33 protein-coding genes and 2 tRNA genes (1 of these 35 running past the window's edge) are annotated in these 45,310 nt (G+C 62.3%); 24 read left to right on the top strand and 11 right to left on the bottom strand.

From position 1 onward, the window contains the following. Nucleotides 1–1,444 carry the 3' portion of a S8 family serine peptidase gene (locus JF616_08420; protein MBW8887767.1) on the top strand. 923 nt of this gene lie to the left of the window's left edge, so only the last 1,444 of its 2,367 coding nucleotides appear in the window; the start codon falls outside the window, past its left edge; its stop codon occupies nucleotides 1,442–1,444. A gap of 153 nt (nucleotides 1,445–1,597) precedes the next feature. Next, nucleotides 1,598–2,839 (top strand): acyltransferase, encoded by a 1,242-nt coding sequence (locus tag JF616_08425; GenBank protein MBW8887768.1) that lies wholly within the window; start codon nucleotides 1,598–1,600, stop codon nucleotides 2,837–2,839. Between the two features lie 99 nt (nucleotides 2,840–2,938). On the opposite strand, the gene JF616_08430 is transcribed toward JF616_08425, so the two are convergent. Further along, the gene (locus tag JF616_08430) at nucleotides 2,939–3,574 is read right to left on the bottom strand and encodes a hypothetical protein (protein MBW8887769.1); all 636 of its coding nucleotides are present in this window, start codon (nucleotides 3,572–3,574) and stop codon (nucleotides 2,939–2,941) included. Nucleotides 3,575–3,810: 236 nt separating this feature from the next. On the opposite strand from JF616_08430, the gene JF616_08435 reads away from it, so the two are divergent. Beyond that, a complete protein-coding gene (locus JF616_08435; GenBank protein ID MBW8887770.1) occupies nucleotides 3,811–6,558 on the top strand; it encodes a VWA domain-containing protein in 2,748 nt (915 codons plus the stop codon). 75 nt (nucleotides 6,559–6,633) lie between these two features. On the opposite strand, the gene JF616_08440 is transcribed toward JF616_08435, so the two are convergent. Beyond that, nucleotides 6,634–6,720: transfer RNA gene (locus JF616_08440), tRNA-Ser, on the bottom strand. A gap of 155 nt (nucleotides 6,721–6,875) precedes the next feature. Here JF616_08440 and glgX point away from each other — a divergent pair. The 5 genes from glgX to JF616_08465 all read left to right on the top strand — a co-directional run bounded on the left by glgX (nucleotide 6,876) and on the right by JF616_08465 (nucleotide 13,443). Further along, nucleotides 6,876–9,227, top strand: a complete 2,352-nt coding sequence (gene glgX / locus JF616_08445) for a glycogen debranching protein GlgX (protein ID MBW8887771.1) — start codon at nucleotides 6,876–6,878, stop codon at nucleotides 9,225–9,227. Between the two features lie 91 nt (nucleotides 9,228–9,318). Continuing rightward, nucleotides 9,319–10,308, top strand: a complete 990-nt coding sequence (locus JF616_08450; GenBank protein MBW8887772.1) for a Dam family site-specific DNA-(adenine-N6)-methyltransferase — start codon at nucleotides 9,319–9,321, stop codon at nucleotides 10,306–10,308. Further along, on the top strand, nucleotides 10,305–11,585 hold the full coding sequence (locus JF616_08455; protein ID MBW8887773.1) for a hypothetical protein: 1,281 nt from the start codon (nucleotides 10,305–10,307) through the stop codon (nucleotides 11,583–11,585). Before JF616_08450 ends, JF616_08455 begins: the two co-directional genes overlap by 4 nt. Next, complete coding sequence (locus JF616_08460; protein MBW8887774.1) at nucleotides 11,578–12,213, top strand: YkgJ family cysteine cluster protein; 636 nt, start codon at nucleotides 11,578–11,580, stop codon at nucleotides 12,211–12,213. The genes JF616_08455 and JF616_08460 overlap by 8 nt, the downstream gene beginning before the upstream one ends. Nucleotides 12,214–12,399: 186 nt before the next feature. Then, entirely contained in the window at nucleotides 12,400–13,443 is a 1,044-nt protein-coding gene (locus JF616_08465; protein MBW8887775.1) for a 3-deoxy-7-phosphoheptulonate synthase, read from the top strand. A 23-nt stretch (nucleotides 13,444–13,466) separates the two neighbouring features. On the opposite strand, the gene JF616_08470 is transcribed toward JF616_08465, so the two are convergent. Continuing rightward, complete coding sequence (locus JF616_08470) at nucleotides 13,467–13,754, bottom strand: hypothetical protein (protein ID MBW8887776.1); 288 nt, start codon at nucleotides 13,752–13,754, stop codon at nucleotides 13,467–13,469. 188 nt (nucleotides 13,755–13,942) lie between these two features. Between JF616_08470 and JF616_08475 the strand changes: the two genes are divergently transcribed. Together JF616_08475 and JF616_08480 are read left to right on the top strand one after the other, a co-directional pair. Next, nucleotides 13,943–14,401, top strand: coding sequence for a hypothetical protein (locus JF616_08475; protein MBW8887777.1), 459 nt, complete (start codon nucleotides 13,943–13,945; stop codon nucleotides 14,399–14,401). 92 nt (nucleotides 14,402–14,493) lie between these two features. Further along, complete coding sequence (locus JF616_08480) at nucleotides 14,494–16,797, top strand: hypothetical protein (GenBank protein ID MBW8887778.1); 2,304 nt, start codon at nucleotides 14,494–14,496, stop codon at nucleotides 16,795–16,797. 189 nt (nucleotides 16,798–16,986) lie between these two features. Here JF616_08480 and JF616_08485 read toward each other — a convergent pair. Both JF616_08485 and JF616_08490 read right to left on the bottom strand, forming a co-directional pair. Next, a tRNA-Glu gene (locus tag JF616_08485) sits at nucleotides 16,987–17,062 on the bottom strand. Nucleotides 17,063–17,120: 58 nt separating this feature from the next. Beyond that, nucleotides 17,121–19,106 (bottom strand): GAF domain-containing protein, encoded by a 1,986-nt coding sequence (locus JF616_08490; GenBank protein ID MBW8887779.1) that lies wholly within the window; start codon nucleotides 19,104–19,106, stop codon nucleotides 17,121–17,123. Between the two features lie 123 nt (nucleotides 19,107–19,229). Here JF616_08490 and JF616_08495 point away from each other — a divergent pair, with 123 nt between their 5' ends. The 11 genes from JF616_08495 to JF616_08545 all read left to right on the top strand — a co-directional run bounded on the left by JF616_08495 (nucleotide 19,230) and on the right by JF616_08545 (nucleotide 32,905). Then, a complete protein-coding gene (locus JF616_08495) occupies nucleotides 19,230–19,958 on the top strand; it encodes a metallophosphoesterase family protein (protein MBW8887780.1) in 729 nt (242 codons plus the stop codon). Between the two features lie 67 nt (nucleotides 19,959–20,025). Then, nucleotides 20,026–22,089, top strand: a complete 2,064-nt coding sequence (locus tag JF616_08500) for a UvrD-helicase domain-containing protein (protein ID MBW8887781.1) — start codon at nucleotides 20,026–20,028, stop codon at nucleotides 22,087–22,089. 37 nt (nucleotides 22,090–22,126) lie between these two features. Next, nucleotides 22,127–22,612: a nuclear transport factor 2 family protein gene (locus JF616_08505; protein ID MBW8887782.1), complete on the top strand. Its 486-nt coding sequence runs from the start codon at nucleotides 22,127–22,129 to the stop codon at nucleotides 22,610–22,612. Beyond that, nucleotides 22,609–23,070 carry a 23S rRNA (pseudouridine(1915)-N(3))-methyltransferase RlmH gene (locus JF616_08510; GenBank protein ID MBW8887783.1) on the top strand — a complete coding sequence of 154 codons (462 nt, stop codon included), beginning with the start codon at nucleotides 22,609–22,611 and terminating at the stop codon, nucleotides 23,068–23,070. The genes JF616_08505 and JF616_08510 overlap by 4 nt, the downstream gene beginning before the upstream one ends. 3 nt (nucleotides 23,071–23,073) lie before the next feature. Beyond that, nucleotides 23,074–24,777, top strand: a complete 1,704-nt coding sequence (locus JF616_08515; GenBank protein MBW8887784.1) for an NAD(P)/FAD-dependent oxidoreductase — start codon at nucleotides 23,074–23,076, stop codon at nucleotides 24,775–24,777. Between the two features lies 1 nt (nucleotide 24,778). Beyond that, a complete protein-coding gene (locus JF616_08520; protein MBW8887785.1) occupies nucleotides 24,779–25,810 on the top strand; it encodes an RluA family pseudouridine synthase in 1,032 nt (343 codons plus the stop codon). Next, nucleotides 25,807–28,692: a protein kinase gene (locus tag JF616_08525; GenBank protein MBW8887786.1), complete on the top strand. Its 2,886-nt coding sequence runs from the start codon at nucleotides 25,807–25,809 to the stop codon at nucleotides 28,690–28,692. Before JF616_08520 ends, JF616_08525 begins: the two co-directional genes overlap by 4 nt. Before the next feature lie 26 nt (nucleotides 28,693–28,718). Next, nucleotides 28,719–29,573, top strand: a complete 855-nt coding sequence (locus JF616_08530; GenBank protein ID MBW8887787.1) for a hypothetical protein — start codon at nucleotides 28,719–28,721, stop codon at nucleotides 29,571–29,573. A gap of 101 nt (nucleotides 29,574–29,674) precedes the next feature. Further along, nucleotides 29,675–30,583 carry a hypothetical protein gene (locus JF616_08535; protein ID MBW8887788.1) on the top strand — a complete coding sequence of 303 codons (909 nt, stop codon included), beginning with the start codon at nucleotides 29,675–29,677 and terminating at the stop codon, nucleotides 30,581–30,583. A gap of 19 nt (nucleotides 30,584–30,602) precedes the next feature. Next, on the top strand, nucleotides 30,603–32,105 hold the full coding sequence (locus JF616_08540; GenBank protein MBW8887789.1) for a hypothetical protein: 1,503 nt from the start codon (nucleotides 30,603–30,605) through the stop codon (nucleotides 32,103–32,105). Nucleotides 32,106–32,113: 8 nt separating this feature from the next. Beyond that, nucleotides 32,114–32,905, top strand: coding sequence for a hypothetical protein (locus JF616_08545; GenBank protein MBW8887790.1), 792 nt, complete (start codon nucleotides 32,114–32,116; stop codon nucleotides 32,903–32,905). A gap of 64 nt (nucleotides 32,906–32,969) precedes the next feature. On the opposite strand, the gene JF616_08550 is transcribed toward JF616_08545, so the two are convergent. The 3 genes from JF616_08550 to greA are packed head-to-tail and all read right to left on the bottom strand — an operon-like array spanning nucleotide 32,970 to nucleotide 35,253. Further along, nucleotides 32,970–33,725: a hypothetical protein gene (locus JF616_08550; protein ID MBW8887791.1), complete on the bottom strand. Its 756-nt coding sequence runs from the start codon at nucleotides 33,723–33,725 to the stop codon at nucleotides 32,970–32,972. A gap of 57 nt (nucleotides 33,726–33,782) precedes the next feature. After that, nucleotides 33,783–34,751, bottom strand: a complete 969-nt coding sequence (holA, locus tag JF616_08555; GenBank protein ID MBW8887792.1) for a DNA polymerase III subunit delta — start codon at nucleotides 34,749–34,751, stop codon at nucleotides 33,783–33,785. A 28-nt stretch (nucleotides 34,752–34,779) separates the two neighbouring features. After that, complete coding sequence (gene greA / locus JF616_08560; protein ID MBW8887793.1) at nucleotides 34,780–35,253, bottom strand: transcription elongation factor GreA; 474 nt, start codon at nucleotides 35,251–35,253, stop codon at nucleotides 34,780–34,782. Between the two features lie 239 nt (nucleotides 35,254–35,492). On the opposite strand from greA, the gene argJ reads away from it, so the two are divergent. The 3 genes from argJ to JF616_08575 all read left to right on the top strand — a co-directional run bounded on the left by argJ (nucleotide 35,493) and on the right by JF616_08575 (nucleotide 39,175). Beyond that, entirely contained in the window at nucleotides 35,493–36,680 is a 1,188-nt protein-coding gene (gene argJ / locus JF616_08565; GenBank protein MBW8887794.1) for a bifunctional glutamate N-acetyltransferase/amino-acid acetyltransferase ArgJ, read from the top strand. A gap of 77 nt (nucleotides 36,681–36,757) precedes the next feature. Continuing rightward, on the top strand, nucleotides 36,758–38,005 hold the full coding sequence (locus JF616_08570) for a serine hydroxymethyltransferase (GenBank protein MBW8887795.1): 1,248 nt from the start codon (nucleotides 36,758–36,760) through the stop codon (nucleotides 38,003–38,005). Between the two features lie 3 nt (nucleotides 38,006–38,008). Then, the gene (locus JF616_08575) at nucleotides 38,009–39,175 is read left to right on the top strand and encodes a tRNA-dihydrouridine synthase (protein MBW8887796.1); all 1,167 of its coding nucleotides are present in this window, start codon (nucleotides 38,009–38,011) and stop codon (nucleotides 39,173–39,175) included. A gap of 85 nt (nucleotides 39,176–39,260) precedes the next feature. Here the strand turns inward: JF616_08575 and JF616_08580 are convergent, their stop codons facing one another. The 3 genes from JF616_08580 to JF616_08590 all read right to left on the bottom strand — a co-directional run. Beyond that, nucleotides 39,261–42,347, bottom strand: coding sequence for a hypothetical protein (locus JF616_08580; GenBank protein ID MBW8887797.1), 3,087 nt, complete (start codon nucleotides 42,345–42,347; stop codon nucleotides 39,261–39,263). Nucleotides 42,348–42,793: 446 nt separating this feature from the next. Beyond that, nucleotides 42,794–44,170: a phosphomannomutase/phosphoglucomutase gene (locus JF616_08585; GenBank protein MBW8887798.1), complete on the bottom strand. Its 1,377-nt coding sequence runs from the start codon at nucleotides 44,168–44,170 to the stop codon at nucleotides 42,794–42,796. After that, nucleotides 44,167–45,310 (bottom strand): glucose-1-phosphate adenylyltransferase (locus tag JF616_08590; protein MBW8887799.1); only part of this gene is annotated, 1,144 nt, incomplete at its 5' end. The genes JF616_08585 and JF616_08590, both read right to left, overlap by 4 nt.

A 45,310-nucleotide genomic window follows, 5' to 3' on the forward strand; every position in this document is an offset into this window, starting at 1 on the left:
GAAGGCCGCCTTCCAGGCCGCGCAAACCGCGGGCGTCCCGATCATAGTCGCGGCCGGCAACGACAGCATCGATCTGAACCTCCATCCTACGTATCCTGCGAGTTACCCTTTCAATAACATCATCGTCGTGGCCTCCCACGGCCCCGGGGGGCTTCTCAGCCACTTTTCCAATTGGGGGCATACCACGGTCCATTTGGCCGCGCCCGGTGAGTTCATTACCACTTGTTCCATGCCCGATCCCCTTTATCCTTGGGGTTCGTATTTCGAGACCGATACCATCGGATGGGATACCGTGGGCTCGTGGAGGCTCACCAAGGTCGCGCCTTTAGAGCGGGCCCAATCCCTCGAATGGGTCGGCGGGGCCAACGCCTCCATCACGACCCTGGATACCCTGGATCTGCGGGGCATCAAGGGCGGCGTCCTCATGTTCCGCGAGGACTTCAAGGCCGCGAACAAGTATGATGCCTTGATTCTCGAGTACAACAAGGTCGATAGCAGCAATTGGAGTACGCTTGCCGTCTACGGGGGCCAGGTATCCGGGAGCAGCTACCAATCCTTCGCCTTGGGCGATGTGGACGGTTCCCGTTTCCGCTTGCGTTTCCGCACCTCCCTATCCAACCTGTTCTCGCCTACCGGACGCTCGTTGAAGGTGGATGAAATCCTGCTAAAGATCCCCAATCAGGATCCGGCGGCGGAACATGGCTATCATCATTACGATGGTACTTCGGTGGCGGCCCCTTATGTTACCGCCTACGTTGGGCTCTTGCGCCTGGCTTGCGATCGGATGGGAGTTCCCTTTTCCAGGGACCGCGTCCTGGCCGGAGTGGATACCATGGCTTCCCTGGCAGGCAAGGTCGCTACGGGCGGCCGCTTGGATATGTATAAGGGCTTGCAATTCTACCTGGAGAACCTGCCGAGCCTCCGCGTAACCGACTCCACTACTTTGGCCTGGAAGGCGGGGAACCAGGTGGAATATTCCCTTTCCGTCGATCCGCTGGGACAGGCCCCCTACACTTACTCGGTGCTCGGCCTTCCTTCCGGCGTGGGGATCGATGGCGCGGGCAAACTCATCTGGACCCCCACTGACGCCCAAGCGGGATCCTACGTGATGCGATTCGTCGCCGAGGGGCCGACCACCCTGCGAAGCCTTCTCACCATAAAAGTCGATCCCGCCGATCCCAACCCGGTCCCGATCGCCCGCTTCCCGGCCGTCGCGCGCGAATGGATGCTGGGAGGGCGGGCTTTCCGCTTTCCGCCCGGTATGGAGTCCGGCCGGCACCTGATCGAAATCTCCGCCGTTGATGCGGCAGGGCGCGTTACCCTCCTTACCAGGAAATGGATGGAAGCCCCGGCCTTGGGCGCGGCGCCGTCCCTGGCCTCCCTCACCGCCGGTTTCCATGGATGGCGGGTGCGCGCGGACGGAATCTTCCTGACCGCCCGTTGACCGGGAGACGGTTTCCGGGCGGTTGCCATGGAAAGCGTTTATTTTACAAAGGAACAGACCCGGATTTAGTTTTCCGTATTTCGGGAGCGACTACTGTATTCCACGACAGGTCCTGCTTTTCTACTGACCAAAAAAGACGGAGAGTTCCTGCGGGTGCTCGCCAGCATCCTGGTCGTGGTAGCTCACTGCGTGCACGTATGGGTCGAAGGCTTCGCCGTCCATCGCGAATTCCTCTCGCTCTCCTTCCTTTCCGCGGTGCTCGATCAGCTCACCCGTTTCACCGTTCCGCTTTTCTTCTTCCTGTCCGGTTTCGGGCTAACGCTCCAGCTTCGTGACGGACCTTTACGGCTGCGGGAGTACTACCGATACCGGCTGTCCAAGATCCTGGCGCCTTTTCTGATCTGGTCGCTTCTCACCGCTTTCCGCCACCAGGAATTCATCCTGGGCATGCCTTGGGCATCCGATCCGCGCGCCGCCGGCCTCCTCTTCCTGCGTTTCCTGCTTCTGGACGGTTTCGATTACCAATATTATTTCGTCATCGTCATTTTCCAGTTTTACCTGGTTTATCCCCTGCTGTATAAGCTCGGGCGATCCCGATTATTCATGGCCCTTTTCCTGGTGCTCCATCTGGCCCTCATGTCCCCGGTCGAAACCTACCTGCAACTCGCGGGGATACAGCTGCCCAATATCCACCCCAATCTCCTGGCATTCCATTGGCTCTATTGCTTCGCCGGCATGCATGCGGCGTGGAACAAGGATTTCCTCATCGGGTCGGTGGGCCGCTGGAGCGGGCGGAAAATCGTGGGATTCTGGTTGGCGACCTTGGCCCTGATGATCGGGGAATTCCTGGGCAATATCTGGAACGAGAAGGGGCTTTCCGATACCGATCATTTCAATCGCTGGTCCGTGGTGCTCTATTGCCTTTCCTCCCTGATCCTTTTCATGAAGTACAAGTCCATCCTGGCGGCTCGCGTGTACGATTCCCCGTTCGGGCGCTTCTTGTTTTCCCACGTAGCGCCTTTCACGTTTTTCGTATACCTGGCGCATACCCACGTTTTGCGTTTGGTGGACTACCTGCTCTGGGAGGTCACCATCTTCGACTACCTGAACCGCATTCTGCTGGTGGTCGCCGGATCGTATCTGTTGGCCTGGACCACCCAATGGCTGTTGGAGGATTTCCCCCGCTTACGGTTCTACTTGGGTCTTCCCAAGAAACCGATCGTGGACTGGTCCAGGGTCCCGGGCGCCCGGCTTTTCCGCCTGCGCGTGGCGCAGACAGGAAGGGATTCCGGTCGCGCCGCTTCCATGCAAGCCGGTCCCATGGCGGGGCATCCCGCGCAATCGGGCCAGGCCGCCTTGAGCCGAAGGCTCTCTTCCGATCATCCCGCGGTTTAATCGGGACCTTCAGGAACTTTAGGCCCTTTAAAATGGGGCCCATAAAATAAGAACGGCGGCCGGGTGGCCGCCGTTCTTTACTTCAATCCGAGAGTGGAATCAGAAGTGGAGTCCGCCGCCGGTAGTCGAGGTATCGGTCGGGGGAGTGCCGCCGGTTCCGCCGTCATGGGACGTATCGTGGCCGGAGTTACCGCCAGAGTGGCCGTTCCCGCTGCCGCAATCCACCGACATGGCGGGAGTGGTCTCGGCCTTGCAGGTGCCGAGATAATCGCCATGGGCGAGATGGGCCTTCACCGCCGCCGCGCCCACCACGATGGTATGCGCATTGGCCGGGTTTCCCGGGGGGATGTGGCAAATTGCGACCTTACCGCCGGAGCGGTCAAGGGCAAGCCCATCATGGGACGCGCTTGTGCCGGGATTGTCCGAGCAGGGTTTGGCTGCGGGAGGCATATCCTTGCAAGCGCCTAGCTTGTCGCCATGGGCGAGATGGGCCTTCACGGCGGGATTGCCGACCGTGATGGTATGGGCATTGGCAGGATTTCCGGGCGGGATGTGGCAGATGGTGGTCTTACCGACCCCACCCCCATGATCGGAGGAGTCCGCCGAACCGCTTTGGCTCATGGCCAGGGTTGCATTGCTTTGCGAGGAGTCCGTGGGGTTCATACAGCCCAGCATCCAGACGGTGCCTACCGCTCCGGTGAGGGTCAATAGGGATTGCGCGCGTCCCTTAATCATTGAGTGAAGACCTTCCTGCCAAGGAATGGACATAATGTAACCCCGAAGGGAATCTTATGCGAGAATATTCCCGTTGCAATGCCGAATAGATTCGGGTTTTTTCATCCCGTAATAGGCAATTTGAGGACCGATGGTACAACTGGCGCATTGGAACGCGCAGTTCCGCTTCCCGGGAATACGTCGCGAAAAGCTGCGTTCCTGACGCGTATAAGTTATGCCGTATCCTTAGGAGCATCATGCCCGCATTCGCGCTTTCCCGCCTTCGCTTCCCGATTGCATCCGCTTTCATTACCCTGGCGCTATCCTCGGGGTTGGCCGGACGGGCCGCGGCCCAGAGCGAAACCGGTCGCATTTGCGAGGTGAAACCCGTGTTGCGATGCCTGGATAAATCGAAGATCGAAGGCGATACCCTTTACGTTCCGCTGGATGCGGCCGCCATCCGCAGCGACGGATTCCTCATCTGCGACAGTTCGTACAATTACACCACCGCTCCCGACATCGTTCTCATCATGGACAATACCGCGTCCATGGACAGCATCCAAACGGTGGATGGCGTCCCGCGCTACTGCGAATTCCCGGCTTCGGAAACCGAGGATCCCGGTTGCATCAGCGGCGATCCCCACAAGCTGCGCGGCCCCGCCCTGCGGACCTTCCTGGATAGCGCGTTGGTAAAGGGCGGTAAGGGCATCAACGTAGGCATCGTCCTATTCTCTTCGCAAGCCGATTCGGTTTCGGACAAGTTGACGCCCCTGACTTCCGCCAGTGTCGACTCCATCAAGTCCTCCATCGTAATGAAAGCGCATCTGGGAGGAACCAACTATCATGTCGCCTTCACCGAGGCGCGCCGCCTGCTGGCCCAATCGCGCAAGCCCAAGGACGAGCAATTCATCATCTTCGTCTCGGACGGGCGGCCCAACCTTCCCGTGAGCAATCCGTACCTGTACAAGCAGTATTGGGACAGCCTTCCGGTGGTGCACAGCATTTACCTCGGGGACAATGAAGCCAACTTCAAGGACATGCAGGACATTTCCGATCATACCCATGGGACGTTCTTCCATATCCGCGATGTCGGCGCCTTGGCCAGCTACCTGACCAACGATCTCGCCAAGCAACTGTTCCGCCGCGCCACGCCTACCCTAACGACGGTTCGTAATCTGACGGATTCGGTCGTGTTCCAGGTGGATGCGGCGCACCATGCGGCCCTGCCGGACTCGGGGGCGTACACCCTGCAGATGCCCGGCCCCTTGGAGTTGGTTAAAGGGGTGAACGACATCCTCGTCAAGACCGAGTACGGATACGGGGGTACTACCCAGGACGTGCATTTCTCCATCGTCCGCGCCGTCGCCCGGCCCGATGACCTCACTCTGCAGCAGTCCTGCCGCGCCCTGCCCGAGCTCCTGGTCTACAACAACAAGGGCGATACGCTCAACCTGTCCGGGAAGCCATACACCATCAACGATACCGCGGTGCGCTATAGCCTGACCACCAACGTCTCCCTGGACTCGTTCAACGTGCTGATCCAGACGCAGAGCGCCGCCACCTCCCAGAAGGATCTCGAAGCGGTGCTGAATACCGCCGCCAACAAAAAAGATTCCACCTGGACCGGCTCACGGCCATTCGAGCATCAGACCGTCGATAAGCATCCCGGGGACGGCAAGCTGCAGGTCGATCATGGCGAGACGATTATCCTTTCCTACCACAATCCGTATATCCGGGAAGACAGCGCCAGCGCGCGCGTGCGCGTGAAGTACGGGCCCGATTTCGACAAGGCCGCCTACCGGGATCTGAACGGCGACGGGCGCATCGAAACGGTGACCATCCGCTTCCTGGACGCCCTGCCTGTCCTGCCCGCCAAACTGGGATTCAAGATCGTGGATGCGACCGGGGCAAGCGCCGAACGCACGGCCACAGGCGGGGAAATCAAGTTCGCCCCTGCCGCGGGCGGAGGCGACGATCATAACTCCCTCATCGTTACCCTCTCGAACCCGTTCCCCTTCGGGATGACCTCGGTGGCCAACGCCGATTCCTCCGGGCATACCTACCGCCAAGCGGACATTCCCATGGTCGACGCGACGTTCAGGGTGGACGATTCGGTGCCGCCGGTGATCGTATCCGCCGAGGTGACAACGGACAAAGCCACCAACCAGCCGAAGGTGGTTGTGACCTATTCGGAGCCGATCAATCTGGCTGAACCTTCCATTGAGCCGTTGGTCTTCAAACGGGACACTTTGGAATTCACCGGCAAGGATCTGCCCATCGCGAAAATGGAGAAGACCGATGCCCGCCATTGGACCTTCTGGATCCAATCCGGCACGGATTACAAACCCGTGGGCGGCGATTCGGTGGCGATCAACAACAACGGGGAGACCCGGGATGCGAACGGCATCGCGCCCAAGCGCAAACTGTTCGAACCCTTGTTCGGACCGGCTCCAGGCCAGAAAATCTCGGACTTCTACGTAACCTTCGCCAATGGTTCCCGGGGCAGTGGGGCCGCGGGTTCGGCCACCGTCAATAACGATGCCGTGTTCATCCCCGTCGACTCCAAAGGATATCCGGTTCCCGGCGATGCCAGCGCCGGAAAATGCCCGAGTTGCGCGGCCCAGGACAACGGCAACTTCGCGGGTTCGGTGATCCACATCCTCACCAAGCAGCCGGTGCATTACGACTTCACCATCTTCTCCAACCTGGGCCAGGTGGTGGTCCATGGCTCGGGAGACATCGGGGATGCGGACTTAAGCTTGCTCGATAAGATCGAAAGCGACTCGCATGATCCCAGCCAGACGCAATACGTGCAGCGCATCGTCTGGACCGGCCGCACCGACAATGGGGTAATGGCGGGCACCGGGGCCTACGTGCTCAAGGCCGTCTTCCATTATGAACGCAACCTCAAGACCGGAGCGCATGCTTCGGCGGAAACCAAGATCACCCGATTCGGTTTCATGCGCGCCTGCTGCCAGGCGTACAACGACAAGTGGTATTACTGAGCGGGAGAGCCTGAAAGACTAACGGCGCCCTGGAAAGGACGCCTAGTCGCCGGAGGCGCCTAGCGAAGGGGGGAACGGAGATGGAGGGAGTCGAACCCCCGGACCGTTTTCACGGACTTCTGATTTCGAATCAGACGCAATAGACCACTCTGCCACATCTCCGGGGGGGAATTTAAAAAAAAATCCGCGGTTCTTGGAGCCGAGGGCCCGCAGGCGTATTTTCTGGCTTAGAAGCGTTGCATGGTCCTGAACGGGACTCCGCTTCTCAACGAGCCAAGGGGCCCGTAGGCCCGGCAGCCCCCTGAAAAAGGACCCGCATGACCTCCAAGAAAGCTTACCGCGTGCGGCCCAAAGGCCGTGACGGGGAGTATGCCACCGTTGAAGCCTTCGAGCGCAAGGGTAGGGCCCATCGTAAAGTCTTACGCTTCCGCCAGCCCCAGGAACGGACCGTCCCCAGTACGGCCCGCGCCTTGCGGGAGGGCTACCCCACGCGGCTCGGGGCCACCCTCCATGAGGATGGGATCAATTTCGCCGTCCATGCCCCCCAGGCCCGCGAGGTTTTCTTGGTGCTTTTCGATTCGGTCGAATCGGAGGCGCAGGAGGTTATCCGCTTGCCGGGCCGGACCCGGTTCATCCATCATGGCTTCGTGGAGGGCTTGAAAGAAGGCCAGCTCTACGCCTTCCGGGCCCGCGGGGAATGGAATCCCGCCCGGGGCTTGCGTTACAACGAGAACAAGCTGCTTATCGATCCGTATGCCCGCGCCTTCGCGGGCAGGTTCCGCTTCGACGGCAATCTGCTGCTCCCTTACGATCCGCTATCGCCCGATAAGGATTTTTCCCTGGACGAGCGGGACAGCGCCGCGGCCGTCCCCAAGTGCATCGCTTACGCCCGGGCCTTCGAATGGGAAGGGGACCGGCCGCCGCGCATCCCCATGGGCGAGCTGATCATTTACGAGACCCATCTGAAAGGGTTCACCGCCAATCCCAATAGCGGCGTCAAGGCTCCCGGAACCTATCTGGGGTTCATCGAAAAGATCCCCTGGCTGGCTTCGCTCGGGATCAACGCGGTGGAACTGCTCCCGATCCATGCCAAGTTCCCGGCGGAAAACGAAGGGCGGGACGGCCGCGGCAATTATTGGGGATACAACACTTACGGCTTCTTCGCGCCGGAGCCCGGTTACGGCAGCCGCAAGGAGGCGGGATGCGAGGTGGAGGAATTCAAGACCCTGGTCAAGGCCCTGCACCAGGCGGGCATCGAGGTGATCCTCGACGTGGTCTACAACCATACGGCGGAGGGCAACGAACTGGGCCCCTTGATCGGTTTCAAGGGCCTGGACAACGGGGGTTATTACTCCCTCTCCGGAACGGGGCCGGAACCGCGGCGCTATTACATGAACCATAGCGGTTGCGGCAACACGGTCGATTTCGGGAACCCGGTGGTGGTGCGCCTGGCGCTCGATAGCCTGCGCTATTGGGTGGAGGAATTCCATGTGGACGGATTCCGCTTCGATCTCGCCACCGTGTGCGGGCGCGGCTTCTGGAACGGTTTCGATTCGCGCGGCCCCTTCTTCCAGGCCCTGGCCCAGGACCCGGTCCTCAACCAGGCCAAGGTCATCGCCGAACCCTGGGATTGCGGGACTTTCGAGCAAGGCAACTTCCCGGTGGGCTGGTCGGAATGGAACGCGAAGTTCAGGGACTGCGCCCGCAAGTTCGTCAAAGGCGACGCGGGCCAGCTCAATGAATTGGGTTGGCGCCTCACGGGCTCGGCCGATCTCTTCGCCGACGACGGGCGTAGCAGCGACGCCAGCATCAATTTCGTCACCTGCCACGATGGCTATACCCTGAACGATCTGGTGAGCTACAACGAAAAGCACAATGATGCCAACGGGGAGGAAAACCGCGACGGGTATAACGACAACCTGTCCTGGAATTGCGGGGCCGAAGGGGAGAGCGAGGACCAAGCCGTGCAAGGCTTGCGCCGCCGCCAGGCCCGGAACTTCTTCTGCATGCTCCTCTTCTCGCAAGGCGTTCCCATGATCGGTCACGGTGACGAAATGCTGCGCACGCAAGGGGGCAATAACAACGCCTATTGCCAGGATAATCCCCTGGCCTGGATGGATTGGAGCCTCGCCGATCGCAACGCGGCCATGGTCGAGTTCGTGAAACGCGCCATCGCCCTGCGTAAGCGCATTCCCCTGCTCAACGGCCGCCGCTTCTTCCTCGGCAAGGGCGGACCGGGGGGCATTCCCGACATTACCTGGTATGGGCAGGACGGGAAGGATCTGCAATGGAACGATACCGAATGCCGGCGGCTCGCCTACCGTCTCGACGGATCGGAATGGACCTGGGAGGCGGACGAGACGCAGGAGACCCCTCCTGGCGCTCCCGACGCTCCGCCCGAGGGCCGCGCAGGGATGGCGCAGGGAAGCGTCAATGGCCATCATCAGGGGCCGGGGCGGGCCCGTAGGTACTACTTCATCTTCAATATGGATCCCGAGGAAGGCGATTTCGTCCTGCCCCTCGTTCCCGAGGGCCGCGCCTGGCGTCGGGTGGCCGATACGAGCTTGCCCGACGGCGAGGATTTCCTGGCGCGCGGGCGGGAAGCCCGCTTGGAGAATCCCGGCGCCTACCGGGTCCCGGGCCGCGCTACGGTGATCCTCATGGATTGAACCGTACTGAAGGCGGCTATCTTCGGCGCTGTTGCTATATTTGCCCCCCGGACCGAAGGGGGATGGCGGAGAATTGGTCTTCCTGACTCGCATGCCGGATATCCCCGAAAACAAGCCGACCCGAAGTGGCCGCGCCGCGCGGCAAGCCAGGCCTTTCCTGAAATGGGCCGGCGGCAAAGGGCAACTCCTCAAAGCGCTTTCGGCCTTTTTCCCCAAGGCCCTTTCCGACGGAAGCGTTACCGATTACTACGAACCTTTCCTGGGCGGCGGGGCCATGTTCTTCCACATGATGCAAGCCTATCCCATGCGCCGGGCCTTCCTGATGGACGCCAACGAGGAGATCGTGCTCCTCTATAAGGTGGTGCAGAACGACGTGGAGCCCTTGCTCTCATGCCTTGGGCAAATGGAACGCGAATACCGGAAACTTTCCCCGTTAAAGCGGCAGGATCGGTACTTGAAGGTCCGCGCCGCCCTCAACCGCGCCCGGCCTGACATGAACTACAAGAAATACGCGAAAGAACCCTGGGTCGAGCGGGCGGCCCAACTGCTCTTCCTCAACAAGACGTGCTATAACGGGCTGTTCCGGGTGAACCGGAGCGGCGGCTTCAATACCCCGTTCGGACGGTACGCCAATCCGACCATCGCCGATGGTGATAATCTGCGCGCGGCTTCGGCGTTGCTGGCCAAGGCGCAAATCCGCCTCGGCGACTTCGGCGAACTCGGCGCGCTGGACGCCCGCCCCCGCGGCCTCTTGAAGCCGGGCTCCTTCATTTATTACGATCCGCCCTATCGCCCCTTGTCGCGTACCTCCAACTTCACGGCCTACAGCCGCTTCGCCTTCGGCGATGCGGAGCAGGAAAGGCTGGCAGGCCTCTTCCGCGCCCTGGATCGCAAAGGCATCTACCAGATGCTCTCCAACTCCGATCCGCGCAATGCCGATCCCGCCGACGATTTCTTCGAACGGACCTACTCCGATTACGGGAAGACCTTCTGGAGGGTACCGGCCACGCGCGCGATCAACTCGGTCGCCAAGGGCCGCGGGCGCATCAACGAGATCGTGATCACGAACTACAGCCCATGATGGAGCGCGATGCGGCTTGGAAGCGCGTTTGCGACGCCTTGCCGGTGGCGGAAACATTGGAGCGCGAAGGCCTATTCGCGATCACCGCGGATGAACTGAAGCGGCACGGGGGCCGTGAACCCCGGCTGATGGCCAAGATCGATACCTTGGCCGAACGTCCAGCCGCCCTGGCGGATCTGGGCGCGGCCCTGTTCCCGGTCCGCAACGGCAAATACGTCCTCTTCCCGGATCCGGACCGGAAAAGCTTCTTCCGCTTCGAGGGCGAGCCCCTGCCTCCCCGCGCCTTCGCCGCAAAGATGGACCTGGGCCGGTTCGATACCTTCCCCCGCGGGCAAGAGGCCAGCGAGAGCCAAGCCTTGGATTCCGCTTTCCTGTCGGGCTTGTTGGCCGCCTTCTGCGGGGAGCCCGGCCTGTGCCTTACCCTGCGGGGCCGGATTTTCTCCGGTGATTTCTCCTTCCGCACTCCGCAGCGCGGCCTTCCCATCGGGGTTTCCCGGGTGCAAATGGAGGTCGACGCGGGCTACGAAGGCGAGGACGGCGTCTACCTGATCGAAGCCAAGCGCGGCCGTCGCGAGGATTTCCATATCCGCCAACTGTGGTATCCCTACCTGCATTGGAGCCAGCGTACGCGCAAACGCGTGGTGCCGATTTTCTTCACCTACAGCAACGGGCAATTCGAATTGTCCGAGTTCGCCTTCGGGCAGGAATTCGGGGAAGCGGCGTTGGTGCGCCGGAAAGCCTATTGCTTGGAAGAACCGCGGGCGGCGGCGGATTTCAAGACCCTTTTCGCGCGCGTGTCCATCGGCGCAGAGCCCATTGGCGCTTTCCCCCAGGCCAATGATTTGGATAAGGTGGTTGATTTGGTAGGCTTGGCGGCGGATGCTCCCAAGTCCAAGGCCGATATCGCCGAGGCCTTCGGCTTCGAAGAGCGGCAAGGCGACTACTACGGCAACGCCGGCTGCTATCTGGGCCTGCTGCGGCGGAGCGACGAAGGCTTCGCCCTCACGGAGGAAGGGGAAGCTTTCCAGCGGCTGCGCTCGCGGCCGGCGCGTACCTTGGCCCTGCTCGAGGCCATGGCCCGCATACCCAGCCTCAGGGAGGCCTTGCGCCTATTGGCCGAACGCCGATTCCGAGCGGAGAAGATCGCCGCCGGCGAATTGGCCGCGGTGGTGCGCGAGGCGACGGGCCTGGGCGCGTCGACGCCGGAGCGACGGGCCTCGACGGTACGGGCCTGGCTGGCTTGGGTGATGAAGAACGTGAAAGTGGAAGATGCGTAACGATCACGATCCGCCCTTGCCTACCCTCGCCTTCACGGATTGGCTGCGGGCCATGGATGCGTCCGCGCGTTCCGGCGAAGGGATGGCCGTCGATTGCGGCGAGTGCCGCGGTTGCTGCACTTCCTCGTATTTCATCCCTATCGAATCCGATGAGAAGGAAACCTTGGCGCACATCCCCAAGCGCCTGCTTTTCCCCGCGCCGGGCAAATCGAAGGGTCGCTGGCTTATCGGCTTCGATGAAAAGGGCCATTGCGCCTTCTTCAAGGACAATGCCTGTTCCATTTACGCCCATCGGCCCCGCGTTTGCCGCGCCTATGACTGCCGCGTCTTCCCGGCCACGGGCCTTTCCGAAGACGATAAGCCGGCCATAGCGAACCAGGCCAAGCGCTGGCGTTTCGGTTTTCCTTCCGCGGAAGACGAGCGGCAATTCGAAGCGGCGCGGGCGGCGGCCCGTTTCCTGCGCGGGCACGCGGCGGATTTCCCGGAAGCATTCCTGCCCTCCCAAGCAACCCAACTGGCCGCCCTCGCGCTCCGCATCCGCTCGGTATTCCTAGGCAAGCGGTCCACCAGCGCCGCGAAGATCGCCGAAATCCTCGCCTTGGCGGCGCATGGCGCAGGATCCGGTTGACCGGGATGCCCGGGCGGGGTATCTTTGACCTCATGCACAAGCTTATCGCTGCCGCGTATTTTCCCTACTTCTTCTGGCGGGAGACCCCCGGGGGTTAGGGAATTCGTTCGCTGGCGACGGAAACTCGACCCCCGGGGATGCCCCGGGGGTTTTTTCGTTTGGTACGGAAAGTCGGGAAAGGAAAACATGCAAGCCACCGAGAATCTCAACATCCGGGAGATCGTTCCCCTGATCCCGCCCGGCGAACTCAAACGCATGCTGCCGATGGACGAGGCCGCCAACGCGACGGTCTTGGCCGGCCGTAAGGCGGTCCAGGAAATCCTTTCGGGGACGGACAAACGCATCCTGGCCATCGTCGGACCGTGTTCCATCCATGACACGGACGGGGCCCTGGAATACGCGCGCCGCTTCAAAGGCTTGCGCGATCAGGTCGCCGATCGGATTTGCCTGCTCATGCGCGTGTACTTCGAGAAGCCTCGCACCACGGTGGGATGGAAGGGCTTCATCAATGATCCCTTCCTGGACGAATCCGGCGACATCTCGACGGGCGTGCGCGAAGCGCGGCGTCTGCTCCTGCAAATCAACGGGATGGGCATCCCCGCCGCCAGCGAATTCCTCGATCCCATCGTACCGCAGTACATCGCCGACCTGGTCGCCTGGGCCGCCATCGGCGCGCGCACGACCGAGTCGCAAACGCACCGCCAGATGGCGAGCGGGCTTTCCATGCCGGTGGGCTTCAAGAACGGCACCGACGGCAACATCCAGGTGGCCGTGGACGCCTTGATCTCGGCGCGCTTCCCCCATAACTTCCTGGGGTTGGATTCCGAAGGGCGCACCGCCATCGTGAAGACAAAGGGAAATCCTTACGGGCATATCGTCCTGCGCGGCGGGAAGTCCAAAACCAATTACGACGCCGAAAGCATCGCCGAAGCCGTGGCCCAATTACGCAAAGCCTCCCTGGAGACCCGCGTGGTGGTGGATTGCAGCCACGGCAATACCCAGAAGCGGCATGAGCTTCAGGAAGAAGTCTGGAAAAGCGTGGTGGCCCAGAAGGCGGCGGGCAATGCCGCCGTGGTGGGAGCCATGGTCGAGAGTAATTTGTTCGGCGGAAGCCAGAAGATCCCGGGCGACCGTTCGCAATTGAAGTACGGCGTTTCGATCACCGACGAATGCATTGGTTGGGAAACCACCGAACGGATGATTCTGGAAGCCTATCAGGGACTGGCATAAGGTCCCCGATATATTCAGGGTCTCTAGCGCTTTTCCGGAGCCGGTTCTTCGCCGGCTTCGGCTTCCGGGGGCCCGGGCTTCAGGAAAAAGATCCCCACGACGGCGAAGCTGGCGAACGCCAAAACGGCCTTGAGCAACAAATCCGTATAGATCCCGAAATGCCAATGCTCGAAAAGGTTCTTCTCGCCGACCAATAAGGCCGTCAGGACCACGAAGACCCCGAAGACGACCTTGCCTCGCTGGGTTTCCAGGTTCATCCCGCGGGCGCGGGCGCGTAACCAGAAGAATCCCCCGAAGAGGATGAGCGCCATTACGATCTTTTCCGTTAATGCCATGCAAGGGAAAGTAGGAAGATCGGCCCGGGGCTGCGAGCGGCGGGGTTAAATGCCCCTGAGCCTCCTAATTCCGAAGTAATTTCCCGCAGGCCTCCGCATTAATTAAATTCGACTCGAAGAGCCCTTTAGGAAATGGGGGCGTAGTACACTTCGGAGGTTCCCGGATGAAAAGTTTTCGACTGCTCTTGATCGCCGCGGCATGCGCCGCCTTCGTAGGTACGGCCCAAGCCCGCATGGGCGGCAACTTCGGCCTGGGCTTCATCGCCGGCTTGCCTTCCGGCTTGTCGGGCAAGCTTTGGCTGAACAACACCAACGCGGTCGACATGATCCTGGGCTTCAACCCTTCCGACGACTGGCTCCAAGTGCGCGCCGATTACGTATGGCATGAATTCAACCTGTTCCCGGTCAGCTCCGGCCAATTGCCGCTTTACTACGGGATGGGCGCCGGCACCGAGATCTCGGGCGGGGGCCTGGGGTTGCTGGCGCGCGGCGTGGTGGGGATCGAGTACCTTTTCCCGCGCGCCCCGCTCGACGCGTTCTTCGAAATCGGCCCGGGCATCCGAGTATTCCCCCGCACGGATTTCGACATGAGCGCGGGCCTGGGGATGCGCTACTACTTCTGACCTCTTCCGGATCCGTCTATTTCTGGGTCCCCGAAGCCTAAAATCATATCTTCCCCAAGTGGGCGCGGCTGGCCGGGCCGCGAAGGAGGCCTATGTTCTTCAAGTGGCTGCCTTGGAAATACATGGTCCGGCGGGTGGCGCAGCATAACGGCTTCCTCGATCCCATCCTGATCCTGTCGCGCCTGGGGCGCTTCGCCCAGCCTTCCGAGGTGGGCGAACCCGTCGAGCTCCTGCGCGCCGGCCTGGTTTTCCACGCCCGCGGCCTCATGAATACGAGGGCCATCCAGAACAATCTCGACTGGATCTGGCCTTATTGGGTCGAGCGCCAATTCAATCCCCGCGATCTTTCCTTCATGCCGCGGGCCTTTTCCATCAGCCACGTCAACTTGACGCACCGCAATTGGACCGCGGTCGGCAATCCCGATTCGCCCTACCTCCCTATCGTCGATCCGAGCGGCCTGGTCACGCCTTTCTACGACGGTTGGTCCCTGGACGCGTGGATCCTGAAGGAAGATGGGACCGATCTCATCCCGTCCAAGGCCAAGGACATCGGACAAGCCTTGCAGATCGAGCCCAACGGCATCGCGGTAACCACCGACATCGTCGGTTCGGGCTTAAGCCTGCATTCGCGCGTCGAGGCCTTCCCGGAAGGACCGGCCGGGCTTTTGCGCCTACGCTTGCGCGCGCGCAGCGACGGTCCCGCCTGGCTGGCGCTTTCATTAAGGCCGTATAATCCCGAGGGCGTCAGCTTCGTCCACGATGTGCGCCTGGAAGCGGATCGCTCCCGCTGGACGGTGGACGGCGTGCCCGCGATCCGCTTCTCCGAGCCGGCCGCCAGGCACTTCGCGTCGGAGTATCATGAAGGGGACGTATTCCACATGTTACGGTCCCCCGGCGCCCCCGAGCGGGTTTCCGTACATTGCAAGGTGGGGATGGCCACCGCCGCCGCCCTCTTCCCGCTGCCGGCCGGTGCGGAGAAGATCCTGGACGTTACCGTGGACCTGGCGGGGGATAAGGAAACCCCGCGGCAGTTCCCCAAGCGCAGCGCTCCCGCCGCGTGGGCCCCTTCCTTGGAAGGCCTGGCGCGCCTGGAGATCCCCGATCCGCATTTCGATTTCCTGTACCGCGCCGCCCTGCGGACCTTGCTGCTGCATTCCCCCGGCGAGGTTTTCCCGGGCCCGTATACCTACAAGCGTTTCTGGTTCCGGGACGCGGCCTTCATCCTGGACGCCATGCTAGGAGCGGGGATGGCCGATCGGGTGGAACGCACCTTGGACCTCTTCCCCTCGCGCCAGAACCTGAGCGGGTACTTCCTTTCCCAGGAAGGCGAATGGGATTCGAACGGGGAAGCCCTTTGGATCTTGCGGCGCTGGTGCGAGGCCACCGGGCGCCCTCCGAAAACAGAGTGGATGCTTCCCATCGCCAAGGCGACCGAGTGGATCAAGCGTAAGCGTATCCGCCGCCATGCAGACCCCCGCCTCGCCGGGTTGTTCCCGGCCGGGTTCAGCGCCGAGCATTTGGGGCCGAACGATTACTACTACTGGGACGACTTCTGGGGCGCGGCCGGGCTCCGATCGGCCGCCTGGTTGCTGGAGGCGGCGGGACGCGGGGAGGAATCCAAATCCGCGCGGGCGGAGGCTTCCGATTTCCTCTCCGCCATCGACAAGAGCCTGGCGGCCGCGCAGAAGGACGGCCGGATCGGCAAGGCCTTGCCGGCTTCCCCCTTGCGCCGCATGGATTCCGGGTCCATCGGTTCGCTGGCGGTGAGCTATCCCTTGCGCCTGTGGCCCGGGGATGATCCCCGCATCCTGGCCACCCTCGAGTATCTGCTTTCCAAGTGCATGTTCCGCGGCGCCTTTTTCCAGGACATGATCCATTCGGGCATGAACGCCTACCTCACCTTGCATATGGCCCAGGCCCTTCTGCGAGCGGGGGACGCCCGGGCCATCCAACTCATCCGGGACACGGCGGCGGTGGCATCGCCCACCGGGCAATGGCCCGAAGCCATCCATCCGCATACCCTGGGCGGATGCATGGGCGATGGGCAGCACGTCTGGGCCGCGGCGGAATGGGTGCTCATGATGCGCAGCCTTTTCGTGATGGAAGAGGATCGGGTCCTGGTGCTGGCCTCCGGCATCCCGGAGGAATGGCTGCGGGAGGGCGGATCGCTTTCGTTCGGGCCCACCCCGACCGTCTTCGGAGCCCTGACGGTTACCTTAAAGCCCGGCCCAGAAGGCGTGCGCGTGGCTTGGGCAGGGGAGTGGCGGACCAAACCCGCCTGCATCGTGGTACGCATTCCGGGACGCAAATCCATTACCGTTTCCGAGCCGGCGGACGGCGCCGTGGACGTACCGAACGCGTTACCGGGCCCGCTCGCGCCCGCGAATTCCCGTTGACCTCATGAAAACCGGCTCGCCTTGGGGACGAGCCGGTCGATTGCGCGCCCTTAGCGCGCGGAGACGGACGAAGATGCGGGTTTTGGGGACCCTGTCTCCTGCATAAAGTTTACGATTTCAAGGATCCGGAAACAATTATTTTCCGTGGCGGCAGGCGGTTCGAATGGGGTTTTCGGGGCGGGGGAGGGTTGGCGTTCCCAACCGGATTTGAACCGGTGTCGTCGCCGTGAAAGGGCGATGTCCTAGGCCTCTAGACGATGGGAACGTGACCCGAGGGCGGTAAAGGTAATACTTCCTGGCCTGAATGGGAAGGCCGCCCCCCGTCAGCCAGGCGGTAAATAAACCTTGGCCTCCACGAAAACACGGAACAAATCGGCATCCAGCTTGCCGGCCTTCGCTTCCTTCGCGAGAATCTCCAGGGACTTTTCGGGGGGCATCGCCTTCTTGTAGGGCCGGTCCGCGGCCGCAAGGGCATCGTAGATATCGCAGATGGCCATGATCCGGGCCGGCACCGGGATGTCCGATCCCACCAAGCGCCGGGGATAGCCGGAACCATCCAGCTTCTCATGATGGGAGTAGGCGATGACGGGGACCCGGAGGAGCTCCTGGGTCCAGGGAATGGCCGAAAGGAACTTCCAGGTATGCGATACGTGGGAATTGATTTCCTCCCGCTCCTTTTCGCTCAAGGTCCCGGCGGGGATGAGGAGGCGGGACATTTCATCGGGCTTGAGGAAGCCTTTGGACTCGCCCACCGGGCCGGGGAAGGTCCGGATGCCGGTGGCGCGCAGGTACTCGGCCGTGGCCGCTTCCAAGGCGGACGGTTCGTTGGCCTTGGCCACCGTCTCGAAAAATGCGTCCACTCCCGCGAGATCGTCCCGCTCCTTCGCCTCGATGCGGAGGAACGCGTCCTCCGTTCCCGCGCTGGGCCCGGCCTTCAAGAGCGCGACCTTGGATCGTTCGGCTTCCCACTGCAAGGTGCGCTTGATGTACTCGGTCCGCAGCCGGATGTTCTCCATCTCTTCGGGAAAGAGCTTCTTGGCCTTGGTCAGGATATGTTCCCGGACGCCGATCTTCCCGAAGTCGTGCAGCAGGGCCGCATAGCGGAGTTCCCGCAGTTGGGCTTCCGTGAAGGTGAGAGCGCGCAGCCGGGACGATGGTTCCCGGACCAGGCATTCGGCCAGGCGGATGCAGTAATCGGCCACGCGATGGCTGTGGCCCGAAGTGGTCGGGTCGCGCGATTCGATGGCGGTCACGCTGGCGTTGATGAAGCCTTCGAACAGCATTTGGATGTCGCGTTCGTACTGCGCGTTGGCGATGGCCACCGAAGCTTGCGAAGCCAGGGACAAGGACAGGTTCAGATCCTCTTGCGAGTAGGCCACCACCTGGCGGTCGGCCGCTTCCAACGAAGTGATCGGGCCGGTCCGGTTACGGCATTTGTTGATGAGCTGGATGGCCCCCACCACGCGGCGCTGGTTGTCTTTCATGGGCAGGGTGAGCATGGACCGGGTCCGGTATCCCGAGGAGGTATCGAAGCCGTGGTTATGGCGGAAGGCGGCCGTTTCCGGGATGGCGTACACGTCGGATATGTTGAGGGGCTTGCCTTCCAGCATCACGTAGCCGCTGATGGAAGACCGGCTGGGGGGGATGGCGATCTCCGCGAAGTCGAATTTAACCGAACCATTGCGCGTCAGTTTGAACCGGATCCGTTTATTGGACCAGTAGTCCCCGGCTTCCTCCTCCCGGGCGGCATCGGTTTCCACGAGGTACAGGCAGCCGGCGTCGCTGCCGGTGAGCTCCATGGCCTTCTCGAGGATCAGGTTGAGGAGGGTGTCCAGGTTGCGCTCCGACATGAGCGCGATTCCCACCTGGTTCAACTGGCGGTTGCGGGCCTCGGTAATGGCATTGGCGTTGTGGAGGTCGAGGCATTGGGCTTTGAGCTCCAGCAGGCGCAGCATATGCGCGCAGGCCAAGGCCAATTCCTCGGGCCGGGGAGCGGGCGAAAGCTTGACATCGACCCAAGCCGGCTGGGATGCTCCGGGTAAGGACATGGCGCCGGCGGGATCCCACAGCATCACGCCGACGTGCTGGAACAGGAAATCGTAATCTTCACCCTTCTCCAAGGCCTCGGGGGAGACCACGAGGATGCTGAAGGGGTAGATATCCTTAAGTGTTCCGGCTTTTCGGCACTCTACCTCCCGCCCGCCCGGCAGCTGGGTCGGGAATTCCAAGGGGGTGAAATTATGGATGACCACGGCGGAAAAACCCGGGGTAAGGCCGGGTTCGGCGGGCTTGGATTGAGGCGCGGCCACGCCCGATTATAACCTTCCCGTGATGGCGTTTTCACCTGGCGGCAAAGGGGCTTTATCTTTCGTGGAAACTATTTTAAACTATACGCTCATGGGACACCGGCTTCCGCGCGGGGTAAACGCCAAGTGAAATACGGCATTTACTCGGATATCCATAGCAATCTGGAAGCCCTGGAAAAAGTCCTTGAATCCATGGAAACCCTCGGCGTTGAACGCCGCATCTGCCTGGGCGATGCGGTGGGATACGGCGCCAATCCCAACGAGTGCGTCAATCTCATCAAGAACGTGAGCTCGGTAACCCTGCTGGGGAACCACGATTCCGTGGCGCTGGGGCGCGAATCCTCGGAGAACTTCAACTTCTACGCGCGCAAGGCCATCGAATGGACCAAAGAGAACCTCGATAAGCCTTCGGTGGATTTCCTGGACAAGCTGCCTTACGTGGTGGATGAGCCGCCGCTTACCTTCGTGCATGCCAGCCCGCGGTCCCCGGTGGATTGGTACTACATCACCAGCTTCGACGATGCCATCGACGCCTTTTCCTTTTTCAGCGAGAAGATCTGTTTCGTCGGCCATACCCATATCCCCTCGATCGTGGTGATGGAGAACGAGCAATCCTTCTGGGTATCCGAGACCCTTTCGCATAAGCTGTTGCCCAACCAGCGCATCCTCGTCAACGTGGGCAGCGTGGGCCAGCCGCGGGACCGCATCCCTTCGGCCTCGTGGTGCCTATGCGATACCAACGCAATGTCGGTGGAGATCGTCCGCGTGAACTACGACATCTCGAAAACCCAGGAGCGCATGCGCCGCCTGGGTTTCGCCGAGTTCCTGATTAATCGGTTGGCCGAAGGGCGCTAGCCCTTATCCGCCGGGCCCTCCCGGGCTTCCTCTTCCGCTCCGCTCTTTCTTACATTCTCCCGCGCCGATGAAGCCTTCCGCATCCCGCCCCAAAAAGCCCCGCGCTCTCCCCAAACCTCCCGATCGTACCCGGCTCGCCGAAGCCGCCCGCAAGCTCATGGCCGGGCTCAATCCCGAACAGGCCGCCGCCGCGGCCGCTCCGGTTGGTCCCGTGCTGGTTCTCGCCGGCGCCGGATCGGGCAAGACCCGCGTGCTCATCACGCGCATCATCCACCTGCTGGCCGAAGGCGCCACGACGGACCAGATCGCGGCCCTCACCTTCAGCAACCGGGCCGCGCGCGAAATGGAAGGCCGCCTGCGGGAATACGCCGACCGCGCCGCCGTAGGCGTTTCCATCAGCACCTTCCATTCCCTGGGCTTGCGCCTGGTGCGCGAGCATGCCGAAGCCCTGGGGCTGGCGAAGGATCCCGGCATCCTGGATATGCATTCCCGGCTTTCGCTGATCGTCGGGCAGGCCGCCAAGCACGGGGCGCGAAACAAGAAGTTCGATCCCGTGGAGCTGGCCGATCTGTTGTCCACCCTCAAGGATCAAGGCCGCACCCCGGAGGATTGCCCTGACGATACCGACTACGGAACGCGCCTGGCCCGCATCTGGAAGGGTTACGAGAAGCAGAAGAGCGAGTCCAACCTGGTCGATTTCGAGGACCTGATCCGCATGCCGATCCGCATGCTGACTTCCGACGCGGGCATCCGGGCGCGCGTGCGGGAGCGCTGGCGGCATTTCCTGGTGGATGAGTTCCAGGATACCAACGGGGCCCAGCTCGAGCTGTTGCGCCTGCTGGTGGGCGGGCGGAGCGAGAGCGGTCCGGGCAGCGTCTTCGTGGTCGGCGACGACGATCAGAGCATCTACGGTTGGCGCGGCGCGGAGATGCGCAACCTCCTCGATTTCGAATCCCATTTTCCCGGGGCGGCCCTGATCAAGCTGCAACGCAATTACCGCTCCAGCGGGAACATCATCGTGGCTTCCAATGCGGTGATACATAAGAACAGCTTGCGGCGGCCGAAGGAAGTCTTCACCGTGCGCGACTCGGGCGAGCCCCTTTACCATCACGTTGCCGACGACGAGAAAAGCGAGATGGATTGGCTGATCGCGAAGCTCAAGGAAGTGAACCAGTCCGAACGCCTCGACTGGAAGCAGATGGCGGTCCTGGTGCGGACCAACATCCAGTTACGCGAGTTCATGGACCAGTTCATCGTGACGGGGATCCCGTTCACGGTGAAAGGCGCCAATAACCTGTTGGAGCGCTCCGAGGTGCAGCACGTGCTCGCTTACGCGAAATTGTTGGCCAATCCCCAGGACGAGTTGTCGCTCTCCAAGGTGCTTGCCTTCCCCAAGCGGGGATGGCCCAAGGATTTGCTGGACATCATGCCGCGCGGGGAGGAGCTTACCGCGCTGTACTGCCTCAAGCTCCACTGCGAGACCGTGGGGCAGCCTTGGACGGCGGGCGTGCTGGAATTGATCGCGCGCATAGAAGCCTGCGCCGCCGCGGCGCGCCAGGGGGCCTTCTACGCCCCCTTGTCCGATCTCCTCGCCTACGCCCAAGTGGTGGAAGCCTTCGAGCCGGAAAGCCCCAAGCGCGGCCGCGTGGAAGAATTCCTGCGGCTATTCAAGCGGCACGAAGAGAAGAATCCGGAAAGCCGGCTTTCCGAAGTCCTCAACGCCTTGGCCCTGGACACCTCTTCCAACGAGGACCCGGAAGAGAAACCGGGCGTGCGCCTGATGACCGTGCACGCGGCCAAAGGCCTGGAATTCCACACCGTATTCATCCCCAACCTGGACGATGACGTCTTCCCGGCCAAGCCCAACCACACGGATACCGGCATCGAGGAGGAGCGGCGGCTCTTCTACGTGGCCATGACCCGCGCCAAGCAGCGCCTGTTCTTGTCCTGGCCCAAGACCAAGATCCATTACCGCGTGGTCCGGGACGTGGCGCCCTCGCGCTTCGTCTTCGAGATCCCCGAGGACCGCTTCGACGGGCCGCTGGGGAAGCGCGATGAAGCGGAAAAGACCGAGTTCTTGGATGATTTTTTCGCTTCCTTGAGGTCGAAGCTGGGCGATGGGGAAGGATAAGCGCCAGGGGTCGCGTTCCTTTTTACTATTCCATCCCATGGATCCCGTCGCGCATAGGCAGCTTATCGAATCCTTCTACGCGGCCTTCGCCCGGAGGGACTGGGCGCGCATGGCGGCCTGCTATCATCCCGACGCCGCCTTCCGCGACGAGGTTTTCTCCCTCGAAGGCAAACGCATAGGCGCCATGTGGCGGATGCTGCTGGAAGCCGGCGCGGACCTGCGCGCCGAGGCGAAAGCGATTTCCGCCGCCGGCGAAGAAGGCAAAGCCCATTGGTCCGCCACTTATACCTTCTCCGCCACCGGACGCCGCGTGCGCAACGAAGTGGACGCCCGCTTCCGATTCAAGGATGGCCTCATCTTCCGGCATCTAGACGATTTCAGCTTTTGGACCTGGGCCCGCCAGGCGCTGGGCTTTCCGGGGCTCGTCCTCGGCTGGATGCCGCGCTTGCGGCAAACCGTGCAGGCCAAGGCCAAGGCCGGCCTCGACAAGTTCGTGCAGGCCCATCCGGAGTATGGGCCGTGAGGATTCGTCTCGTCTGCGTCGGTAAGATGGCCAATCCCCATCTGAAAGCCCTGGCGGCCGATTACCTGGGCCGGCTGGAACGCCTATGCGACGTGGAAGTCGCGGAAGTGAAGGATGCCGGCGATAAGGATGGGGCGGGGCGACTGGCGAAGGAGGCGGAACGCTTGCGCGAGGCCGTAGGCCCGCTCTCCGAATGCGTATTGTGGGACGAGCGCGGCGACGATCTCGATTCGCCCGGTTTCGCGAAATGGCTGGCCGAGCGGGAAGATCGCGGCGCCAAGTCCTGCGCCTTCCTGATCGGTTCGTCCCATGGCGTGGCCGATGATCTCAAGGCGGCCATTCCCCGCAAATTGCGTTTGAGCCGCTTCACCCTGACGCATGAATGGGCGCGGGCCTTGGCGTTGGAACAGATCTACCGGGCGCGCTGCATCCAGAAAAACCTGCCTTACCATCACTAGCCCATGGGGAACCTTCCGACGCATCCCACTCCCCCGCGGGAAGACAGCCCGCTTCGCGCCTACGTGCTGCGCGAGCTGGCTTTGTCCGCCAATCAAGGCGACGCGGATCTTCCTGCGGCCGTAGCCGGCTTCCTGCGTATCAAGCGATCCCGCATCGGCGCGATCCGCATCCTGCGCAAGTCCCTGGACTCGCGCAAACGCAACCAACCCGTGTGGCGCTATTCCGTGGAATTCGAATTCGACGGCGAGCTAAAGCATCCCCGCCTCTCGCCGGCCTCGTCCACCCGGACGGAAGCCGTTGCGGCCCCGGCCTACCGGCCCGAAGGAGCGAAGGTCGCCGTGATCGGAAGCGGCCCCGCCGGCCTTGCCGCCGCATTGGGCTTGGCCCGCAAGGGTTATGCGGTCACCGTTTACGAGCAGGGCAGCGACGTGGGCAAGCGCTTCGGGGACATCCGCCGCTTCCTGAAGGGGAATGTCTTCAACGCCCGATCCAACATCCTCTTCGGCGAAGGCGGCGCGGGCACCTTCTCGGACGGCAAACTCACCTGCCGCACGCGCAACCGCTACACCGACGCCTTCCTGGAAGAACTGGTGGCCTGCGGGGCCCCGCCCGAGATTACCTGGCTCTCGCATCCGCATATCGGGACCGACAAGCTCCAGTTCATAGTAAAGGCCTGGCGCGAACAGAGCATAGCGCTGGGCTGCGCCTTCCGGTTCAATACGACCGTGGATGGGATCCGCGCGGAGGCGGGACGTATCACCGCGGTTACGGTGGAAGGCAAGGAGGAGGCCTGCGACGCGCTGGTCCTGGCCGCCGGGCACTCATCGGGGCCCTTGTATGCCATCCTGGCCGGCCTGGGCGCAGGTCTGGAACGAAAGCCTTTTTCGGTGGGAGTGCGCGTGGAGCACCCCCAAGAGATGGTGAACCGCCGTCAGCTGGGCGAGAAGGTGGACCCGTCCCTCACCGGCGCCGCCGAATATTTCCTTACCTGGAACTCGGAAGACAAATCCGCCAGCGCGTATTCGTTTTGCATGTGCCCGGGAGGTGTCGTCGTCCCTTGCGCCGACGCCCCGGATGCGCTCTTCACGAACGGGATGAGCTATTCCAACCGGGCCGGCGCCTTCGCGAATTCCGCCGTGGTGGTGCCCGTCGATCCGGCCGATCTCGACGCCTGGGGCTTTACCGGGCCCTTGGGCGGCCTGGATTTGATCCGCGATATGGAGGTCAAGGCGTTCGCCATGGGCGGGGGCGATTTCACCTATCCGGCGCAAACCATCCAGGGCTACCTGGACGATCGCGTTGATGAGGGCCCTTCGCCCCGCACCTCATTTCCGAAGCCCCTGCGCTGGGCCAATCTGCGCGGATTGTTCCCCGCCAAAATCGCGCTGGCCCTGGAAGAGTCCTTCCGCAATTTCGACCGCAAGCTTCCCGGCTTCGTCGAACGGGGGCTCATCATCGGGCCCGAATCGCGCACCTCTTCGCCGGTGCGGATCCTCCGGGATTCCGCCACCTTGGAATCGACCAATATAAAGGGTCTCTTTCCCCTCGGCGAGGGGGCCGGGTATTCGGGCGGCATCGTGTCTTCCGGAGCGGACGGCTTCCGCCTCGCCGATGCCTGGGCCGCCTGGAGCGATGCCGCGTCCGGCGGCGGCGCCTCGTTCAGCGGTATCTCTTCCGGCGCCGGCGGGTCGGAAGCCCGAAGCTAGCGTGCTCGCGGAATTCCAAATCGGCCGCGACGATGCCGGCCAACGGGCCGAGCGCTATCTGCGGCGCCGCTTCGCGTCCATGGGCCTCGATCGACTGCATTCGCTTTTCCGCCGCGACGAGGTCAAGCTGGCCCGAAAACCCATTCCCCGTTCCCATCTCTTGCAGGCGGGCGACGTCGTGCAAGTATACGGCCTGAAGGCGGAAGAGGTGGAGTCGGTATCCGGCGCCAAGATCTCGGGAGCCGGATCGAAAGAATTGGCCCGGCCGGCCGCGACCGTCGCGGCTGCTGCCGCGCCCAAGCGCCGTTTCGCAATCCCCATCCTGCATGAGGACGCGGATCTGCTCGTCCTCGATAAGCCCGCCGGGAAGGCCGTGCATCCCGGCACCGGCGTCGCGCCGGGCGAGTCGGTCATCGAAGAGGCGCGGGCCTACCTTGATAGCGGCTGGTCATCGGCCGATCTCTTCCAACCTTCCCTGGTGCATCGGCTCGACAAGGATACCTCCGGCGTGTTGGTCATCGCCAAAACCGGCGAGTGCCTACGCCGGCTCAATGCGGCCTTGCGCGATGGCGGTTTCCACAAGCGTTACCTGGCCTTGGTGGAAGGCGTTCCCGATCCGCCCCAAGGCGAGATTTCCGGGCTGCTCAACCGCGTGGACAGCCGCTCCGGCGGGGCCAAGGCGAAGGTCTCGCAAGACGAAGGAAAATGGTCGGTTACGCGTTATCGGATGGTAAAAGACCTTGGGAAATTTAGCCTGCTGGGTGTTATTATTGAAACCGGACGCATGCATCAAATCCGCGCACATTTGGCCGAATTGGGCCATCCTTTGTTGGGGGATCACCGTTACGGATCCTTCGAGCGGAATCGCGCCTATCGGAAGTCCTTAGGACTGAAACGGACTTTCCTGCACGCCTCGGATCTGGAGATAGACGCGGGGGACGGGAAACGACTCTCCTTCCACGCGCCGCTTCCCCGGGATTTGACCCAGGCCCTGGAACTCCTTCCCGAATTCCATCCCGCGGACGGCGAGTGACCAATCCCTTGCCCCCGCAACCGCCGCCCATCAATCCCAGGCCCAATCCGGCCTCGGGCGCCGTTCCCCAATCTTCCGGGCCCGGTCCTTCCTTCCCCGGAGGGGTCCCCGCTTCCGCGGCCGTCTCCGCCGGTGTCACCAATGCCCTGAACGCGGCCACGGCCAACTCCCTTTTGCAAGTGCAGGTGGGCGGCCGGTTGGGCAAATACGTCATCCTTTCCGAACTGGGCCGCGGCGGCATGGCCGTGGTCTTCAAGGCTCACCAGCCCGATCTCGATCGGTTGGTGGCCATCAAGGTCCTCTTCGGCACGGTGCTCCAGCAGCGCTTCATCGAACGCTTCCAGGCCGAGGCGCGCGCGGTGGCGAAGATGAACCACCCCAACGTGATCCGCATCTTCGAGGTGGGCGAGCAGAACGGCGTGCATTACCTGGTGATGGAATACATCCAGGGCATGGACTTGCTGGTGTTCCTGCACGAGCGCAAGCCCAGCTTCAACGAAGTGGTGGAAATCGTAAACCAGATCTGCGAAGCCCTGGCCTACTGCCATCGGCAAGGCATCATCCATCGCGATCTCAAGCCGACCAACATCCTGATGCGCGGCACCACTCCCATCCTCATCGATTTCGGCTTGGCGAAGGCGGTGGATCCCAATCTGAACGTGGAGCTCACCTTGTCGGGGGAGGTGGTGGGCTCGCCGGCCTATATGTCCCCCGAGCAGGCCCAGGGGCATGCGGTGGGCATCCTTTCGGACATTTGTTCCGTCGGCATCATCATGTACGAGCTCATCTCCTTCAAGAACCCCTACCTGGATCCGCGCTCGCTGCATCAGACCGCGCTCAATGCCATCAAGGCCGAGCCCGTGCCCTTGCGCTATCTCACGCCCTGGCTGGACGCCGACTTCGCAGCCATCGTGTCCACCTGCCTGGCCCGGGAACCGAAGGAACGCTACCAAAGCATCGAACTGCTCTTGAAGGATCTCTTTTCCTACCGCAACGGCTTGCCCATCATGGCCAAGCCGCCCAGCGCCCTGAACCTGGCCTGGCGCTTCATCAAGGCCAACCCCATCCTGTATCTCGGGGCCGGATTCCTGCTGGCCGCTTCAGGCATCGTCTACGCCTTCGTGAGCATGCAGGAGGAAAGCAAGAAGGCCCCCTGGGGCCTGGTGCAGGAAGAGACGTTCAACAAGACGGACTCCTCCCTGAAGTTCCTTTCCTTCGATCGCATGAACGGGGTGTGGGCGCCGTCGGAATCGTGGAAGGTGGCGCGCGGCCGCCTGGAAGCTTTCTCCTCGGGCCAATCCTTCGCCGTGGCCAACCAGGAATTCTTCGGGGATCTCAAGATCGAATTCACCATCAAGGGCCTCAACGGCAGCAACAACGACTTCAACGCGTTCCTCTTCGGCTCCACGCCTGACGACGCGTTCCGCTTCTCGCTCGGCGAATGGGGATCGTCCAAGGCGGACATCGAGTTCGGCAAACCGGCGCCTTTCGCCTTCAACGCCGCCCCGGTGAAGCTCAACGGCGGGGTCATTTATAAGGTCACCATCGAGAAAGAGGGGAACGTCCTCCAGCTTTTCCTGAACGACCAGCTTTTGGTGCGCAAGTATTATTCCTTGCCCGTGAAAGTGGAGCGCAGCAGCAAGTTCGGGTTTTATACCTGGAACTCCAGCCTGGCCATCGATGATCTGCGGATCTACAAGAAGGCCGTGGCCATGTCGGCCAAGCCCACCGTGGTGGCGGACGCCTATTTGGAAGAAGGCTTCATCACCAACAGCATTCCCGCCTACAAGCACGTCATCGAGGCGTATCCCAAGCGGGGCATCAGCTATGAAGCCCATATGAAGATGGGTGAGAGCTATATGGTGCTCAAGAATTATCCCGCCGCCATCCAGAACCTCACCCTGGCCGCGAGCAATTCCAAGGATCCCAAGATCATCCCGGAAGCCTTGTACCACTTGGCCCAATGCTATTTCGACCTGGGCAAGACGGCTTCGGGTTACGATAAGCTCAAGCTGCTCCCCGCCAATTATCCCGAATCGGATTTCAACGACGTGGTGGTCCAGTCGCGCATCGAGGCCGCCTACGACTGCCTGAACCGGGGGGAAAACCCGGAGTCCTGCGCGGGACGGATGATGGATGAGTTCCGTTTCCTGATCGAGGCCGAGGACGCGCGCCGCCAGACCTTCGGGCATTTCTACGCGGACATGACCGAGACCTTCCGCCGCCTGGGGCAGCCCGCGCCGATGCAGAATGCCCAGCACCTGCTGACCTACTTCCAGGAGAGCGACGATATCATCTGCTCCTTGCGGATGATCCTCGCGAAGTACTACGTAGGCGTACGGGATACGGTCAGGGCCAACGCCATGCTGCTAGCCGCCCCCGAGGGCGACAAGGTGGGTCGCGATCTGAAGGCGGAAAAGGATTTCCTCTCGGCGCAGTTGGCTTTCCTGGACGGCAAAAACTCCATGGCCGCCGAGCTCTTCGAGCGCACTTACCGCCAGTTCAACTCCGTGAACGGGATCGCCTTCAAGTGCATGCTCCATTCCATGGTCATCAAGGCCCTCGTGGACATCCCGGTGCTTCCGGTCGATCGCAAGCTTTACCTGAACGAGGCCGCGTCGCGGAAAGAGCGCATGCAATTGGCCTATTTGCTGGACAAGGCCCCCCAGGATTACTTCAGCCAAGGGGTGCCCCTGCAGGCCGGCCCTCCGGAATCGTTGGAGGACGCCCTGGTCCGATTCCTGAAGGTGGAAGGCTCCCAAGGGCCTGCCAAAGGCGCCGCCTGCCTGGAAGCGGCCTTGGCCCGCTTCCCCCAAGCGACGTTCGAATACCGGTACCTGGAGTTCCTCCTGCAACGCTACAAGGAAGAAAAGCGGGTCTAGGCGTTCCTTATTCCTATTTTTCCTTCGTGCCTAAAATTCCCTCCCTGCCTTCCCGTCTAGCTTCTCTCGCTCCGCTCTTTCTCTTGCTGCTCGCTTCCTGCGAATTCCGATCGCATCGGCTCGTTTGGCATCCCGCCCCCGGGGCATCCTTCCGGATCCATTACGCTTCGGAGATGCGGGCCAAAGCCGAAGGGGCATGGGGGACCGCGTCTTACCTATCGGCCTCCCGGGCGGACTTCACCGGCAAAGCCATGGTCGACTCGGCCAAGGGGCAGATCGATCTGGCGCTGGCGGTGGACAGCTTGGATTTCAAGGCCGCCGATCGATCCGTCGAGGAGGAGGCCTATATGGACGGGCGCCTCAAGAAATACCATGCCCGCATGTCGCTCTCGCGCACCGGCCAAGCCCTGGCCCTGGAGGAAGAGCCGGCCCTTCCGCCTATGGCTTTCTCGCCCTTGGCTTTCGGGCGCTGGCTCGCGTACGCGCTGCCCGCCTTCCCGGACGCGCCCTTGCGCCAAGGCAAGCGCTGGGACATCCTGCAACCCTTGCTGGACAAGTTCCATCCCGACTCCCGGGTCGCGAAGCATTTCACCCTCTCCGCGATCCGCGAGACCCCCGCGGGCGACGAAGCCGTTTGCCTGGTGGAGTTGGAGGCCTGGTTGGATGAGGACGTGGGATCGGATTCCGGCCCGGAGGCCCCGGCCTTGAAGGGCAGCGGTAAGATTGTTTTCAATATTTCCAAGGGTTTTCCGGAGTCCGCTTCCCTGGAGTTGGAGGGGCATTTCCGCGCCGGAACGCCCCCCGGGGATTCGGCCCGGCCGGCATCGGGAGGCCAGCCCATGGAATTGCGGGAAAAGGTGGATCTGACCTTCGCGGACTGAGGGCTTTTTGAGCCTGCGCCGCGTGGGCGTCCCGCGAAGCGTGGGATGCGTCCCACGGAACGTGGGAATGCCCGGCTTTATCCACTATATTTGGACTCCTCTTGAGCCGCCGATTGTCCCAAAGCTACCGCGCCTTCACCGGCAAGGCCTGGCCCGCTACGGCCCCAGCCGGGCCGCAGTCCGCCTTGGCATCCGTCGCGCGGATTTCCGATCCCAACCATAGCATCCTCATCCGCGCCTTGCTCGATCGCGAAGCCCTGCAGGATGCCCGGCCCATCGCCCCGTTCGCGGGGCTATCCGCCGCGCCTTCGGCCTATGCCATGGTAACCGAGCGCTCCGAGCGCGTCCGCGAAGAGGCGGCTTTCAAATTCCTGGAGTTCCGCGAACGCTGGCGCAAGCGCTTGGCCTGGATCCAACTCGGTCCGTTCTTGCAACGCAACCAATGGTACCAGGCCGCGGAGGGCGGATTCGCCGCCGCGGGCAAGGGGACGCGCAAGGACAGCAAGATGCTGTATCTGCAATCCCTGCATGACATGGCTTCGGATTGCGAGCGCCAGGTGTCGTTCCTGAGCGCGCATATGTTCCGCCTGCAAGGCGATTTGGCCGCAGTCTGGCACCGGGAATCGGTGCGCGATGATCGCAGCAAGCTGCTCCCGGCCCTGGAGGCCGCCTTGCGCGGCGGCGAAGCGGAAGTCTTCAAGCGGCTCCGCCTCTCCCTGGGCGATCTGGCGCAAGAGACCTTCATGGAGCGCGTGGGCAAATGGGATAAGCGCATCCACGCGAACGAAGAAGACCTGTTCCGCGCCATGGCTTGGCCCTGGCAGCATCCCCGTTACCGTAGCGGCTTCGAGGGCTTCATGGAGACCTTCGCCGACGTGGCGGAAGCCCTCAGCGCCGCCATGTTTTCCCATTACGAGGCCAAGTGGAACCTGTTCCTGCGCGGCCTCTCGCCTTTGCAGCAAACCCTTGTCCTAGCCGCCACCGGCAACCCATCCGAACCCGCGGCCTGATGCGCCGGGAGAATCGCCCATGTTGAAACGCAAGAACGTCGGATCCCTGCTCATCGGCACCAGCATCGCCCTGGGGCTTTTCGCCCTGGCCGCCGCCATCGTGTGGTGGCAACAGGGGATGAACGTCCTGATCGGCTCCCTGGTCTTCATCCTCTATGGCATCGGCCAATGGATGACCGTGCTGTATTGGCAGCGTATCCAAGCCGATTGGGAAGAGACCGGCGAGGTGTTGGGACGATTACAGCAAGCGGTGAGCGACATCCCGATGGCGCTGGACGCCAACCTGAAATCCATCGCCGCGCGCCTGACCGAAGGTCAGGTACAGGCCTTGGCCAAGCTACAGGGCGAAGTGAACGAAGGCGCGCGCGCCACCTTGGAGAAAGGCGCCCTGCAAATCGGCGACAGCCTGGAAAAGAACCTCAAGCAGCCCCTGGCTTCCCTGGAAGCCAATCTGCTCGCCTGGGCGCGGCAGGCCGACACCCAATCGGAGTCGTCGCGGGCCTTGGGCGAGGAAATGCGTAAGTCCCAGCGCGAAGGCGCCGAGGAGGCCAAGCGCCTGGCCCAAGGCCTTGCGCAGGATCTCAAGACCTTGACGGGCGCCCAGTCGGCGCAAGCCGATCGACTTTTGTCAGCTTGGGCGGAACGCGCCGCCGCGGCCCAATCCGGTTCGGAGGCGCGGCTCGCGGAATTGCGCGACGCCTTGATCGCCGACGTAACCTCCAAGCTACGGGAAGCCCAGGCCGCCCAAGGCGAGGCCCAACAAGGTTTGCTGGCGAAGGCCCTGGCAGGCGTCGAGGCCCAGGCCAAGATTTCCCAGGAAGCCGTGTCCGCCCAGGTAAAGGCATTACAGGCCGCAGCGGCCGAGCAGAGCCAATCCCTGCGGACCGCTACGGCGGAACAAACCAAGGCCATGCAAGCCGCCGCCTCGGAGCAGAGCCAAGCCATGCGCGCCGCCGCCGCCGATCTGATCAAAACCTGGCAGGCCGGGCTCGCCGATCAGGCCAAGGCCGGCCAATCCTCCGCCGAATCCCAGGCCCAGGCCCTGCGTTCCGCGAGCGAGACATTCGCCGAATCCCTCACCGAATTGAAGGACACTTCGCTGCGCTTGGTGGAAGAGGTTGAAGCCAAGGCTTCCGCCAGCCTGGAAGCCCAATCCCAGTTGGGTCTCGAAGTGGCGGGCAAGGTCTCCGAACTCGCCGATCGCATGCGGCAGGGCTCCCAGGACGTCGCCGAACTGGCGCATGTGGCCCAGATCAACCAGACCGAGATGCAAGCGGGCGTGGCCATGCTCAACTCCGGCTTGTCCTCCATCCTCGATCGGTTGGAGAAGCAAGCCGCGGCCGGCGATGGATACCAGTCCCTGTTGGCGGAATTGGGGAAGACCTTGGCCGACTTCCAGGATCGCTCCGCGGAAGTGCTGATCGAAAACGCGCTGAAGACCCAGGAAATCCTGATGGAGGTCTTGCGCCATCAGGAAGGCCGCGCGGGCGCCTCGGAGAACGCCTTGGTGGCGGCGCAGTAGGGATGGACATGGCGGAAAGCGAAGGTATGCCGGGGGAATTGGACGGAGCGGAGGGCACCGCCGAGGCCACCGCTGCGCCCGATCCTTCCCCTGCGGAACGGCTTGCCCAGGCGCTGGCCGCGGCCAGCCTACCCGCTTGGCGCAAAGCCTATCTCGCCAACCTGATCGCTTCGGGCCAACGATTCGCCGAAAGCGGAAATGCGCGCGGCGCCGGCTATTGCTTCGACAAGGTCGAAGAAGCCCTGCGCGGCTTGTCCGCCGCGGCTGCGCCGGGAGGGCCTTCTGCTTCCTCTTCGCAAACTCCGCCCCGCCCTTCCGGGCCGCCGCCCCGGTCCTCAGACGGCATGCGCTCTCGCTGGCGCGAGGATCGGCTGGGGCATGCCGAAAAGGTTCTGCGCACCCATGGCGCGCGCCTTTCGCCCCTCGAGAAGCAATCATACCGGGAACGATTGGACAAGTTGCGGCAGGAGGCGGGGCAGCCTTCGCAAGCGGGCAAATCCGATGCCGGCCTGCTCGATCTGCGCCGGCGGCTTTATCAGCGCGTGCTCAAGGCCCAGAAGATTTCGCTCGTACTCAAGCGGGCCCCCGCGGCCGCCCGTCCCTCCCCGCGGCTGCGCCCCTCGGCCACCGCCGCGGCCTGGCAACCGGTCACCGGGCCTTATAACGATCAGTCCAATCTCGAGGAGTTGCTTTCCGTGATCGGAGGAGCCGATCCCGCCTGGGTCGAGGAATTCCTCGAACTGTACGGCGGGCTGATCAATTTGAATGCGCTCTTGAATCCGGCGGCCTCGAGGCAATGAAAAAGGCCCGGTCGTCGACCGGGCCTCGTTCTTCATCCCAACTACCGTATGGCCCTGAGGGCCGTTATTTCTTGGCGGTCCGCGCCTGGATGCCGGTGCCCAGGAAAATCCCCGAAACGCCCGTGAACTTGTCGCCCACCTTCAATCCGCCATGATCGATGACGTATTCGCGGATGTCCTTGTCATGATCGCTGCCGCGCATCTTCAGCACCATCAGGCAACGCTTGATCTCCGATTCCATTTCCAGGTAACGGAGGAGGATGTAGGTATCCACGATGAAGGGGATCTTGTTGGTGGAAACGTCCCACTTCCCCAGCACGTTGGCGTTCTCTTTCAGGAAGATGGCGGTCATGCCCTCGCGCTTCACGCCGTTCACGATGTCCGATTCGATGGTGCGTAGCTGCCCGATATCCTGGGACATCTTTTCGAAGTGGGTGATGGAATCCAGCACGATGCGCTTGGTATCGTGCTCGGCCAGGATCTTGGCGATCTTCCCCTCGGGGTCGTCCAGCTCGTCCAGGAAATTCTCCGGGGTGGTGAAGACCACGTGGATCTTGTTCTCTTCCTGCAGCTTGCGCAGGTCCCAGCCCAGTTCCTGGGCGCAATCGTAGTACTGCTCGGGGAATTGCTCGAAGGTGAAGATGAGGCCGTGCTGGCCCTCCTTCACGCCCTGCATGATGAATTGCAACGCCAGGGTGGTCTTGCCCGTGCCCGCCGATCCCTCGACGAGGGTGGCCGAACCTTCCAGCAGGCCGCCCCGCAGGATCTGATCGAGGCCCTCGCAACCGGTCTTGACGCGTTTGGTGGGGGAGACGTTCAACCTGGCCTTCCTTTCCCGAGGAGACCTTAGGGTCTCCCGGCATCCGAGAAAATAGTATTAAACCATATAGGCGAACGCCATTTCAACCTCGAAGCGGTGGGCATAGCGCCCCTTCTTCAGGTCCATCTCGAAGCGGGCCAGGTAGGTCAGCAGCTTCTTCCAGGTTTCCGCCTTACGCGTGCGGGCCTGATCCAGATAGCGCTCTTTCTGGACAATGAAGGGCGGACGCTTGATCACCGGCAGGATATCCGTCTCCCGGGCCCCTTGGTCCAGCAGGGTTCGGATGCGCAGCAGGGTGAGGAAATGCGAAAAGAGCATTTGCGCCACCACGAAGGGCGCGTCCTTGAACTCGTTCTCGAGCAGGTTGCGCAAAGACGGCAACATGTCCGCCTTCTTGCGCAGGCCCATCGCCTTCTGGAATTCGAAGATGCTCGCCACCTTGGTGGGGCTCACCAGATCGTGGATGTCCGCGGCGGAGATGGGCTGGCCCTTGGGTAGGAAGGTGTCCAGCTTATCCAGTTCATGGTCCAGTTCGGAAAGGCTTCTGCCCACGATATCGAGCAAGAGCTGGGCGTCGCCCTGGGTCATGCGGCGGTTGTACTTTTCCTTCGCGCGCGCCGTCAGCCAACGGGGGATTTCGTTCTCGTAGGGCAGCTTGCATTCGGTCAGGGCCCCGGCGGCCTTCAAGGCCTTGGTCAAGGCCGAGCGACCGTCCAGCTTTTCCGCCGAAAGGAATACCGCCACGTTGGGGTTGTCGCTGCGCAGGACCGGTTCCAGATGCTCGCGATGCGAGGCGTGGATCTTGTCCCAGTTCTTGATCAGGATGGCTTTGCGCGGCGAGAAGAGATCCTGGGTCTGGAAGGACTCGGCCACCTGCTCCCAGCGCAGGTCGTCGCCGAACCAGACTTCGCGCGCGCAACCTTCGCTCCCGCCGGATTCCGCCTGCCAGGCGGCCACCGCGGCATCGAGCGCTTCGTGCTTACGCAGTTCGTCGTCGCCGACGAAGGCGGAAAGGCGCGGTCTCATAGCTGGGGACGAGTGTCGCCGCGCCCGTTCACTTGTAGTTGAGGATTTCCAGGCGCAAGGTTCCCTTGGGGATCTGCACTTCCACCACGTCCCCGGGCTTCTTGCCCAACAGGCTTTTGCCGATGGGGGAAACCGAAGAGATTTTCCCCGACACCACGTCCACGTCTTCCGGACCCACCAAGGTGTATTCCAACACGTTATTGTTCCCGAGGTTCTTCACCGACACGATGGCGCCGAACACGATGAACTCCGAGCCTTCGGCGCTGGCGACCATGATCTCCGCCCGATTGATCTTGTCCTCGAGCTCGTTGATCTTGGCCTCCAGCTGGCCCTGCTTTTCCTTGGCGGCATGGTATTCGGCATTCTCGGAAAGGTCCCCCTGGGCGCGGGCGGCGGCGATCTCGGCGATGATGGCTGGGCGTTCCACCTTCTTCAGAACGTCAAGCTCCTGGGCCAGGCGATCGTACGCCTGCTGTGTCATCGGTATCCGGTTATTGTGCATATCGTCTCCAGGGATTCCCCAAGCCAGGAAGGCTTTGGCCGTTAGGGCCGCCTTCTCCGCATCGGGGCCTTCCAGTTAGGAAGCCCCGGCAATGTGCGGGAAAGAAATAGTCCTCAAACGAAGATCGCGAAGGATAAAACTTCACGCATGGCCTGTTCAGCCAACCACTCGAATAAATAGCAAATTATCCGTTTCTGGGCTGGAATTCTAATTACTTTGCAAACATTTTGCGGGTTTTTATGCATAATGTCACCTTTCCCGGCGGATTTTCGGCTTGGGGCCTTAGCTGCGGGATCAAGAAGAATGGTAAGCCGGATCTCGGGGTTTTGGTGTCGGAGCCTTCTGCCCAGGCCTTCGCTGCTTTCACCCGGAACGCCGTCAAAGCGGCCCCGGTCCTCTATGATCAAAAGGTCTCCGATGCGGGCGCCAAGGTCTCCCATGTGCTGGTGAACAGCGGCAATGCCAACGCGTGTACGGGCGAACGCGGCTACGCCGACGTGGAAGCCGAAGTAGCGGCCTTGCGCGAAGCGGCCGGGCCAGCCGGCGCGGTGATGGTGTCCTCCACCGGCGTTATCGGCGAGTACCTGCCGATGGAAAAGGTGAGGTCCGGCATCGCGCGCCTGTTCGCGCCGGGGGCGAAATCCTCGGCCTCGCCTTTCGTGCACGCCATCATGACGACGGACACCTTCGAGAAGCGCGCCGAACGCATGTTGTCGTTGGACGGCCGCGAAGTGCGGCTGGGCGGGGTCGCCAAGGGCGCCGGGATGATCCGCCCGAACATGGCCACCATGCTGGCTTATCTCACCACCGACATCGGCCTGGAAGCCGATTACCGTGACGCCTTCCTCGCCAGCGTGGAACGATCTTTCAATTCCATCTCCGTCGACGGCGACATGAGCACGAACGATACCTGCCTGCTGCTGGCGAACGGGGCTTCGGGCGTCCGCTATGCGGCCCTGTCGCCGGAAGGCCGCCGCGCCTTCGACTTAGGCCTACGCGAATTGATGGAGGACCTCGCCCGCCAGATTATCCGCGATGGGGAAGGGGCCACCAAACTGGTGACCATCGACGCCGTGGGCGCCCGTTCGGATGCGGACGCCAAGAAGGTATGCCAGGCCATCGCCAACTCGCCCCTGGTGAAGACGGCCTTCTTCGGCGGCGACGCCAACTGGGGCCGGGTGTTGGCGGCCGCGGGCTATTCGGGAGCCGATCTGATCCCCGAAAAAACCAATTTGGAATTTTGCGGTGTAAAGGTTCTCGAGAACGGCGGCCGCGCGGAATACGTCGAAGCCGAGGTAGCCGGGCGTATGAAGGAGAAGGACGTTTCCGTGCGCATCGATTTGGGCCTGGGCCAGGGCGCCTGGCGCTACTGGACTTGCGATTTCAGCTACGACTACGTGAAGATCAACGCGGATTACCGGACCTGATTCCGCGGCGGGAGCGGAACCGCGCCTCTTCTCCCGGATTTGCTAACTTTTCGGACCGATAAAGCGCAGGGAGCCGCATGCAAAAGCATTTAAAGGACGTCGACCCCGAGATTTCCGCCATCATCGCGAAGGAAACGCGGAGGCAGGAAGAGGGATTGGAATTGATCGCTTCGGAAAATTCCGCCAGCGTGGCCGTGATGGAGGCCTCGGGCTCGACCTTGACCAACAAGTATTCGGAAGGGTACATCGGCAAGCGTTATTACGGCGGCAACGAGGTGATCGACGAGATGGAGACCCTCGCCATCGCCCGCGCCAAGCAACTCTTCGGCTGCGAGCACGTGAACGTCCAGCCGCTCTCCGGATCCCCCGCCAACCTCGCGGTCTACATGGCCCTGGTCAAGCCCGGCGACAAGGTGCTGGGGCTCAAGCTGGATCACGGCGGGCACTTGTCACATGGCCATCCGGTCAACTTCTCCGGCCGCAACTACACCTTCGCGCAATACGAGGTCGACGAGAAGACCCACCGCATCGACATGAACAAGGTGCGGGAGATCGCCCTGCGCGAGCGCCCGAAGATGATCATCGCCGGCTTCTCCGCGTACTCCCGCGACATCGATTGGAAGGCTTTCAAGTCCATCGCCGACGAAGTCGGCGCTTCGACCTTCGCCGATATCGCCCATGTCGCCGGCCTTATCGCCGGCAAGGCGCTGGAAAGCCCGGTTCCGTTCTTCGACGTCGTCACCACCACCACCCACAAGACCCTGCGCGGGCCCCGCGGCGCCATCATCATGTGCAAGGAAAGCTTCGCCAAGGAAATCGACCGCACCGTTTTCCCCGGCATCCAGGGCGGCCCCCACGACAACATCAATGCCGCCAAGGCGGTCTGCTTCAAGGAAGCCCTGCAGCCGTCCTTCCAGGATTACGCCCGGCAGACCATCAAGAACGCCCAGGCGATGGCGGGCGAGTTGATGAAGCGCGGTTACAAGATCCTGACGGACGGCACCGACAACCATCTGATGGTCGTGGATCTGCGCAGCAAGAACCTGACCGGCAAGGTGGCCGAAATCGCCCTGGAGAAGGTGGGCATTTCCTGTAGCCGCAGCACCATCCCTTTCGACACGCGCAAGGCGATGGATCCTTCCGGCATCCGCCTGGGATCGCCCGCCTTCACCACGCGCGGCATGGGCTTGTCCGAGGCCGTGCAGATCGCCGCCTTGGTGGACGAGGCCATCATGAATGCCGCCAACGACGGCAAACTGGCTTCGATCGGCGGGGCGGTAAAAGAGCTGTGCCGGAAATTCCCCCTGTACGGAGGCATCGCTTAACGCGTGTTCGGGCCCCTCGCCATGATCGCGGCCGATCCTTCGGTTAACTTGCGCGTTACTCCCCCTGCCCATCCCTTGCTGGAACGGGCCGCGCGGGTCATCCGCGAATACCGGGTGGACGGCAAACGCATTTTCCCCAACGCCTACCTGGCCCCCATGTCCGGGGTCACCGACCTGCCTTTCCGCCGGCTCATCTCCCGCCTTTCCGGCGGCCGCACGGGTCTGCTCGTCTCCGAGTTCATCACGGTGGAAGGGCTGACCCGCCTCAATCCCCGCATCTGCCGGCAAATGGCATTCATGCCCGAGGAACGGCCGTTCACCGTCCAGATCTACGGGGCCGAGCCGGATCGCATGGCCTGGGGCGCCGCCATGGTCGAAGAGGCCGGCGCCGATTTCGTCGAGATCAACTGCGGTTGCCCCGCCCCGAAAATCGTCAGCAAGGGCGGGGGATCGGGATTGCTGCGGGACCTCGGCAACCTGAAAGCGATCTTGTCCCAGGTTAAGCAGGCCGTGAAGATCCCCGTGACCGTGAAGGTGCGGGTGGGCTGGGCCGAAGATCAGATCAACCTGCTGGAAACCCAGAAGGTGGTGGAAGGCGAAGGCGCCGCCGCCCTGGTCATCCACGGACGCACCCGGCAGCAAGGCTATAAGGGGCTGGCCAACTGGGACCTGATCGCCCTGGCCAAGTCTCAGGCGAAGATCCCCGTCATCGGCAACGGCGATATCCTGCGCGTCGAGGACGTCATCGATAAGCTGGAGCGCTACGGGGTGGACGGCGTAGCGGTCGGCCGCGGAGCCATGCACAATCCCTGGCTCTTCGGCCAAATCGCCGATCTCTACGAGGGGAAGGTACCGCAAGAGCCCACCTTGGATGAGCATAAGGCCCTGTTCGCCGAATACCTGCAACTGCTCCGCGAAGAGTTGGATATAGAGGGGCGGGTGCTCGGGAAACTCAAGCAAATGGCCGCGCGCGTGCTCAAGTGCCTTCCCAACGCGAAGGGCGGCCGTACCGACGTATTGCGATCGCAAACGTTGAACGAGTTCTTCGACAATTTGCACAAGCTGTTGGAGTCGATCGAGGATTACCGCGGTCGCGCCCTCGAGTCCGTGCGCGAGCTGAACGGGAAAGAAGCCACCGAAGTGGAGTTCGGCCGCGATTACCGGAACTGACTGAAGCGGCTAATGGGTCCGTCCCGGTGCCGGGGTTGAGGTGGCCCCTGAACGGATTCACTCTGGTCGCGGCTCCCTTGGCCGGCTAACGCAGGTTCGGAAGCATCCTGACTTGCCGCCGTCCTTGGAATTCCACCTCTGCATAAACGATTCCCGCCTGGCGTGGCTGATAGAGCCTGGCCGCTTCCCGGCTCGTCTCCCATTCCCACTCCAGCCGCCCATCGATTCCATAGAGCCGGATGGCAGCCCCCGCGGGCAGCCGGAAAAGCCAGGCTCCCCCTCTCGGCAGGATGGACCAGGCCCCGCGCGGCGCTTCCGCCGATCGCACGGTCGAAACCGAATCCCCCGAAGTACCGAGCAGAACGAGGTTGTCGATCTTATAACGGGCATCGCCTTCCCCGTTGGCCCGGAAGAGCAGACCGTTGATCTGGCGCGCGAGCAGCGGCCCGGTCAGCGTCCCGCCCCAACCCTGTTGCTGGAAATCGCTCCACTTGAGCCGGACGGTACGCCAGGCCGAATCGGTGGCAGGCAGATTGGTTATGTACTCGTCATAGTTCTGGACGGTGTCCGTGGGAATGAGGAGGGTGAAGCTCCCCTTGTTCGAATGCCAGCTCGAATAGTCGAACTTGACGCCGACGGAGGTAGAAACCAAATCGCTGTCCAGCGGCAGCCGGGCTTCGGTATAGACCGTGTAGCCGAGGCCGGCGGGTTGCTTCAGGACGGAAGTGGCCAAGAGGGAGCGCCCCCCGGTGTCGCGCCCGGGAAAGGTCAAGGTTAAGCTTGAGGGCGACCCGCCCGCGGCATAGGTATACCACCGGGCCTTGGAAGGCTGATCGGAAGGAAGCAGTTCATCTTCGAACAGATCGACCACTTTTGTGGGTCGCGCTTTGCCCGTGATCTGGATGGGAATGGAATCCGAACCGCCCAGGCGAAGCCAACCGCTTTCATCCGAGGACGCGGCCACCTTGGCTATGAACGCCTCTTCCGGCCCGTCCCAAGCGCCGTCGATGGCCGCGAGTTCGATGGGCATGTCGCCGAGCCGGGCCTTAGGGGCCGCGGCGTCCGGCGCCCGCAGCAGGGTTCCCGAGATTACCAAGGTGTCGCCGGACTCCAGGTTCTTGCCGTTGGCGGCCATCTGCACCACGTGATCGCTAGCGGTGGCCGCCGCATTGCTCCGGACCACGGCCATCCCGAACGCCGGGATCGCGAGCCCGCCATCCCACGACTGCGGGAGGGGCCGCGAAGAGGGGCCCGCATTGGGCGATGCGAAGGCGGTCGAGGTGGCTCCGTTCCAGGCATATTGCCGCGAGGAGAAATCGTAGATGAATCCCCGCGCCATTGGCGTCGCGACGACGATCGAGCAGGCTACCGCCGACAGGTTATGGAAGATATAGGAGGTGTCGCGGCCGTCGGTGAGGGCATGCGCTTCCACCTGGCTTCCGCCCGCGACGGTAACGGCCATGGGCTGGGCGGAATCGATGGCCCAGGCCTTGGAGATCATCCAGTTGCCCCAATAGGGGGCGTTGGGGGCGAGCTCGATGGAGGAGGCCGCATTGGAGCTGGGCGGGACGAAAAGGGCCAGGGTACCATAGGTGCTACCCGTACTGCCGTCGGGATTGCCTCCGGTGGCGCCATAGGATTCCCAGTCGATGGACATGGCGTTGCCTCCGAACTTGTCCGCCAACTGTGCAAGCATGAGGGACATGCCGGTGGCATTCTCGGGGCGCATGGTCAGGTCCATGGATTGCACCGAAGCGTTGAATTCCGACAGGGAGACCAGCCGCGATCCGGGATCTTGCAGGCGTCTTTGCATCATGGCGGCAAGGGTATCGAGATTGGATCCAAGCCGGCGCATCTGCGCCAGCATCGCCGCCGGCGACGGGTTTCCCGTCTCCCAATAGGGATAAGCGTGGAAATCGATCCCGTCCAGGTAACGCTTACCGTCCGCGACTTCCGCCTCGCCCACGGCGCGCAAGAAGTCCTCCATCCAAGTGGTACCGTTCAATTCTGCGCTGCCCGTGGTGGCGAACTCCATGGTCGAATTCACGGGTCCCAGGATAAGGATATCCGGATCCACCGCTTTCATGGCCTTCGCATAAGCCAGGTATTTGCGCGCGTATTGCGCGGCCGAAACCGGTCCCCCTTCTTCCCAGTTCCCGTCGATTTCGTTGCCCACCTGCCAAAGCCGGATGCCCAGCTTTTTCTTGACGTTGGCATAGCGCACCCAAGCCGCCGCCTCCTCCGCCGTGCCCGTGCCGTAGTTCACGCAGATCAGCGCCTCCGCTCCGGAAAGGCCGGCCAGATAGTCCGTGAACATTTGGAAGGTCCAATACGGCGTGCCGGAACCGCCGTAATCGGTAGAGCGGATATTGCCGGGGTGGGTGGAGAGGGCCCAGGCCTGGCTCTGCTTCGCTTGGTTTGCCACGTTCGATGTCGCCAAAACGCCTTTCGACCAGGCGCGGATCTCGCCAATCTGCACCCCGCCCGGACCGATGCCCAAGGGCCGAACTGCCAGGAAGCGTACCGAGGCCGCTCCCAAGCGCAAGATGGTGGAGCCTCCCGCGACCGCATCGGCCGCATCCCGGGTGAAGGCGGCATCGGGCGAGATGTACGGATTGTAGCCGGTGGTCGTTACAGCCCCCGCCGCGACGCTGTCCGGACGCAACGCGCCCCATACGATTTGCACCGAGTCCAAGGCTTTGGCCGATCCAAGATCGATGGCGACCCAGGCATCGGTTCCGGCCGCGGGATCGCTCCACCAGATCGTGGAATCCACGCCGTCCGTCAGGTTGGACGGGAAGATCGATCCATAATTATTCTTGGTCGTCCCGCGATAGCGCGTACTCGAAAGGAATCCCGGCAGCACCGAATCGGCGGATGCATGCCAGATGCCGGTGGAATCGTACGCGCCGGCTCCGTTCCAGTGATAATCGTTCGACAGGCTGCCGTTGGGGAAACGGAACAACCGGAAGCCTTGTTCCGCCAAGCCGCGTTTCATGCTGGCGTAAATGGACGGCGGCGTCCAAATGGGTAATACGGTACCCGTCAACCTTCCCGTTCGCAAGGGAGCAGCCCCGTTATTCACCGCCCCGGGCGTGATCTGATAAACCGTGGCCGCGGAAGTAACGATGTGCGCCCCGAACAGGGCGAGAACGCAAAGCTTGACTCTCATGGAAAGCCTCCCAAGTCGATCCATTCAGTGGTCCCCCCCGGGAAATCCGTTCAGGTACGGAAGATATTTGGGCATCACCCGTGATTCGAACACCACTTGCGCTGGTAAGGGATGACCCGATCATGAATCCGTCCGATGGCCCGATCTTGATTACGCCTATGGGCCCGTCCTGGCTTTTACGAACATGGGGAGGATCGTGAACGAAGAGTGGATGACGGGGCGGGGCGCCGCGGGTCAGGCGCATGCGACGAAGCGAAATGCGCGGCAAGATCCCTGCAGGCGCGCCCCCGCATGTCGCGTCGATATCACCCGATGATTCGCGTTTGCGGGGGTAAGCTTAAGACCGGGCATCGAAGCAGCAGGGCCCAGTCGATCCAGCCGCGCAAGGGAGGACCAACGCGAGTCGTCGCGACGAACCCGCGGTGCCCCGCCCCGCCCTCAAGTATTCAGTGCGACGATCCGATCTTGATTTCGCCGAATTTCGAAAGTTGCGCCAGGACCTCGTCCTTGATCTGATCGCAGCGTTCCTGGGTAACGCCCTCGAAACGGGTCACCAAGGAAGGTTGCGTATTCGAAGCCCGCACCAGCCCCCATCCGCCGTCCAGCAGGATGCGAACCCCGTCGATGGCGATCACCTTGGCCCTTTGGGTGTAAAAGTCCACCGCGGCCTGGGCGATACGGAACTTTTCCTGGTCGTCCTTGCACTCGCAGCGGATCTCCGGGGTATTGAAATACTTGGGCACGCCTGCCAGCAGCTCGGAAGGCGCCTTCCCGGTCTTGTCGAGGATTTCGAGCAACCGGCAGCCGGCATAGATGGCGTCGTCGAAGCCGAAGTAGCGATCCGCGAAGAAGACATGGCCGCTCACCTCGCCGGCCAAGGGGGCGTTCTCTTCCGACATCTTCTTCTTGAGCAGGGAATGGCCCACCTTCCACATGATGGGCACGCCGCCCGCCTTGGTGATTTCCTGTTCCAGCGCCATGGAGGATTTCACCTCGTAGATGATCTTCGCTCCCGGGTGCGCCTTCAGGATGTCCTTGGCGTAGATGAGGGTCAGCAGATCGCCGGGGATCAGTTCGCCCTTTTCGTCGATCACTCCGATGCGATCCGAATCGCCGTCCAGGCCGATGCCCACGCGCGCGCCGGTCGCCTTCACCTTAGCGGAGAGATCCTTCACGTTCTCCCAAATGGTCGGATCGGGATGATGATTGGGGAAGCGCCCGTCCACCGTGTCGTTCATGGCGATGACTTCGGCGCCGATGCGCTCATAGACCTTGCGCGCGAAAAGCGCGCCGGTGGCGTTGGCCGGATCGAGCACCATCTTTATGGGTTTGGAAAGCTTGAATTTGGATTCCAGCCACTTGATGTAATCCTCGGTGATATCCTGGGCCGAGCGCTTGCCTTCGCCCTGGGCGAACTTGCCTTCCTGCGCGCGCTTGCGGACGTCCACGATATCCGCCCCGAAGATCGTCGTCTTCCCGATGCCCAGCTTCAGCCCGTTGTACTCTTTCGGGTTATGGCTGGCCGTGATCATGGCGAAGCCGTCTATCTCGAGATGGAAAGCGCTGAAGTAGCACAAGGGCGAGGTGATGATCCCGATGTCGACTACGTCGATGCCGGTGGCGAGGATCGCCTTGATGAATCCGTCCTTGATTTCCGGGGTATGTAGGCGCACGTCCCCGCCCACCGAGATTTTCTTCAATCCCCGCTCGCGCAGGACCGTGCCGAAAGCCCCCGCGATGCGGCGCACCGCTTCGGGGCCCAGGTCCTGGGGATGCAGGCCCCGGATATCGTATTCGCGGAAAATGGAGGGGTTGATGCTCATGGTTCTATTACCGTGTCCTTCGCGATCACCACGATACCCGACTCGGTCACGTGGAACCTTTCCCGGTCTTTCTCCGGATTCATGCCGACCTCGAAGCCCGGCGGGATTTTGATGCCCTTTTCCACGATGGCCTTATGCACGCGCGCGCCGCGGCCCACGTCCACATTGGGGAAGAGGATGGAATCGGTCACCATGGCGTGGCTGTGTATGCAGCAACCCGGCGACAGGATGGAATGGATGGCCTGGCCGCCGGAAAGGATGCAACCCTCGCATACGATGGAGTCGTAAGATGCGCCTTTGCGGCCTTCCGGATCGGATTCCCCGAATACGAATTTGGCGGGAGGCAGATTCCAATTGACCGTGCGTAAGGGCCATTTATAGTTGTACAAGTTGAAAATCGGCGATACGGCGCAGCAATCCATGTTGGCGTCGTAAAAGGCCTCGATGGTCCCGATGTCCTTCCAGTAGCCTCGGCTGGCTTCCAGTTCCCCGCGGATACGGTTCTCGTTGAAGTCGTAAACGTAAACGGGATGATGGTTATAGATGGAAGGCAGGATATCCCGGCCGAAATCATGCTGGGAGTTGGCCAGCTTGCTGTCCGAAAGCAGCTCCCGCACCAGGAACTTGCTATTGAAGATGTAATTGCCCATGGAGGCCAGGGACCAACCCGGGCGGCCGGGCATGGACTTGGGCCGGCTTGGTTTCTCTTCGAATCCGATCATGCGGCCGTCATCGTCCACTTCCACCACGCCGAAACTGCGGGCTTCGTCCTGAGGCACCGGGATGCAGGAAATGGTGGCCAAGGCGCCCTTGGAAATATGGTATTGCAGCATCTGGTTGAGGGCCATCTTGTAGACATGGTCCCCGCCGAATACCGCCACGTGGTCCGGGCGAACGTCACGGATCAGGTTCACGTTCTGGTAGATCGCATCCGCGGTGCCCATGTACCAGGAATTGCCGATGCGCATCTGCGCGGGCACCAGATCGACGTACTGATCGAGGTTGCGGTTCAAGTCCCAGGCCTGGGAGACGTGCCGGTTCAGGGAGTCCGACTTGAATTGGGTCAGTACCTTGATCTGGTAGAATCCCGAATTCACGAAATTATTGAGGACGAAATCGATGACCCGGTATTTCCCCGCG

It is taken from the genome of Fibrobacterota bacterium (assembly GCA_019509785.1).
Taxonomy (GTDB): Bacteria; Fibrobacterota; Fibrobacteria; order UBA11236; family UBA11236; genus Chersky-265.

Coding starts and splice junctions, on each gene's coding strand:
- JF616_08470 (MBW8887776.1), bottom strand. CDS start 13,754: ATGGCGCTCATCCTCTTCGGGGGATTCTTCTGGTTACGCGCCCGCGCC.
- greA (MBW8887793.1), bottom strand. CDS start 35,253: ATGCACAATAACCGGATACCGATGACACAGCAGGCGTACGATCGCCTG.
- JF616_08435 (MBW8887770.1), top strand. CDS start 3,811: ATGCCCGCATTCGCGCTTTCCCGCCTTCGCTTCCCGATTGCATCCGCT.
- JF616_08505 (MBW8887782.1), top strand. CDS start 22,127: ATGGATCCCGTCGCGCATAGGCAGCTTATCGAATCCTTCTACGCGGCC.
- JF616_08475 (MBW8887777.1), top strand. CDS start 13,943: ATGAAAAGTTTTCGACTGCTCTTGATCGCCGCGGCATGCGCCGCCTTC.
- argJ (MBW8887794.1), top strand. CDS start 35,493: ATGCATAATGTCACCTTTCCCGGCGGATTTTCGGCTTGGGGCCTTAGC.
- JF616_08580 (MBW8887797.1), bottom strand. CDS start 42,347: ATGAGAGTCAAGCTTTGCGTTCTCGCCCTGTTCGGGGCGCACATCGTT.
- JF616_08430 (MBW8887769.1), bottom strand. CDS start 3,574: ATGATTAAGGGACGCGCGCAATCCCTATTGACCCTCACCGGAGCGGTA.
- JF616_08465 (MBW8887775.1), top strand. CDS start 12,400: ATGCAAGCCACCGAGAATCTCAACATCCGGGAGATCGTTCCCCTGATC.
- JF616_08480 (MBW8887778.1), top strand. CDS start 14,494: ATGTTCTTCAAGTGGCTGCCTTGGAAATACATGGTCCGGCGGGTGGCG.
- JF616_08455 (MBW8887773.1), top strand. CDS start 10,305: ATGATGGAGCGCGATGCGGCTTGGAAGCGCGTTTGCGACGCCTTGCCG.
- JF616_08585 (MBW8887798.1), bottom strand. CDS start 44,170: ATGAGCATCAACCCCTCCATTTTCCGCGAATACGATATCCGGGGCCTG.
- holA (MBW8887792.1), bottom strand. CDS start 34,751: ATGAGACCGCGCCTTTCCGCCTTCGTCGGCGACGACGAACTGCGTAAG.
- glgX (MBW8887771.1), top strand. CDS start 6,876: ATGACCTCCAAGAAAGCTTACCGCGTGCGGCCCAAAGGCCGTGACGGG.
- JF616_08540 (MBW8887789.1), top strand. CDS start 30,603: ATGTTGAAACGCAAGAACGTCGGATCCCTGCTCATCGGCACCAGCATC.
- JF616_08460 (MBW8887774.1), top strand. CDS start 11,578: ATGCGTAACGATCACGATCCGCCCTTGCCTACCCTCGCCTTCACGGAT.
- JF616_08570 (MBW8887795.1), top strand. CDS start 36,758: ATGCAAAAGCATTTAAAGGACGTCGACCCCGAGATTTCCGCCATCATC.
- JF616_08450 (MBW8887772.1), top strand. CDS start 9,319: ATGCCGGATATCCCCGAAAACAAGCCGACCCGAAGTGGCCGCGCCGCG.
- JF616_08500 (MBW8887781.1), top strand. CDS start 20,026: ATGAAGCCTTCCGCATCCCGCCCCAAAAAGCCCCGCGCTCTCCCCAAA.
- JF616_08515 (MBW8887784.1), top strand. CDS start 23,074: ATGGGGAACCTTCCGACGCATCCCACTCCCCCGCGGGAAGACAGCCCG.
- JF616_08545 (MBW8887790.1), top strand. CDS start 32,114: ATGGCGGAAAGCGAAGGTATGCCGGGGGAATTGGACGGAGCGGAGGGC.